The sequence below is a fragment of the Streptomyces sp. NPDC029151 genome, from assembly GCF_055564315.1.
Genome location: NZ_JBVHWQ010000002.1, coordinates 1 through 55,755, shown reverse-complemented (window position 1 = coordinate 55,755; position 55,755 = coordinate 1). Strand labels below are relative to the sequence as shown.

Sequence of the window (55,755 nt, the reverse complement as noted above, 5' to 3'; positions counted from 1 at the left end):
ACCAGGAAGACGGCGACCACGGCGGTGCCCCAGTCACCGAGGTCGGTGACGGACTCGGCGCCCGCGCCGACCAGCGCGGCGGCCGGGAGGGTGAGCGCCCAGGCGACGAACATGCGGGTCGCGGTCGACCAGCGGACCACACCGCCCTTGCGGCCCAGGCCCGCGCCCATCACCGAGCCGGAGACGACGTGGGTGGTGGAGAGGGAGAAGCCGAGGTGGGAGGAGGCCAGGATGGCGGTCGCGGCGCTGGTCTGGGCGGCGAAGCCCTGGCGCGGCTCCAGGTCGGTCAGGCCCTTGCCCATGGTGCGGATGATGCGCCAGCCGCCGATGTAGGTGCCGAGCGCGATGGCCAGGCCGGCGGAGAGGATCACCCAGGTGGGGGGGTTGGAGCCGGGGGCGATCGAGCCGCCCGCGACGAGGGCGAGGGTGATGATGCCCATCGTCTTCTGGGCGTCGTTGGTGCCGTGCGCGAGGGAGACCAGGCCGGCGGAGGCGATCTGGCCGACGCGGTAGCCCTTGCGGGTGGCCTCGCCCTCGGCGGTGCCGCCGACGCCGTAGGAGAACCGGGTGGCCAGCAGCGAGGCGAGGCCCGCCACGATCGGCGCGGCGACGGCCGGGAGCAGCACCTTGGTGACGAGGACGTCACCGTGGACGGCGCCGAAGCCGGCGGAGGCGACGGTGGCGCCGACCAGGCCGCCCATCAGGGCGTGCGAGGAGCTGGACGGCAGGCCCACGAGCCAGGTCAGCAGGTTCCAGAGGATCGCGCCGACCAGGGCGGCGAAGATGACCTCGGGACGGATGCCGGTCTCGTCGACGAGACCCTTGGAGATCGTGTTCGCGACCTCCACGGAGAGGAAGGCGCCCACGAGGTTGAGGACGGCGGACATGGCGACCGCGATCTTCGGCTTCAGGGCGCCTGTGGAGATGGTGGTGGCCATCGCGTTCGCGGTGTCGTGGAAACCGTTCGTGAAATCGAACGCGAGAGCGGTTACCACCACTATCGCGAGGATCAGCGAGAAGCTTTCCATTTACCCAGGCAATCGTTCGAGGTCATTGGCTGGTCGAACGTAGGCAACCTGGGTGAACGGAAGATGAACTGGGACGGGCGTGGGGATGTCCGTCACGCGCGTACGAGGCTTCGCTCTCCCCTCCCGGCCCGGGCGCCCCTTGGCTAGCGGCCCCGGGCCAGGACCCGCAGCCTGCTCAGGGAGCCGCCGAAGAGATTCTGGTCACCCGGCAGCCGGCCCTTGGTGCCGTACTGCCAGAACGTCCAGTACCGCCAGCCGCCGGGCAGGGCGCCCGGCCGGGAGGTGCCGTGACGGGCGATCCACAGGGCGTGCGAGGAGGAGAAGGCGCGGCTGTTCCCGGTGCACAGCCTCCACCACTGGGTCGTGGTGTAGATCACCGGCCGGCGGCCGGTGAGCCGCTTGATCTCGTCGCTGAACGACCGGATCCAGCGGACCATCTCCTTCCCGTCCAGCCCGTAGCACTTGTGCCGTGCGTCGTACGGGTTGTACTCGACGTCCAGCGCGGGCGGCAGCGTCCAGCCGTCCGCCCGCCAGTCCCCGCCGTGCCGCACGAAGTAGGCCGCCTGCCGGGCCCCGGAGGACCGGTCCGGCAGCGCGAAGTGGTACGCGCCCCGGATCAGGCCCGCCGCGCGGGCGCCGGTGTACTGCCCGGAGAAGTAGGGGTTGCGGTAGTCCGTGGACTCGGTCGCCTTGATGTACGCGAACCGGGCGCCCCGGGCCCGGGCGGCGGCCCAGCCGATCCGCTTCTGGTGCGACGACACGTCGTGTCCCCGGGGCAGCCCGCCGCCGGCCCTCGGCATCCCGGTGGTGCCCGGCAACCCCACCGCCTCCGGCACCTCCACCGCCTCCGGCACCGCGACGGCGTCCGGGACCGTGGGCGCCTGCCGGATCCCGGGCGTCCGGGCGGAACCGGTGGCGGTGGCCGGCGGGGACGCGCCGGCCCCGGCCCGCCCGGCCGCCCTCGGTGAGTTCACCGACGTCGACGCCGGTGGTCCGGCCGGACCGGCGGGTGCCCCCCAGGCGGGCGTTTCCCCTGCGGGCGCGGCCCACGCGGGCGCGGGGCCGGCGAGGGCGAGGGCCGCCGTGGCCGCGGCGAGAGCCGCGGCGCGGCGGCGGGCGAGGGTGCGTTCACGGGCCATGCGTCTCCCCGGGGCGGCGGACGGCGGACGGCCTGCTCCTCCGCGGGCCGGTCGTCCAATGGGCAAGAGGGACCATTGAAAAACCCGGCGATCACCGAATGGGCGACGATTTGCTGCGGTTTTGAGGGGTATGTCATAAAATCCGCCCGTTCGGTCGCACGGTTTCCGGGCGGAAGCCGCCGTCCCGCCCGCTCCCCGGACCTCCGGCTGGCAGGATCACCGCATGGCTGAACCGCTTCTGCACACGGACGACGGACACCGGGACGAGGTACGGCTCTGGGTGGAACTGGTCGCTACGGCGCGCCGCAGCGTCGCCGACGGACTGGTCGTCGGCACCTCCGGCAACGTCTCCGCCCGCATCGGGGACCTGGTGCTGGTCACCCCCTCGGGCGTCCCCTACGACCGGCTCACCCCCGCCGACATCACCGGCGTCGACCTCACCGGACGCCAGGTGCTCGGCACCCTCGTACCGACCAGCGAGCTGCCCATGCACCTCGCCGTCTACCGCACCACCGACGCCCGAGCCGTCGTCCACACCCACGCCGTGCACGCGACCGCGGTCTCCACGCTCGTGCCCGAGCTCCCCCCGGTCCACTACATGACCAGCGCCCTCGGCGGCCCCGTACGGGTCGCCCCCTACGCCACCTACGGCACCGACGAACTGGCCGAGAACATGCTCCGCGCCCTCGCCGGCCGCTCCGGCTGCCTGCTGCAGAACCACGGCACGATCACCTACGGCGCCACCCTCGACCAGGCCTACGACCGCTCCGCCCAGCTGGAGTGGATGTGCCGGCTGTGGCTGACGGCGTCCTCGGTGCCGGGCCTGACACCGTCCCTGCTCACGGAGGCACAACTCGCGCAGGCCGGGGAACGCTTGAAGGGATACGGCCAACGGAGGTGACCCCGTGCCCCACCGCAACCCGCCCCGAGCCCTGACCGCTCCGCTCGACCTGCTCCGCCGCACCGGCGCGAGCCGGCCGGGTTGGATCCGCGGCACCGGCGCGCCGCGCCCCCGGCTTCCGCTGGCCGGGGGGCCGGTCCGCGCCGACACTGGAGCCGTGCGCACCGCAAAGGCGACCGCCACCGCACTCACCGCCGCCCTGGCGGCCGGCACGGCTTCCGTGGTCGCCGGCCGGCTGGCCAGCGCCGCCGCGCTGAAGGCGCCCGCGGGGCGTCCGCTGCCCACCGAGCCCCGCCTCACCGTGCACGGCACGGCCGCAGGCCAGATCACGCTCACCCGCGACCTGGCAGCCCTGCGCCCCGGCACCTACGGACTGGCCGGCGACGGCTCCCACGCGGTCGTCGGCCCCGTCCTGGAGGCGGCCGAGCACACCGCCGACACCGTCGTACGCCGCCTGGAACGCGTCACCCACGGCACCCTCGCCCCCGGCGACGCGGTGTGGCTCACCCCGAACCTGTACGTCGGCGACCCCGGCGCCGCCCTCGGCCTGGACCACGCCGACGTCGACGTGCCCGGGGAGCTCGGACCCCTGCCCGCCTGGTTCGTGCCCGGCGACCGGAACACCTGGGTGATCGCCCTGCACGGCCTCGGCACGACCCGGGAACACGCCCTCAACGTCATGCGCTTCCTGCACGGCCGCCGGCTGCCGGTCCTCGCCCTCGCCTACCGAGGCGACCTCGGCGCCCCGCGCCCGCCGGACGGGCTGAACCACCTCGGCGAGACCGAGTGGCGCGACGTCGAGGCGGCGATCCGCTACGCCCTGCGGCACGGCGCCCGCCGGGTCGTGCTGCTCGGCTGGTCCACCGGCGCCACCATGGCCCTGCGCGCCGCCGAGCGCTCCGCCGTCCGCGACCGCGTCGCCGGGCTCGTCCTCGACTCGCCGGTGCTCAGCTGGGAGGCCACGCTGCGCGCCCTGGCCCGGGCCCGGCACACCCCGCCGTCGCTGCTGCCGCTCGCCGTGCGGGCCGCGCAGGGCCGGGCCGGACTGCACGCCGACCGGATCGCCGGGACCCCCGACGCCGACCGGCTGCGGGTCCCCACCCTGATCGTCCACGGCCCGGACGACCAGGTCGCCCCCTACGAGTTCTCCCGCAGGCTCGCCCACCGCAGCGCCGGCCTCGTCTCCCTGCACACCGTCGCACGCGCCCCGCACGGGGCCATGTGGAACGCGGACCCCGCGGAGTACGAGGAGCAGCTGCGCCGGTTCCTGACCCCGCTGATGTGACCCCCGGGCCCCCGGCACGCATCCGGCCGCCACCGGGCCGACACCGGCACGAAGCATTCCGTTTCAGACCGTACCGATGGCCTGATCGGGTCGCCACGGCCCGTCCCGCGCCCCGTGCGTTGGCCAGCCCGGTAGCCCGCCGTGACATTCCGTTTGGGTTTTCGGACCGTCAACCGGAAGACTGCACCCGTGACGTCCCGTATCCCGCGCGACTCCAGGCTCCGACTCGTCCGACCGCGACCCCTGGCCGCCGCCCCCAGAGCTGTGAACCAGAGGCGCCCACAGCGCCCCGCACCCCGGCCGCCGGAGGGCACACCCGCCCCGGCCGAACTGGCCGGAATGGCCCGCACCAGGCTGGCCGGCGCGGCCCGCGTCGCCCGCTGGGCCGATGCCGCCCTCGGCCCCGGCCGCGCCGGTGCCACCACCGACGGCAAGGCCACCCTCTCCGCCGCCACCGCCGAACGCGCCGCCGCGGAACTGGGCCTGACCGCCGCTCAGGTCCGCGCCGACTGGGACACCGCCCGCCTCGCCGGACTCGTCGAGGTGCACGGCGACAGCGCGCGTCCCGGCTGGCGGCTGCGCGCCTGGGACCGCGACGACAGCGCCGTACTGCGCGGCTGGGTCGCCCTCTTCGACGCCTGGTCGCTCGCCTGCCCGGAACCGGACGGGCACGAACCGGCCGCGGTCGCCGAGGTCGTCTCGGCCATGCCCCAGGTGCTCTCCTTCCTCCAGCTGTCCGCCGGCCCGGTCCCGGTCGAGCAGCTGCTCGACCTGCTGCAGCAGCGGGTCACCGAACTGCGCACCGAACGCTGCGAGGTCTCCTACGAGCCCGGCACCGGCGGCCCCGCCGGATCCCCGGTCCCGGCCGACCCGGCACCCGCCGAGCACGCCCCGCTCGCCCCGCTGCTCGACTGGGCGCTGAGCGCCCTCGCCGCCGTCGGCGCCCTCACCTACGGCGACGGCCAGGCCACGCTCACCCCGCTGGGCAACTGGGCGGTCTGGGTCAAGCTGGAGCAGATCTGCGTGGCCGCGCAGAGCCCGGCCGGCAACATCGAGCAGTCCGCCGAGGACATGCTCCGCGGCTGCGCCCAGCTCCGCCCCAACGCGGCCCGCGCCGAGTACCGCGCCTGGCTCGCCGCCCGCCCCGTCGGCAGCGCCGTCACCGAGCTGATCGGCGCCGCCCGCGGCGACGACGCCCTGCTGCGCGGCCTGGCCTTCGAGGCGCTGCGCGTCGTCGGCGCCCCCGCCGAGCCCGACGTGCGGTCCGTCGTGGACGAGCCTGCGCTGCGGCCGTACGCGCTGCTGTGGCTCGCCGAGCACGACGGCATCGACCCGGAGGACGCCCACGAGGTGCTCACCCGGGAGGAGGCCACCTGGCTGTGGGTGGACACCGCCGCCGCCGTCGCCGACCACGGCGAGGCGCCGATGCTGGTCCGGCACCTGGAGTCCGCGGTGCAGCCCACCGTGCCCCAGCTGCTCGACGAGGTCCGCGCCGTCGGCCACCCGCGCACCGTGCAGGTCCTGGTCGCGCTCGCCGCCGCCCACCCCGACCCGGCCCTGGCCAAGGCCGTCCGCCGGGCCGCCTTCCAGGTGCACACCGGAGGCTGAGCCGCAGAGGAGCGGCTGAGGCGGCTGAGGCGGCCGAGGGGGGCCGGCGCGGGCGTGGCGCGGCCGCGGCTCAGACGCCGAGGTCGGGGGCGTACGTCCCGAAGCTCCAGACGTTGCCCTCGGCGTCCCGGGCCATGTAGTCCCGCGACCCGTAGTCCTGGTCCGTCGGGGGCACCAGGATCTCCACGCCGTGCTCGACGGCCCGCTGGTGGTGCGCGTCCACGTCGTCCACCACGACGTACACCCCGGCGGGTCCCGCGTCCCGCATCACCGTGTCGAAGACACCGCCACGGCCCTTGGATCCGATCATCACCACGCCGTTGCCCTGGACCAGCTCGGCGTGCATCACCGTGCCGTCCTCCGTCTCGTACACCGACAGCTCGGTGAAGCCCAGGGCCTCCGTCAGCTGCCGGATCGCCGCCCTCGCGTCCGCGTACAGCAACGTGGGACAGATGCCCGGTCGTGCGCCGCCGCCCGTGCCCGTCATGCCGATCACTCCTTCGCGCACCGGTTACGCCCTGCGTTCCCGAGTCTCGCAGCCGCCACCGACACCGTCCCTGCCGAAGGTGCCCGGAGCCCTGCCGCGGGGCGAACCGCCGAACGGGGGACATCGCGTCCGCACCTGCCGGGACAGCCCGCCGGCCCGGCCGGCGGTGACTACGCTCGGCGCCTGATCCGGACGGTGGAGACCAGGAGGGGGCAAGGTGGCGCTTCCACCCCGCGGCCCCCGCCCCCGCCCGGCCGCCGCGGCCCTCCCCTCCGGTGCGGGGCCGCCCGCCTGGCCCCGCACCCCCGCCCTGCTCCGCCGAGCCGCCGCCGGCCTCCTCGTCGCGCTCCTCGCGCTCGGTCTGCTCGGAGCGGCCCGCCATCTCAGGCCCGCTCCCTACGGCGACCGGCTGCTGAACAGCGGGCAGGGCCGGCCCGGGCAGGCGGAGTGGGCGGCGCGGGCGCACGCCGGTGCCCTGGCCGGCTTCGACAGCCGTACCGGCGCGCTGCGCTGGCGCTACGCGCGCGCGGGGCACCGCCCGCTCGCCGTGCTCCCCGCGCGCGGGGAGGCGATCGCGCTCTGGGACGACGGGCTGCTCACCGACACCGACGGCCGGTCCGTGCGCTGGCACCGGGCGCTGCCCGACGCGGCCGAGTGGCTCCCGGCCCAGGGCGGCACCGGCGTGCTGCGCCCCCTCGGCCGCGGCATCCTGGCCGTCGTCACCCCGCGCCGGGTCACCGCGTACCGCACCGCCGACGGGGACCTGCGCTGGGTGCTGCCCGCCCGCGGGGGCTGTGCGTTCCGGCCGGAGAGCGCCGTGCGGCGGGGCGCGGCCCTGCTCCTCGCCCAGCCGTGCGCCGACTCCGCCTGGACCGCCCAGCTCGTGGCCCTGGACGACCTGGGCCGGATCGCGCCCGGCCGCACCCCGCTGGGCAACGATCCGCCCAGCTCGCGCCCCGGACGCCGGCCGCGGCGCCCGGACGCAGGAAAAGCCCTTGCCCGCCCCCGTTAGACTGGTCCCCATGGCCATTCTCCTCGCGCATTAGACGGCGGGAACGTCCTCAGCCGCCCACCCGCCAACCTCCCTGTACGCCCTGGAGTCTGTCCTTGATCTCCGCCTCCGGTATCGAGCTGCGCGCCGGTGCGCGCGTCCTCATCGAGAACGCCACCTTCCGTGTCGCCAAGGGCGACCGCATCGGTCTCGTCGGCCGCAACGGCGCGGGCAAGACCACCCTCACCAAGGTCCTCGCCGGCGAGGGCATCCCGGCGTCCGGCACCGTCACCCGCTCCGGCGAGGTCGGCTACCTCCCGCAGGACCCCCGCACCGGCGACCTCGACGTCCTGGCCCGCGACCGGGTCCTCTCCGCGCGCGGCCTGGACGTGCTGATCCGCAAGATGCGCGAGAACGAGGAGCGCATCGCGACCGGCAAGGGCTCGACCCGCGAGAAGGCCCTCAGGCAGTACGAGCGCCAGGAGACGGAGTTCCTCACCAAGGGCGGGTACGCCGCCGAGGCCGAGGCCGCCACCATCGCCGCCGCGCTGAACCTGCCCGACCGGGTGCTCGGCCAGCCGCTGCACACGCTCTCCGGCGGTCAGCGCCGCCGTATCGAGCTGGCCCGGATCCTGTTCTCCGATGCCGACACCCTGCTGCTCGACGAGCCGACCAACCACCTCGACGCGGACTCGATCATCTGGCTGCGGGACTACCTGAAGACCTACCGCGGCGGCTTCATCGTGATCTCCCACGACGTCGACCTGGTCGAGACGGTCGTCAACAAGGTGTTCTACCTGGACGCGAACCGGTCCGTGATCGACGTCTACAACATGGGCTGGAAGCTGTACCAGCAGCAGCGCGAGGCCGACGAGAAGCGCCGCAAGCGGGAGCGGGCCAACGCGGAGAAGAAGGCCGCCGCGCTGCACTCGCAGGCCGACAAGATGCGGGCGAAGGCGACCAAGACCGTTGCCGCGCAGAACATGGCGCGCCGGGCCGACAAGCTCCTCGCGGGCCTGGACGCGGTCCGGGTGTCCGACAAGGTCGCCAAGCTCCGCTTCCCGGAGCCGGCGCCCTGCGGCAAGACCCCGCTGACGGCCGAGGGCCTGTCGAAGTCGTACGGCTCGCTGGAGATCTTCACCGACGTCGACCTCGCCATCGACAAGGGCTCGCGGGTCGTCATCCTCGGCCTCAACGGCGCCGGCAAGACCACCCTGCTGCGACTGCTCGCGGGCGTGGAGACGCCGGACACCGGCCGGGTCGTCCCCGGCCACGGCCTCAAGCTCGGCTACTACGCGCAGGAGCACGAGACCCTGGACGCCGACCGCACCGTTCTGGAGAACATGCGCTCGGCCGCCCCCGACATGGACCTGGTCGAGGTCCGCAAGGTGCTCGGCTCGTTCCTGTTCTCCGGTGACGACGTCGACAAGCCGGCCGGGGTCCTCTCCGGCGGCGAGAAGACCCGCCTCGCCCTGGCCACCCTGGTCGTCTCCTCCGCGAACGTGCTGCTCCTGGACGAGCCGACCAACAACCTGGACCCGGCCAGCCGCGAGGAGATCCTCGGCGCCCTGCGCACCTACAAGGGCGCGGTCGTCCTCGTCACGCACGACGAGGGGGCCGTCGAGGCGCTCCAGCCGGAGCGGATCATCCTGCTCCCGGACGGCGTCGAGGACCTGTGGGGCTCCGACTACGCGGATCTCGTCGCCCTGGCGTGACCGGATGCGGGGTGACCCGGACCTGGTGTGACCGGACCCGGCGTGATCGAAAGCCTGATCCACTGTGTATGGATCATTCGGCCGATCCGTGATCCATCATCTGTGTGAGATCTCCTCGTATCGAGGTGTGTCGTACACGGATTTTCCGGCCGATCCCCCGGCAGTCGGGGGGTCGGCCGTTTCGCGTCGCTGACCTGGCACTTCGCGAATCCACCCGTACGGCCCCGCGGACCGCACCCCCATGGAATTTCCACTTCCGCTTGTGGGGGCCCGCTCCTGTCGTCACAACGATGTCTCACCGACCTTGCCGAATGGGTGGCCATCGGGCCCGGGAGGGGTGATCATGAGGAGACCAGAGCGCACTTCCCATGAGGAGGCACGGGTGGCCGAGACTCTGAAGAAGGGCAGCCGGGTGACCGGCGCCGCGCGCGACAAGCTCGCGGCAGACCTGAAGAAGAAGTACGACTCCGGTGCGAGCATCCGGGCACTGGCCGAGGAGACCGGCCGCTCGTATGGCTTCGTGCACCGGATGCTCAGCGAGTCGGGCGTCACGCTCCGTGGGCGTGGCGGAGCGACCCGGGGTAAGAAGGCCGCTTCGTCCTGACTCCGGGCGGCCCATCGGCTTCGATGGTGGCCACCCGGTCGGCGAACCGACCGGCCGGGTGGTTACTGTGCAGTCACTTAGCTTCGCTCTGCTGACCGCACCCATCGGAGGCGCCCCATGGCTTCGCCCGAGCAGGACCTCGTTCCCGCACTCGACAAGGACGGCGTACGGCTCACCGTCGACGACGCGCTCGCCACGGTGACGCTGACCAACCCGGCCAAGCGCAACGCGCAGAGCCCCGCCCTGTGGCGGGCGCTCGCCGAGGCCGGGCGGCTGCTGCCGGGCTCCGTCCGCGTCGTCGTGCTGCGGGGCGAGGGCAAGTCCTTCTCCGCCGGGCTGGACCGCCAGATGTTCACTCCGGAGGGGATCCCGGGCGAGCCGTCCTTCATCGAACTCGCGCGCCGTGACGACGCCGGGCTCGACGCGACCATCGCCGAATTCCAGGAGGCCTTCACCTGGTGGCGGCGGACCGACCTCGTGTCCATCGCCGCCGTCCAGGGACATGCCATCGGGGCCGGCTTCCAGCTCGCGCTCGGCTGCGACCTGCGGGTCGTCGCCGACGACGTGCAGTTCGCCATGCGCGAGACCAGCCTCGGCCTCGTACCCGACCTGACCGGCACGCACCCGCTGGTCGGGCTCGTCGGATACGCCCGCGCGCTGGAGATCTGCGCGACCGGGCGGTTCGTCGGGGCCGAGGAGGCGGTGTCGAGCGGGCTGGCCAACCTCGCGGTGCCCGCGGGGGAACTCGACGCTGCCGTACGGGACCTGGCGGCCGCGCTGCTGGCCGCACCGCGGGACGCCGTCGTGGAGACCAAGGCGCTGCTCCAGGGTGCGGTGGACCGTACGTACGACGAGCAGCGCGCGGCCGAGCGGGCCGCCCAGGCCCGGCGGCTGCGGGACCTGGCCGGCCTCGGCGAATGACCTCCCCGGCCGGCTCCCGACGCTGATCGGCACGGCCCCCGCCGACCGGCCCGGCAGGACGTCCCGCGCCACGTACCACCACGCGGGCCTGCCGGGCCGCGTCCGGGGCCCGGCGCGTCGCACCACAGGCCGTCGGTCCCGGGGACGAACGCCGTGCTCCCCCGGGGGAGCACGGCGGTGAGCGCGTGCGGCGCGGGCCGTCAGAAGCCGTGCCGCGAGCCGCCGTCCACCGGCACCATGACCCCGGTCAGGTACGAGGCCGCCGGCGACAGCACGAAGGCCGCCACCCGCCCGAACTCCTGCGGCGCCCCGTACCTGCGCAACGGGATCCGCGACTCGCTGGCCGCCCGCGTGGCGTCGGGGTCCGCCGAGCGCGCGTCCAGCTCGCGCACGCGGTCCGTGTCGATACGCCCCGGCACCAGCCCCACCACCCGGATCCCGCGCGGCCCCAGCTCGTCGGAGAGCGACTTGGCGAACCCGGCGAGTCCGGGCCGCAGCCCGTTGGACACCGTCAGCCCGGGGATCGGCTCGTACACCGAGCCCGACAGCACGAACCCGATGACACCGCCCTCCTCCAGCTCGGCCGCCGCCGCGCGGGCGAGCCGCACCGCGCCCAGGAACACCGACTCGAACGCGTCCCGCCACTGCTCGTCGGTGGTGTCGGCGACGAACCCGGGCGGCGGCCCGCCCACGCTCACCAGCACCCCGTGAAAGCCGCCGAAGTGCTCACGGGCGGCGGCGACCAGCCGCTCGGGAGCCCCCGCGTCGGCGTTGTCCACGGCCACACCGACCGCGTTCGGGCCCAGTTCGGCGGCCGCGTCGGCGACCCGCTTCCCGTCCCGCCCCGTGACGACCACCTTCGCCCCGTCCGCGATCAGCTCCCGCGCGGTGGCGTTGCCCAGCCCGCGGGTGGCGCCGGTGACGACGTACACCCTGTCCTTCAGTCCAAGATCCATGGCCCTATCCTGCCTGCTCGCACCCGAACAGGGTGAGGGCGGTGTTCACCAGGCCGACGTGGCTGAACGCCTGCGGGAAGTTGCCCAGCTGGCGGCCGTCCGACGGGTCGTACTCCTCGGCCAGCAGACCCACGTCGTTGCACAGGCCCACCAGCCGGTCGAACAGTGCGCGCGCCTCCTCCGTCCGGCCGGTCAGGTGCAGCGCGTCGGCCAGCCAGAACGAGCAGGCGAGGAAGGCACCCTCGCCGCTCGGCAGCCCGTCGACCACCGAATCCTCGGTGTCGTAGCGGCGCAGGAAGCCGCCGTGGCCGAGGCCGTCGCGGATCGCGTCGACCGTGCCGACCACCCGCGGGTCGTCCGGAGGCAGGAACCCCACACGCGGGATGAGCAGCAGGGAGGCGTCGAGTTCCCGGGAACCGTAGGACTGGGTGAAGGTGTTGCGCTCCGGGTCGAAGCCCTTCTCGCACACCTCCCGGTGCACCTCGTCCCGCAGTCTGCGCCAGCCCTCCAGGTCACCGCGCAGCTCGTGGTGCTTCTCCAGGGTCCGCACCGCCCGGTCGGCGGCCACCCACACCATCACCTTGGAGTGCACGAACCGCCGCCGGCCGCCGCGCACCTCCCACAGCCCCTCGTCCGGCTGCCGCCACGCCGATTCCAGGAACGTCAGCAGCGAGCGCTGCAGGGCCCACATGTGGGGCTTCGAGGGCAGGCCGGAGGAGCGGGCCAGCGACAGCGCGTCCATCACCTCGCCGTACACGTCCAGCTGGAGCTGGTCGACGGCGGCGTTGCCGGTGCGTACGGGGGAGGAGCCGGCGAAGCCGGGCAGCCAGGGCAGTTCGGTCTCCGGCAGCCGCCGCTCGCCCGCGACGCCGTACATGATCTGCAGGTCGGCCGGGTCGCCGGCGACCGCGCGCAGCAGCCAGTTCCGCCAGGCCTCGGCCTCCTCGTGATAGCCCGCCTTGAGCAGTACGCCGAGGGTGAGGGTGGCGTCGCGCAGCCAGCAGTACCGGTAGTCCCAGTTGCGCACCCCGCCCGGCTGCTCGGGCAGCGAGGTGGTCGGCGCGGCGACGATCCCGCCGGTCGGGGCGTAGGTGAGGGCCTTGAGGGTGATGAGGGAGCGGACGACCGCGTCCCGGTAGGGGCCGTCGTAGCGGCACCGGCGGGCCCAGCGCCGCCAGTCGGTGACGCTGCTCTCCAGCGCCTCGTACGGGTCGATGAGCGGCGGGCGTCTCTCGTGCGAGGGGTGCCAGGTCAGCACGAACGCGACCCGCTCCCCCTCGGCGACGGTGAACTCCGCGTGGGTGCCGAAGTCCTCGCCCCAGGTGTGCACGGCCGGCTCGGAGCGCAGCCAGGCGGAGTCCGGCCCGGCGACGGCCACCCGGTGGCCGTCGGAGCGGCGCACCCACGGTGTGATCGAGCCGTAGTCGAAGCGCAGGCGCAGCGTGCTGTGGACGGTGACCCGGCCGCTGACCCCCTCCACGATCCGGACGACGTCGGGGGCGTGCTCGCGCTGCGGCATCAGGTCGGTGACGCGTACCGTGCCGTCGGCGGTCTCCCACTCGGTGTCCAGGACGAGGGTGTCGGGCCGGTAGGCGCGGCGGGTGCAGACGTCCGCCCCCGTGGGGGCGATCCGCCAGTGGCCGTGGTCGTCGTCACCCAGCAGCCGGGCGAAGCAGGCACCGGAGTCGAAGCGCGGCAGGCACAGCCAGTCGATGGAGCCGTCCTTGCCGACCAGGGCCGTGGTCTGCTCGTCTCCGATGAGGGCGTAGTCCTCGATGCGCGCGTTCACGGGATGCGGTTTCCCGTGGGGCCAGGGGGCCAATCAGTGGGACGCCGGGGGAGTGACGTCCCGGGGTCACACCGCGGCCGACTCGCTCTCCTCGGGCGCGCTCTCCTGCGGCTGCCGCTCCGCCGCCGCCTCCTCCTGGTCGCGGAGCTCCCGCCGGACCAGGAACCACCAGCCGACCGGAACGGCCGCCGCGAACAGCCACCACTGGATCATGTACGCGTAGTTCAGCGGAGCGTCCTCGCTGCCCGGGTCGGAGATCTGCTCCGGGGAGCCGCCCTTGGCCCGTGGTGCGGTCTGCTGGATGTATCCGCCGAGCACCTCGGCGCCCAGCCGGTGTGCCTCCTCGGCGCTGTTGATCAGCATGATCTGCCGGTCGGGCAGGCCCCTGACGTTCTTGATGCCGCTCGCCGCGGTCGTCTCGTCGGCCATCAGGCGCCCCGTGACGGTGACCCGGCCGGCCGGCGGGGCGGGGACCTTCGGGAAGGCGGTCTGCACGCCGTTCGCGGGGATCCATCCGCGGTTGACCAGCAGCACCTTGCCGTCGTCGAGGACGAACGGGGTGAGGACGTGGAAGCCGACCTGGTCGTCGGAGTTCGTCCGGCGCCGGACCACCACCTCCCTGGCGGTGTCGAAGGTGCCGGTCGCGGTGACCGTGCGGTACTTCTCGGCGCGGGTCACGTGGTGCCCGGGGGAGGTCAGCCGCTCGACCGGGACCGGCTTGGCGTGCAGCGCCGTGGAGACCAGGTCGTTGCGGGCGGTGCGCTCCTCGTACCGGTGCTGCTGCCAGAAACCCAGCCGGATCATCGTCGGGATCAGCGCGATCGCGACGAGCGTGAGGATCACCCACTGGCGGGACGACAGGAAGCGGTAACGGTGCACCCCACGACGGTACCTCCGGGGCGTGGGGTGCATTCGGGCGGGTACCGGGTCAGACGCGGTCGACGATCCCCGCCTTCCCCTGTTCCCGGGCGCAGTGGGCGCCGCAGTAGAACATGCCGTCGGCCTCCACCCCCTGGCCGATGATCGAGACCTTGCAGTTCTCGCAGACGGGGGCCATGCGGTGGATCGCACAGGAGAAGCAGTCGAAGACGTGGACGGCGCCCTGTGCGTGGACCTCGAAGGCCATCCCGTAGTCATTGCCGCAAACTTCGCATTTCGCCATGCGCCACAGGGTGAGGCGTCACCGGTCCGCGGGCGAGCCGGGGCCGGGTGAGTCGTGCGGCAATCACCCGTCCGTACGATCACCCGACCGTGTGGCGTCTACCCGTCGGCGGGCTCGACGTCCCCGAGCAGCTGGCCGAACGCGGCCTCGTCCACGACCGGGGTGCCGTACTGCCGTGCCTTGACCGTCTTCGACGTGCCCGAGTCGGGGTCGTTGGTCACCAGCAGGCTGGTCAGCCGGGAGATGCTGGTGGCGACGTGCAGCCCGGCCTCGACGGCACGGTCCTCCAGCAGCTCCCGCTCGGTCGAGGTGTCGCCGGAGAAGGCCACCCGCATGCCCTGTTTGAGGCGTTTGCCGTCTTCGTAGCGACCCGGGTTGGGATAGGGGCATGCGGGCCTTTTGCGGGAGGGGCGCCAACTGCCGCCCCGGTAGCCGCCGTAGCCGCCCGACGACTGCCGCGGCACCGGCCGGTCCGACCACTCCGTCAGCGGCCGGCACTCCAGCAGCGGCAGCCGTACGCCGCCCGCCGCCGCGGCCCGCAGACTGGGCCGGAACGCCTCCGCCAGCACCCGTGCGTCGTCCAGTGCGTGGTGCGCCCGCTGCTGCACGACCCCGAAGTGCGCCGCCAGCGACTCCAGCTTGTGGTTCGGCAGCGGCAGCTGCAGCTCCTTCGACAGCGCGATGGTGCACAGCCGCTGGCGCACCGGGGCCTCGCGCCGCACGCGCGCGTACTCCCGCGCGATCATCTGCCAGTCGAAGACCGCGTTGTGCGCGACGAGCACCCGGCCGTCCAGCCGGGCGGCGAACTCCTCGGCGATGTCCCCGAACAGCGGCGCGCCGTCGAGCACCTCGCTCGTCAGACCGTGTATCCACACCGGCCCCGGGTCCCGCTCCGGGTTGACCAGCGTGTACCAGTGGTCCTCGACCTCCCCGCGCGCGTCCAGCCGGTAGACGGCCGCGGAGATGATGCGGTCGTCCCGGGCCAGGCCGGTGGTCTCCACGTCAACGACCGCGTATCCCTGCGGATACGCGGCCGGCCACCGGGTGGGGGAGGACACTGCGGTCGCACGGTCTTCGAGCATGGTCACTGAGGATACGGGCCACGACCGACAACGCGGTCCCTCAGGTCCCCGCCGCCCGCCCCGGCTCGCCCTCCCGCCCGGTTACCGCACACACGCCCAGGGCCCGGCGAGTTCGGCGCTCGTACGACGCTCACCCTGGCGTCCCCTCAGGTCCCGGCCGTCGGCGGCACGCGTGCGCGGCCGCGCCGGGCCCGTGCTCTCCGGTGCGCCAACGGCCGGTGTCCGCAGGGCCCGCCGCGGCGCGTCGCCGAACTCCGCCGATGCCACCCGGAGTTCGCACGGCTGCGGCAGCCCGCCCGGCCGGTCCGGCGAGGACGGGGAGCAGCCGGTCCGGCGACGAAGGGGAGCAGCCGGTGCGCGGGGCGTCGGTGCGGTGGCCGTGACCCCGGGGGTGGGATCCTCCCTGCTGTGACGGAACCCACCCACGACGAGGCCCACGGCGGCGCCCTGGGCTCCCGGCTGAACTGGCTGCGCGCGGCCGTGCTCGGCGCGAACGACGGCATCGTCTCCACCGCGGGACTGGTCGTCGGCGTGGCCGGCGCGACCGAGAGCCGGAACGCCCTGCTCACCGCCGGACTGGCCGGCCTGCTCGCCGGCTCCCTGTCCATGGCGGCCGGCGAGTACGTCTCGGTGTCCACCCAGCGCGACTCCGAGATGGCCGCGCTGGCCGCGGAGAAGCGGGAGCTGCGCGAGCAGCCCGAGGCCGAACTGCGGGAGCTGACCGCCCTGCTGGAGGGACGCGGCCTCTCCCACGAGGTGGCCCGCGAGGCCGCCGAACAGCTCACCGCGCGCGACGCGCTGAAGGCCCACGCGCGCGTGGAGCTGGGCATCGACCCCGACGAACTGACCAACCCCTGGAGCGCGGCCTGGGCGAGCTTCCTGTCGTTCACCGTGGGCGCGCTGCTGCCCCTGCTGGCCATCGTCCTGCCCCCGCCGGGCCTGCGCCTGACCGTCACCGTCGTCTCGGTCCTGGCCGCCCTCGTCCTCACCGGCTGGACCAGCGCCCGCCTGGGCGCCGCCGACCCGAAGCGGGCGGTGCTGCGCAACGTGGCCGGCGGGGCGCTGGCGATGGGGGTGACGTACGGGGCGGGGACCCTGCTGGGGGCGGTGGGGGCCTGACCGCACCTCGACGCGCGTCCCGCGCGGGAGACGTCGTACCGTGAAGGGCGCACGGCCACCCCGAGCGCCCCCCCGCGATCTCGCACCACCCCGCACGAGAAGGATTCCCGTCATGCGCGCCACCACCATCCACGCCCCGTACGACATGCGCGTGGAGGACGTGCCCGAGCCCCTGGTGCAGCTGCCCACCGATGCCGTCGTGCGGGTGCTGCGGGCGTGCATCTGCGGCAGCGACCTGTGGGCCTACCGCGGTGAGGCGGCCCGGCAGCCGGGACAGCGGATCGGGCACGAGTTCCTCGGGATCGTCGAGGAGGCCGGTTCCGGCGTGAGCACCGTCAGGCGCGGTGACCTGGTGGTCGCGCCCTTCATGTGGTCCGACGGCGTCTGCGACTACTGCCGCGAGGGCCTGACCACGTCCTGCGAGCACGGCGGCTTCTGGGGCTCCGTCGGCTACGACGGCGGCCAGGGCGAGGCCGTACGCGTGCCCTTCGCCGACGGCACCCTCGTCCGGCTGCCCAAGGAAGCGGCCTCCGACGACCACCTGCTGTCCGCCCTGCTGACCCTCTCCGACGTCCTCGGCACCGGCCACCACGCCGCCCTCGGCGCGGGCGTCCGGCCCGGTGCCACGGTCGCCGTCGTCGGTGACGGCGCGGTCGGCCTGTGCGCCGTCCTGGCCGCCAAGCGGCTCGGCGCCGAGCGGATCATCGCGCTCGGCCGGCACGAGACGCGGACCGCCCTCGCGCGCCGGTTCGGCGCCACCGACGTCGTCGCCGAGCGCGGGGACGCGGCCGTCGAGGCCGTCCGCGAGCTGACCCGCGGCCAGGGCGCCCACGCCGTCGTGGAGGCGGTCGGCACCGAGCAGTCCATGCGGACGGCCGTCGGCATCACCCGCGACGGCGGCGCCATCGGCTTCGTGGGCGTGCCCCACGGCAGCGGCACCGGCCTGGACCTGGGCGTGATGTTCGACCGCAACATCGCCCTGCGCGGCGGCGTCGCCCCGGTCCGCGCCTACATCCCCGAGCTGCTGCCCGACGTGCTCGACGGAACGATCGACCCCTCCCCGGTGTTCGACATGACCGTCGACATCGAGGGCGTCCCGTCCGGCTACAAGGCCATGGACGAGCGCACGGCCCTGAAGGTGCTCGTCACCAACGGCAACTGACCGGCGAGGCCCGGTTCCCCGTCAGTCGGGGGCGGCCGGCGACGCCCGGTGCGCCCGGCCGGGTCCGGCACGACGGGTGAGGCCGCCGCTTGAGGGCCCGGTAGGCCCGGCGAGGCCCGGTACGACCAGCCGGACCCGGTACGCCCGGCCAGGCGTGCGCGTCTCACCGCCACACGGCCGGCTCCGCCCCCCAGGGTGTGGCAGGCCGGGCCCAGCCGGTGGGGGCGTCGGTGAAGGACACGGCCGGGCGGGCGTGCCGCAGCCGGCCGAGGGGGCTGTCGGTCTCCGTCAGCCAGGGGTCCGGGCCGGGGGAGGGCGCGCCGCCCTGGTCCGGTGCGTCCGGGGCGATGCCGGTCGTCAGCCAGTGGGCGGTCCGGGCCAGTGCCAGGCGGACCAGCCGGCTCCCGCCGTCGTACGACTGCTCGGTCAGCGCCCGCAGCACGGCCGCCGCCAGCAGGTAGCCGGTGCCGTGGTCCAGGGCCTGCGCGGGCAGCGCGCCGGGCCGGTCCGCCGCGCCCTCGGTCACCGCGATGCCGGTCGCGACCTGCACCAGGCTGTCGAAGCCGCGCCGCCCGGCCCACGGCCCGTACCCGCCCCACGCCGACACCTGGGCCACCACCAGACCGGGGTGCCGCTCGGCCAGCGCGCGCGGGGCGAGCCCGAACCGGTCGAGGGCGCCCGGCCGGTACCCGGTCACCACGACGTCGGCCGTGCTCAGCAGCTCCTCCAGGGTGTCCCGGCCGGCGGCCAGGTCCAGCGTGGCGGACCGCTTGCCGAACCCCGTGTCGGCGTGCAGGTCCGCGAGTTCCGGCGACCACGGGGCGTCCACGCGCAGCACGTCCGCGCCCAGCAGCCCCAGGGTGCGCGTGGCGACCGGGCCCGCCAGCACCCGGGTCAGGTCCAGCACACGCAGCCCGGCCGCGGGCAGCAGGGGAACGGCGGCCCGGTCCACCGGCGGCAGCACGCGCGCGGGTGCCGTGTCCAGCACCGTCCGCTCGACCAGCGGCCGGGCCGCCACCTCGGCGGCCTGCGGGTGCGCCCGCCACTCCTGCGGGGTGCGCAGGGCCACGGCGAGGCCGCCGGCGCCGAGGACGGCCTCCTCGGTCTCCAGGGCGGAGCGCTCGGCGAGCAGGCCGGCGACCTGCTCCACCGAGGCGTCCGCGGGCAGGCCCAGCGCGGCGAGCAGCCGCTCCCGGTGGTGCGGGTAGTTGGCGTGGGTGCGCACCCAGCCGTCGGCGGTCCGCCAGAACCGCGACAGCGGCGCGAACGCGACCGGCGCCCGGCCGTCTGTCCGGATCAGCCGCTCGCTGTGGAAGGCCGCGGCCACCGCGCCGTCGTCCACGGTGACCGCCGGCACCTCCGCGAGCCCGGCCCGCCGCGCCCCCAGCTCCGCGGCGGCCAGCGCACACGCACCCACACACGCGCGTGCCAGTTCCCGGACGGGCAGCCTCGCGCCGAGCACGTCCCGGCGCGTGACGGCCGAGACCCGCGACACGGGACCCGGCCGCCCGCCCAGCGCCTCCCAGGCATCCTTGATTTGCATCATTACTTCACTATGCATTATTGATTCAATCAATATGAGCGCCGGGACGGCGATCACGCATGCATGGTGAGGTGGACGCCCTTGACGTGAACTACCGCTACCGGACCGCCCGCAGCGCGTTGACGATCCCGAAGCCGAAGAAGCCGTTCACCCGCTTGCCCCCGGCGCACGTCGCGTCCACGACGCCGTCCCCGTCGCCGTCGTACGGCTCCGCCGGGCAGCCCGGGTTGTCCGCCTCCGCCTTCAGCAGCGCCTGCAGCTGGGCCGGAGTCGCGTGCGGATGGGAGGACTTGAGCAGCGCGGCCACCGCGGCGACGTGCGGCGAGGCCATCGAGGTGCCCTGCAGGAAGCCGTACTGGTTGTTCGGCATGGTGGACAGGATGCGGCCGTTCTTCGACGGCGTGTCCGGGATCTGGTACTTGTCGCCGCCCGGACCGGCGACGTCGACCACGCCCCGGCCGTAGCTGGAGTAGTACGACTTGGTGCCCTTCACGCCCACCGCGCTCACGGTCACCACGCCGGGCAGCTGGGTCGGCACGTCGAAGCACTCGTGCGGGTCGACCGTGCGGGTGTGGGCCGTCGAGTCGTCGGGGCTGGAGTCGTCCACGATCGCGTCGGCGTCCAGGTCGTCGTTGGAGTTGCCCGCCGAGGCGACGTTGAGCGTGCCCTTGCGCTGTGCGTACAGCTGGGCCCTGTTGACCGCGTCAACGATGGCACGTTGATCGGGGTCGTCCATGCAGTTGTACAGCCACGGATCAACGTAGTAGCTGTTGTTGGTGATCTCGATGCCGTGGTCCGCGGCGAACACGAACGCGCAGACCACGCTCTCCGGGTAGAACAGCGAGGTCGCGTCCGGCTGGGCCACGGTGATGCTCGCGACCTTCACCCCCGGCGCCACCCCTGCCACACCGATGCCGTTGCGGGCCGCGGCGATCTCGCCGGCCACATGGGTGCCGTGGTAGTGGTCGGCGTCCGCCGGCCGCCACGCGCCGTACGTGGTGTCCGCCTTGCCGCTCACACAGTTCGCCGACTGGGACGCGGAGAAGTTCGGGGCGATGTCCGGGTGGGTGTCGTCGACACCCGTGTCGATGACACCGACCGTCACGTTCCGGCTGCCCGGGTTGATCCGCGCGGCCCTGTCCGCGCCGATCGCCCGCAGGTCCCACTGGTCCGCCTCCAGCGGCTCCTCGCCCGGCGCCGCGCTCGCCGTGAGCCGCGCCTGCTCCGCCCGGGACAGGACCTGGGCCGCGCCCTCGTCGGTGGTCCCCGCCGCGCTGAGCGGTGCCGTACGGGTCGCGCCCGCCGAGTCGACCCCGCGCACCGCGCGCATCCGCGCGCCGAAGTCCGGGTTCGCGGAGTGGACGACGATGACGCCGATCCGGTCGTAACTCGCCACGACAGTCCCGCCGTTGCGGGCTATCTCGCGCCGCACGGACTCGATCGTGCCGTGGTCGGCGCGGGTGTTGACCACGTAGGCGAGACTCGGACCGTCCGCCGCCCGTGCCACCGTAGCGGCGGCGGGCGCCGCCGAGGCCACCGACGGCAGGAAGCCGAGCGAGGCGGTCAGCGACAGCACGACCGGCACGGCGAGCGCGAGGCGGCGTCTGGAGCGCAGATGAGCCATGGGATCTCCACATCATCCGGATACGGAACAGCCCGAGACACGGATGGTGCTCGGGCAGGTGCATGACGAGTGGTGCAGGCCGAAGCTATCCGCCGCGCGCGATCTCCGAAAGGGTCCGGCGGACGTGAACCGGTCCGCGCGGGGGACCGTGACCGTGGACGGGGGCCCGTCGAGTCGGCGCCCCCGGCCGGAATCACGCACCGCAGTCGCGACGCGACGCAAGGTAACGTGACCTCCCGGGTCCTGAGAGGCCAGACAGCGCATGTCCGTGACGCGAGGAGAGCCCGTGGCTACCGAGACACCGCCACCCGCGAAACCCCCAGCTTCCCTTCCCTCCACCGAGGAGTTCACCGAGGTGCAGCAGAGCGCGGAGTTCGGTGAACTGCGCCGCTCCCACCGCTCCTTCGCCTTCCCGCTGACCATCGCCTTCACCGCCTGGTATCTGCTGTACGTCCTGCTCTCCAACTACGCGGGCGGTCTCATGGGCACCAAGGTCGTCGGCAACATCAACGTGGCCCTCGTCCTGGGCCTCGCCCAGTTCCTCACCACGTTCCTCATCGCCTGGTGGTACGCGCGGCACGCCGCCGCCAAGCTCGACCCGAAGGCCGAGGCCATCAAGTCCCGGATGGAGGGCGGAGCATGAGCCCCGCGCAGCACACCCTGACGGCCACCGGCCGGGCGTCGCACACCCTGCTCGCCGCCGGCGAGGCGAGCGAGCACCGGACGCTGATCATCACCCTGTTCGCGGTGTTCGTCGCCGCGACCCTCGTCATCACCGTCTGGGCCGGCCGGCAGACCAAGGACGCCGCCGACTTCTACGCCGGCGGACGGCAGTTCACCGGCTTCCAGAACGGCCTCGCCGTCTCGGGCGACTACATGTCCGCCGCCTCCTTCCTCGGCATCGCCGGTGCCATCGCCCTCTTCGGCTACGACGGCTTCCTGTACTCCATCGGCTTCCTCGTCGCCTGGCTCGTCGCCCTGCTCCTGGTGGCCGAACCGCTGCGCAACTCGGGCCGCTACACCATGGGCGACGTACTGGCCTACCGGATGCGCCAGCGCCCCGTCCGCACCGCCGCCGGCACCTCCACGATCGTCGTGTCGATCTTCTACCTGCTCGCCCAGATGGCCGGAGCCGGCGTCCTCGTCTCCCTGCTCCTCGGCATCACCAGCGACGGCGGCAAGATCGGCATCGTCGCCCTGGTCGGCCTGCTGATGATCGTGTACGTCACCATCGGCGGGATGAAGGGCACCACCTGGGTCCAGATGGTCAAGGCGGTCCTGCTGATCATCGGCGCCCTGCTGCTGACCTTCCTGGTCCTGCTCAAGTTCGACTTCAACATCTCCGAGCTGCTCGGCAAGGCCGCCGACAACAGCGGCAAGGGCAGCGCGTTCCTGGAGCCCGGCCTGAAGTACGGCGCCACCGGCACCACCAAACTCGACTTCCTCTCGCTCGGCATCGCCCTGGTCCTCGGCACCGCCGGCCTGCCGCACATCCTGATCCGCTTCTACACGGTCCCCACCGCCAAGGCGGCCCGCAAGTCCGTGATCTGGGCGATCGGCCTGATCGGCGCCTTCTACCTGATGACCCTCGCCCTCGGCTTCGGCGCCGCCGCGCTCATCAGACCGGACGAGATCATCACCTCCAACAAGGCGGGCAACACGGCGGCCCCCCTGCTCGCCCTGCACCTGGGCGGCGTCGGCTCCAACTGGGGAGCCGTCCTGCTCGCCACCATCTCCGCCGTCGCCTTCGCCACGATCCTCGCGGTCGTCGCCGGCCTGACCCTGGCCTCCTCGTCCTCGTTCGCCCACGACATCTACGCGAACGTCATCAGGAAGGGCCAGGCCACCGAGAAGCAGGAGGTGAGCGCCGCCCGATGGGCCACCGTCGGCATCGGCGCCGTCTCGATCGTGCTCGGCGCCCTGGCCCGCGACCTGAACGTGGCCGGCCTCGTCGCCCTCGCCTTCGCGGTCGCCGCCTCCGCCAACCTGCCGACCATCCTCTACAGCCTGTTCTGGAAGCGGTTCACCACCACGGGCGCGCTGTGGTCCATCTACGGAGGCCTGGTCACCGCGGTCGGCCTGGTGCTGTTCTCCCCGGTCGTCTCCGGCAAGCCGACCTCGATGTTCCCGGAGGCCGACTTCCAGTGGTTCCCGCTGGAGAACCCCGGCATCATCTCCATCCCGGTCGGCTTCCTCCTCGGCGTCGTGGGCACCCTGCTGTCGAAGGAGGCCCCGGACGCGGGCAAGTACGCGGAACTGGAGGTGCGGTCCCTGACCGGCACCGGAGCGCACTGAGGGTTCGTACGGACGACCGCGTCGTACGGGACTGTACGGTCCTACGACGCGGTCGCGTCGTACCTCGTGGGATCGGGCCGCTGTCGATGTCGGCGGGGTCACGTACGCTCGCAGGTGACGGAGGACGTACGTACGACCGAGAATGAGTGATCGGGAGAGGGAGGGGGCCCACGTGCTCATCGACACCTACGGCCGGGTGGCCACCGACCTGAGGGTCTCGCTGACCGACCGCTGCAACCTGCGCTGCACCTACTGCATGCCCGAGGAGGGCCTGCAGTGGCTGGCCAAGCCCGACCTGCTCACGGACGACGAGATCGTCCGGCTCATCGACATCGCGGTCCGCACCCTCGGCATCGAGGAGGTCCGCTTCACCGGCGGCGAACCGCTGCTGCGCCCGGGTCTGGTCGGCATCGTCGAGCGCGTCGCGGCCCTCGACCCGCGCCCGCAGATGTCCCTCACCACCAACGGCATCGGCCTCCGCCGCACCGCGACCGCCCTGCGGGCGGCCGGCCTGGACCGGGTCAACGTCTCCCTGGACACCCTGCGCCCGGACGTCTTCAAGACCCTCACCCGACGCGACCGCCACAAGGACGTGCTGGACGGCCTCGAAGCCGCCCGCGAGGCCGGTCTGACCCCCGTCAAGGTCAACTCCGTCCTGATGCCGGGGCTGAACGACGACGAGGCCCCGGACCTCCTCGCCTGGGCGATGGAGCACGAGTACGAGCTGCGGTTCATCGAGCAGATGCCCCTGGACGCCCAGCACGGCTGGAAGCGCGAGGGCATGGTCACCGCCGGGGACATCCTCGCCTCCCTGCGCACCCGCTTCGACCTCAGCCCCGAGGGCGCGCAGGTGCGCGGCTCGGCACCCGCGGAGCGCTGGGTGGTCGACGGCGGACCGCACCGGGTCGGTGTGATCGCCTCGGTCACCCGGCCGTTCTGCGCCGCCTGCGACCGCACCCGTCTCACCGCCGACGGCCAGGTCCGCACCTGTCTGTTCGCCACCGAGGAGACCGACCTGCGCGCGGCCCTGCGCTCGGGCGCCCCGGACGAGGAGATCGCCCGCGTCTGGCGCCAGGCGATGTGGGGCAAGAAGGCCGGAGCGGGCCTGGACGACCCGTCGTTCGTGCAGCCGGACCGCCCGATGTCCGCGATCGGCGGCTAGGACCGCTGTCCCGGACCGGGCGACGGGGTCAGGCCTCCTCGGCCGCCCGCCACTCCTCGAACGCCACCACGTCCTTCAGGAACCCCCGGACCCCGAGGAACTGCGACAGATGCTCGCGGTGCTCCTCGCACGCCAGCCATGTCTTGCGCCGCTCCGGGGTGTGGACCTTGGGGTTGTTCCACGCCAGCACCCACACGGCGGCGGCACGGCAGCCCTTGGCGGAGCAGATCGGGGTCTCGTCACTCACGGTTTCGTCTCGGGTTCGTCTCACGAAGGGCGTAGAGAGGGGGCCGGCGAAGGACCGGGCCGAAAGGGCGCGAACAGGGCGACGCCGGGCAGCCACGGGGGGAGCTGCCCGGCGTCGGTCCATCGCTCCGACGGGGGATGCGGAGCGCGTACGCAGTATGTCACGGCTACCCCGCCGCCCGGCACCGGAACAGCATGATTGATCTGAGCTTTTCTTGAGGTTGGCGCATAAATGCATTCCGCTTTGACCGCGTCCGCCCTGCTCAGGCCGGACCGGGGCGCTCACCGCGCACTCCGGCGGCCGGATTCGGTGGTACGTCCTCGGCCCCGGACTTGTCCTGAACCGGCGCGATCATCGGCCGCACCGGCGTGGCGACGAACGTCGACGGAAGGGACGGCGGCCGCTCCCGGCCCGCGTTGGCGATGACCACGGCGATGTAGGGCAGGACCGCACCGAGCACCAGCGCGGCGATGGCGACGTACCGCTCGACGTTCCACAGCGCGACCGCCAGGATCACCGAGAGGGTACGGACCGACATCGAGATCACGTACCGCCGCTGCCGGCCCCGGACATCCTCGGCGAGCCCGGTCCGGGCACCGGTGATCCGGAACACCTGGACGCCGCCGCCGTGCTGTTTCCGCATCACAACCCACCATCCGCCCGCATCGGACTCTCCCCGGCCCGCACCCTCGTCCCCACCCGGCGGGGAAAACCGGGCCGCGACACCTCCCACGGTACGCCGCGCTCCCGCCGCCCACGAGACCGGGTCGCCCCCTGCCTGCGACGACGCCCCGGGCCCCGCCGCGTACGGGCGAACCCGACGTGCACCGTACGGCGCACCGCACCACACTGGCCGTACTGCTCACGTCGAGCCGTACGAGGAGGAAGCCATGGGCTGGTTGTGGGCGATCATCGTGGGATTCGTGCTGGGCCTCATCGCCAAGGCGATCATCCCGGGCAAGCAGCACAGCCCCCTGTGGCTGACCACGATCTGCGGCATGCTGGGCGCCATCGTGGGCAACGCCGTCGCCCGCGCGGTCGGCGTGGAGGCGACCCGGGGCATCGACTGGAGCCGGCACATCTTCCAGCTGGTGGCCGCCATCATCATCGTCGCGGCCGTCGACGCCCTCTACATGGCGACGCTGGGCAAGAGGAAAGCCCAGCGGGCCTGAGCTCGGAAAGCGAAAGGGGGACGCGGGACCGGGGCCGGCACGCGGCGCCCGCGAAGGCGCGGGCGACCACGACGAACCAAAGCCACAGCCGCCGGCGCCCCCACGACGCTCAGGCGCCGGTGACCTCCACCGCGGCCAGGTTCTTCTTCCCGCGCCGCAGGACCAGCCACCGCCCGTGAAGCAGGTCCTCCGCCGCCGGCACCGCGTCCTCGGCGGCGACCTTCACGTTGTTCACGTAGGCCCCGCCCTCCTTCACGGTCCGCCGCGCGGCGGACTTGCTGGCGACCAGGCCGACCTCGGCGAACAGGTCCACCACCGGAGCCAGCTCGGTGACCCGGACGTTCGGCACCTCGGCCAGCGCCGCGGCCAGCGTCCGCCCGTCCAGCTCCGCCAGCTCGCCCTGCCCGAACAGGGCACGCGACGCGGCGATCACCGCCGCCGTCTGGTCGGCGCCGTGCACCAGCGTCGTCAGCTCCTCGGCGAGCGCCCGCTGGGCCGCCCGGGCCTGCGGACGCTCCTGCGTCTGCCGCTCCAGCTCCTCGATCTCCTCACGGGACCGGAAGCTGAAGATGCGCAGGAACTTGGAGACGTCCCGGTCGTCCGCGTTGACCCAGAACTGGTAGAACGCGTACGGCGTGGTCATCTCCGGGTCGAGCCACACCGTCCCGGACTCGGTCTTGCCGAACTTGGTGCCGTCCGCCTTGGTGATCAGCGGGGTGCCCAGCGCGTGCACCACGGCGTCCGGCTCGGCCCGGTGGATCAGGTCCGTGCCCGAGGTGAGGTTGCCCCACTGGTCGCTGCCGCCGGTCTGCAGCGTGCAGCCGTGCCGCCGGTACAGCTCCAGGAAGTCCATGCCCTGCAGGATCTGGTAGCTGAACTCGGTGTAACTGATGCCCGCGTCGGAGTTGAGCCGCCGGGAGACGGCCTCCTTGGCGATCATCTTGTTGACCCGGAAGTGCTTGCCGATGTCCCGCAGGAACTCGATGGCCGACAGGCCCTGGGTCCAGTCCAGGTTGTTGACCATCACCGCGGCGTTCGGCCCGTCGAAGTGGAGCAGCGGCTCGATCTGCGCGCGCAGCCGCTCCACCCAGCCGGCCACGACCTCCGGCGCGTTCAGCGTGCGCTCGGCCGTGGGCTTCGGGTCGCCGATGAGGCCCGTGGCACCGCCGACCAGCGCCAGCGGACGGTTGCCCGCCTCCTGGATGCGGCGCATCGTCAGGATCTGCACCAGGTTGCCGAGGTGCAGACTCGGCGCGGTCGGGTCGAAGCCGCAATAGAACGTGACGGGGCCGTCCGCGAACGCCTTGCGCAGTGCGTCCTCGTCCGTGGAGAGGGCGATGAGCCCCCGCCACTTCAGCTCGTCGACGATGTCCGTCACGGTTCTCGTGTCTCCTTGATGATCTTCGGGCAGCCGGGTGACACCCGACCACGAACGTCTACGAGGTTATACGCCCTGGCTGACAGAGCTCATGTTGAAATCGGGGATCCGCAGCGCGGGCATCGCGGCCCGGGTGAACCAGTCGCTCCACTCGCGCGGCAGGGTCTTCTCGGTCCGGCCCGCCTCCGTGGCCCGGCCCAGCAGGTCCACCGGCGACTCGTTGAACCGGAAGTTGTTCACCTGCCCGGTCACCTCGCCGTTCTCCACGAGGTAGACGCCGTCCCGGGTCAGACCCGTCAGCAGCAGGGTGGCCGGGTCGACCTCGCGGATGTACCACAGGCAGGTCAGCAGCAGCCCGCGCTCGGTGTCCGCGACCATCTCCTCCAGGGACCGGTTGCCCCCGTCCAGGATCAGGTTGCCGAGCGCCGGCGCGACCGGGAGTCCGGTCAGCGAGGCGCTGTGCCGGGTCGTCGTCAGGTGCTTCAGCACGCCCCTGTCGATCCACTCCGTGGCGTGAGCCGGCAGCCCGTTGTCGAACACCGACTGGTCCCCGCCGGAGGAGTGGGCGATGAGGAAGGGCGGGCACTCCAGCCCCGGCTCGTTCGGGTCGCTGCGCAGGGTCAGCGGCAGCTCGCTCAGCCTCTCGCCGACCCGGGTGCCGCCACCCGGCTTGGAGAACACCGTCCGGCCCTCGGCCGCGTCCCGGCCCGAGGCCGACCACAGCTGGTAGATGAGCAGGTCCGCCACGGCGGTGGGCGGCAGCAGCGTCTCGTAGCGGCCCGCGGGCAGGTCCACGCGCCGCTCCGCCCAGCCGAGCCGTACGGCCAGCTCGGCGTCGAGCGCGCCCGGGTCGACGTCCTTGAAGTCCCGGGTGGACCGGCCGGCCCACGCCGAACGGGTGCGGTCCGGCGACTTGGCGTTCAGCTCCAGCGTGCCGGTGGGCTGGTCGTGCCTCAGGCGCAGCCCGGTGGAGGTGCCCAGGTACGTCGACACCAGCTCGTGGTTGGCGAAGCCGTACAGCTCCCGGTCGCCGGCACGCGCGCGTGCGAAGGCCTCGCCGAGGGCCGGGGCGAAGTCCGCGAAGACGGCGGAGGAGGTCTCGGCGGGCGCGTCCGTGAAGTCGGGGGACTCCGGCACCCCGCCGACCAGCGGCTGCGCGTCCTCGGCGGGCCCGGCACCGCGGGCGGCGGCCTCGGCGGCCCGCACCAGCGGCTCCAGCTCCTCCGCGGTGACCGCGGACCGTGACACCACCCCCGAGGCGGTGCCCTCCTTGCCGTCCACGGTCGCGATCACGGTGAGCGTACGGCCCCGGGTCACGCCGTTGGTGGTGAGCGCGTTGCCCGCCCAGCGCAGGTTGGCGGTGGAGTGCTCGTCGGCGATGACGACACAGCCGTCGGCGCGGGACAGCGCGAGCGCCTGCTCGACGACCTCGTGCGGCTTGTTGGTGCGGGCGCTCATCGACCGGCCTCCTGCGTGGTGTTCAGAATGTTGACGCCCTTGAAGAGGGCGGACGGGCACCCGTGGGACACGGCCGCCACCTGGCCCGGCTGGGCCTTGCCGCAGTTGAAGGCACCGCCGAGGACGTACGTCTGCGGTCCGCCCACGGCGGCCATCGAGCCCCAGAAGTCCGTGGTCGTCGCCTGGTAGGCGACGTCCTTCAGCTGCCCGGTGATCCGCCCGTTCTCGATCCTGAAGAAGCGCTGGCCGGTGAACTGGAAGTTGTACCGCTGCATGTCGATCGACCAGGACCGGTCGCCGACCACGTAGATACCCCGGTCGACGCCGCCGATCAGGTCCTCCGTGGACAGCCCGGCCGGATCCGGCCGCAGGGAGACGTTGGCCATGCGCTGCACCGGGACGTGCGCGGGGGAGTCGGCGTACGCGCACCCGTTGGAACGCTCGAACCCGGTCAGCCGGGCGATCCGCCGGTCCAGCTGGTAGCCGACGAGCGTGCCGTCCTTCACCAAATCCCAGGACTGGGCCTGGACGCCCTCGTCGTCGTAGCCGATGGTGGCGAGGCCGTGCTCGGCGGTGCGGTCACCGGTGACGTTCATCAGCTCGGAGCCGTACCTCAGCTTGCCCAGCTGGTCGAAGGTGGCGAAGGAGGTGCCGGCGTACGCGGCCTCGTAGCCGAGCGCCCGGTCGAGCTCCGTCGCGTGCCCGATGGACTCGTGGATGGTCAGCCACAGGTTGGACGGGTCGATCACCAGGTCGTACAGGCCCGGCTCCACACTGGGCGCCCGCATCTTCTCGGCGAGCAGCTCCGGGATCCGCTCCAGCTCGCCGTCCCAGTCCCAGCCGGTCCCGGTCAGGTACTCCCAGCCGCGGCCCACCGGCGGCGCGAGGGTGCGCATCGAGTCGAACTCCCCGCTCGACTCGTCGACCGACACCGCCGTGAGCTGCGGGTGCAGCCGTACCCGCTGCTGGGTGGTCACCGTCCCGGCCGTGTCGGCGTAGAACTTGTTCTCGTGGACGGTGAGCAGCGAGGCGTCCACATGGTCGACGCCGTTCGCGCGCAGCAGCCGGCCGCTCCACTCCGCGAGCAGCGCCGACTTCTCCTCGTCCGGTACCGAGAACGGGTCGGTCTCGTACGACGAGACCCACGTCCTGTCGGCGTGCACCGGCTCGTCGGCCAGCTCGACCCGCTCCTCCGACCCGGCGGCCCTGATCACCTGCGCGGACAGCTTCGCCATGGCCACCGCCTGCGAGGCGACCCGGGCGGCGGCGTCCATGGTCAGATCCACCCCGGACGCGAAGCCCCACGTACCGCCGTGCACCACACGCACCGCGTACCCGAGGTCGGTGGTGTCCGACGATCCGGCGGGCTTGGCGTCCCGCAGCCGCCAGGAAGCGCTGCGCACCCGCTCGAACCGGAAGTCCGCGTGCTCGGCCCCGAGCGCACGCGCGCGTGCGAGCGCCGCGTCGGCGAGGGCCCGTAGGGGAAGCGCCGTGAAGGCTTCGTCGATGGAATGAGGCACGGAGGTCTCCCTGCTGTCGTGGCCTGTCGGATCCGATCATGTCGTGGGAGCGGGCCGGGGGACCACATGTTTCGGGTCCCGGAACCGGCCCGTTCTGTAGGTTCCCGACAGCGACACCCCCGCGCCACTGTCGGTGCCCGCTTGCCCGCGCGCGCGGCGGTACCGATAGGTTTTCGACTGAAGCCGCCTGCCGTCCACGGGTTCGGGCGGGTGTGTCAGACCGCTATCGAAAGGGTGATCCGTTGAGCCGCTCGGTTCTCGTCACCGGAGGCAACCGGGGCATCGGCCTCGCCATCGCCCGCGCTTTCGCCGACGCCGGCGACAAGGTCGCGATCACGTACCGCTCGGGTGAGCCGCCGGCCGGCTTCCTCGCCGTCAAGTGCGACATCACCGACCCGGAGCAGGTGGAGCAGGCCTACAAGGAGATCGAGGACCAGCACGGTCCGGTGGAGGTCCTGATCGCCAACGCCGGCGTCACCAAGGACCAGCTGCTGATGCGCATGTCCGAGGAGGACTTCACCTCGGTCATCGACACGAACCTCACGGGCACCTTCCGGGTCGTCAAGCGCGCCAACCGCGGCATGCTGCGCGCCAAGAAGGGCCGGGTCGTCCTGATCTCGTCCGTGGTCGGCCTGCTCGGCTCGGCGGGCCAGGCGAACTACGCCGCCTCCAAGGCCGCCCTGGTCGGCTTCGCGCGTTCCCTCGCCCGGGAGCTGGGTTCGCGCAACATCACCTTCAACGTCGTCGCGCCCGGCTTCGTCGACACCGACATGACCAAGGCGCTCAGCGACGAGCAGCGTGACAACATCGTGTCGCAGGTGCCGCTCGGCCGTTACGCGCAGCCGGAGGAGATCGCCGCGACGGTGCGGTTCCTCGCCTCGGACGACGCCTCGTACATCACTGGAGCCGTCATTCCGGTTGACGGCGGACTGGGAATGGGTCACTGATCACCATGAGCGGAATTCTCGACGGCAAGCGCATCCTGATCACCGGTGTGCTGACGGAGGCCTCCATCGCCTTCCACGCCGCGAAGCTGGCCCAGGAGCAGGGCGCCGAGGTCATCCTCACCGCGTTCCCGCGGCCCACCCTGACCGAGCGCATCGCCAAGAAGCTGCCGAAGCCCGTCAAGGTCATCGAGCTCGACGTCACCAACGACGAGCACCTCGCTCGCCTGGCCGACGTGGTCGGCGAGGAGCTGGGCGGCCTCGACGGCGTCGTCCACTCCATCGGCTTCGCCCCGCAGGACGCGCTCGGCGGCAACTTCCTCAACACGCCGTTCGAGTCGGTGGCCACCGCCATGCACGTCTCGGCGTTCTCCCTGAAGTCCCTGACCATGGCCTGCCTGCCGCTGATGCAGAACGGCGGCTCGGTCGTCGGCCTCACCTTCGACGCCCAGTACGCCTGGCCGCAGTACGACTGGATGGGCCCGGCCAAGGCCGCCCTGGAGGCGACCAGCCGCTACATGGCGCGCGACCTCGGCAAGCAGAACATCCGCTGCAACCTCATCTCGGCGGGCCCGCTCGGCTCCATGGCCGCCAAGTCCATCCCGGGCTTCAGCGAGCTGGCCTCCGTGTGGGACACCCGTGCCCCGCTGGAGTGGGACCTGAAGGACCCGGAGCCGGCCGGCCGCGGTGTCGTCGCCCTGCTGAGCGACTGGTTCCCGAAGACCACGGGCGAGATCATCCACGTCGACGGCGGCCTGCACGCCATCGGCGCCTGACCTCCGCAGCACACCGACGCCCCGTCTCCCGCCGCCGGCGGGAAGCGGGGCGTCACCCGTTCGGCCCACCGGCCGGGCCGCCGCCGCGCCGGCGGCGCACCCTGGAAGACGCCTTCCCCGCACGTCCCTCCGCAGCCCGGCCGAGGAGGTCCCCTTGTGCGCCTGTCCCGCAGCCTGGCCCCGGTGACCGTGGCCCTGGTCCTCGTGCTGTCCCTGCCGTACGACGCCCTGCCCCACGCGCGCGTGAACGACGCCGCGCCGCCCGCGCCGAACCGGTTCGGCGCCTCCTGCCGCACGGCGGTCCGGGGCTCCCACGTGGAGGCCTACTGCCACAACCCCTACGTCGACACCGACCGGGTGCGACTGCACATCGAGTGCGCCCGCTGGTGGGACATCGACACCGACAGCGCCCCGGTGGCCGCCGGGCCCGCCATGACCGTACGGCTGGCCGGCCGGTGCTGGAAGGAGGTCCGCTCGGTCTGGATCAGTCACCAGAAGGCGCGGTGAACCGGCCCGGGTCGCACAGGAACGGATAGCTCGCGGCCTCGGTCGCCGCCGCCTCCGCGTCCCCGGCGCGGATCGCGTCCAGCAGACGCGCGTGGTCCATGTGGGTCTCCGGGGTCAGCTCCGCCCCGACGTCCGCGCGCAGCCAGTCCCGCAGCACCTCGCCCAGGTCGGCGTACATCGCGGTCATCACGTCGTTGTGGGAGGCGGCCACCACGGCCAGGTGGAAGGTGGCGTCGGCCGCCACGAAGGCCTCCGCGTCACCGGTCTCCCAGGCCTCCTCGCGCCGGACCATCAGCGTGTCCAGCTGCTTGAGGTCCTTCTCGGTGCGCCGTTCGGCGGCCAGCTTCGCCGCGGCCGACTCCAGCGTGGCCCGCAGCTCGGCGATGTGCCGCGGGTCGGCGCCGGCGAAGCGGCGGTGCATCACGCCGGCCAGCTCGCTCGTGGCCACCACGTACGTGCCCGATCCCTGGCGGATGTCCAGCAGACCGTTGTGAGCGAGGGCGCGGACGGCCTCGCGGACGGTGTTGCGGGCGACACCGAGCTGCTCGACCAGTTCCGGCTCCGTCGGGATGCGCGAACCGACCGGCCACTCGCCGGAGGTGATCTGCTGCCGCAACGCGGCGATGACCTGCTCGGACAGCGCCGACCGGCGCGGGTGGCTCAAAGGCATGGCACACCTTCGCACGACAGGCACGCGCGCGTGGACCGCGGGGGCCGGGAGGGCTGGGGGGACCTGGAGGACCGGCGGAATCGACAACCAATCATCCCATGATTCTATGATGGGTCTCATGGCTAGTGAGGAAACGCGCACAGTGGAGACCCGTACGGCGATGTCACCGACCGAACGCGGCACGGCCGACGCCGGCCGGAAGGCGGCGCCCGGCGCGACGCACCGCACGCGCGCGTGGGCGGTCCGGCTGGTCGTCGTCGGCATCGTGCTCTCCGCACTCAACCTCCGCCCCGCCATCACGAGCCTCGGCGCCCTCCTGGAGGAGGTCCGCGACGGGCTCGGCATGAGCGGCGGCGTCGCCGGCCTCCTCACCTCCGTGCCCCCGCTGTGCTTCGCCCTCTTCGGCGTCACCGCGCCTCGCCTGGCCCGCCGCTTCGGACCGGCCGCCGTGGTGTGCGCCGGCATGGCCGCCATCACCACCGGCCTGCTCATACGGCCGTACGTCGGCACCACGGCCGGATTCCTGGCCGCCAGCGCCCTCGCCCTGATGGGCATCGCCGTCAGCAACGTCCTGATGCCGGTCATCGTCAAGAGCTGGTTCCCCGACCGGGTCGGGTCCATGACCGGTCTGTACTCGATGGCCCTCGCCCTGGGCACCTCCCTCGCCGCCGCCGTGACCGTCCCGCTGACCGACGCCATGGGCGGCGGCTGGCAGCCCGGCCTCGCCGTGTGGGCGGCCCTCGCCGCCGCCGCGGTGCTGCCCTGGCTGCCCCTCGTCCGCGTCCGCGGCACCGGGGCCGCCCGGCCGGAGGGACCGGTGCGCCGGCCCGCGGACCAGCACGCTCCGCTGCGGATCACCCGCAGCCGCACCGCCTGGGCCCTCGCCGTCTTCTTCGGCCTCCAGGCCACCGCCGCCTACATCACCATGGGCTGGATGCCGCAGATCTTCCGGGACGCCGGCGTCCCGGCCGGCACCGCCGGCGTGCTGCTCGCCGTCACCATGGTGATGGGCGTCCCGCTGGCCTTCGTCATCCCGCGGGTCGCCACCCGCCTGTCCCACCAGGGCCCGATCGTGCTGGTCCTGGGCGCCTGCGGACTCGCCGGGTACGCCGGGCTGTACCTCGCCCCGGCCGGCGGCTCCTGGGCCTGGGCGCTGCTGCTCGGCGTGTCCAACTGCGCCTTCCCGCTCGCGCTGACCATGGTCGGCATGCGCGCCCGCAGCGGTCCCGGGGTGGCCCAGCTGTCCGCGTTCGCGCAGAGCACCGGCTACCTGATCTCCATCCCCGGCCCGCTGCTGGTCGGCGTGCTCTACCAGCAGAGCGGCGGCTGGGGGGTGCCGATCGCCCTCATGGCGGGCCTCATGGTGCCGCAGATGGTGGTGGGCTTCCTGGCGGGCCGCGACCGCACGGTCGAGGACGAGGCGACGCGCTGACCCGCCGGGGTGCCCCGGCACCGCCGGACGCGAGGCGGGGTGCGAGACTGGGCGCATGCAGCCTGTGCTCGACCCGAACCCCAAGAACGGCCAGAAGAAGATGCTGCTCGTCTTCGGTTCGTTCCTCGCCATCTTCGTGATCATCGCCATCGTGGCGACCATCGCCTCCCCCTGACGGCAGCCCCCCGCCCCAAGGTGGGGCTGGCCCCCCGTCCCCTAGGGGGTAAGGGTCAGGGTCACCTGGGTGGAAGTCCGGATGGGCCGGCGGCCCCGGATTCCGTAGCTTCGAGAGGTGACCGCGGCAAGGCGGTCAGGGACCCGCTCGAAGACCCACGGAGGCGACCATGCCGGCCCGCACCCACCCCCGCCCCCACCCGGCGACCACGGGCGGCGTCGACACCAGGCTGCCCTGGTGGGCGCTCGCCCTGCCCGCCCTCGCGTTCCTCGTGCTGCTCATGCTGGTACTGAACCCGTCGGACGCCCACGCGGCGGGCGGCGACCCGGCGATCGCGCGCCTCCTGCAACGCGCCCAGCAGCTCCTCGCACGCTGACGGCACGCCCCCTCGCGCGGTGAATCCGCATGTCAACTCCCTGCGCCGGGTGGCCTGTTTCATGCGAAGCTGGGTCCCATGAGCGTCGCAGAACCCCGCAGGATCGTCCTCTTCCGGCACGCGAAAGCCGACTGGCCCCAGGTCCCCGACCACGAGCGCCCGCTCGCCGAGCGGGGCCGCACGGACGCCGCAGTCGCCGGACGCAAGCTGGCCGACACCGGCCTCACCTTCGACCTGGCCCTGTGCTCCACGGCGACCCGCACCCGCGAGACCTGGAAGCTCGCCGTCCACGAGCTGACGCACCGGCCGAAGACCATCTACGAGGAGCGGGTGTACGAGGCCTCGCCCGGCGAGCTGATCGCCGTGCTCAACGAGATCCCGGACGAGGCACGCAACGTCATCCTGATCGGCCACAACCCCGGCGTCCACGGCCTGGCCGAGATCCTGGCCGGCGCTGCCGAGGACGACGCCCGCGCGCGGATGAACCGCCGCGGCTTCCCCGCCGCCGCCTTCGCGCTGCTCTCCTTCGAGGGCCCCTGGAAGAGCCTGGAGCCCGCCGTGGCCACGCTCAGGGACTACTGGGCACCCTCCGACTGACCCGCCGGCCGGGGCAGGACGCCGACGAGGCAGGCGCCAGGACCGAGAGGCAGCACGCAGGACGCCGCAGGGCCCGGCACCGCACGGGGTGCCGGGCCCTTCGGGGCGGGTGGCGGGGCCGCGGGGGTCCGCTCAGTCCTCGTCGTCGTGCATGTCGGCCGCCTCGACCTCTTCCCGGGTGATACCGAGCAGATAGAGGACCGTGTCGAGGAAGGGGAAGTTCACCGCCGTGTGCGCCGCCTCGCGCACCACCGGCTTGGCGTTGAAGGCCACGCCCAGACCCGCCGCGTTCAGCATGTCCAGGTCGTTGGCGCCGTCACCGATCGCCACCGTCTGCGCCAGCGGCACCCCGGCCTCCGCGGCGAACCGCCGCAGCAGCCGGGCCTTGCCCGCCCGGTCCACGATCTCGCCGGTGACCCGGCCGGTCAGCTTCCCGTCGACGATCTCCAGCGTGTTGGCCTGCGCGAAGTCCAAGCCCAACCGTTCCTTCAGATCATCGGTGACCTGGGTGAAGCCGCCGGAGACGACCCCCACCTGGTAGCCGAGGCGCTTCAGGGTACGGATCAGCGTGCGCGCGCCCGGCGTCAGCCGCACCTCCTGGCGCACCTTCTCCACCACCGACGCGTCCAGCCCCTTCAGCAGGGCCACGCGCGCGTGCAGCGACTGCTCGAAGTCCAGCTCCCCGCGCATCGCCGACGCCGTCACCTCGGCGACCTGGTCCTCGCAGCCGGCGTGCGCGGCGAACAGCTCGATGACCTCGTCCTGGATCAGGGTCGAGTCCACGTCCATGACGACCAGCCGCTGGGCACGCCGGTGCAGACCCGCCGAGACCACCGCGATGTCGACACCCAGTGCCGCCGCGTCGGAGGCCAGGGCCGTGCGCAACGGCTCGGTCTCCACACCGGACACCGCGAACTCCACCGCCGTCACCGGGTACTTGGCGAGCCGGAAGATTCGGTCGATGTTGCCGCCGGCCTTCGCGATCCGGGCGGCGATCGCGGCCGTCGACTCGGCGGTGAGTGGATGACCGAGGACGGTCACCAGGGAGCGGCCGAGGCCGCGCGGCCGGTTGTCGCCGTGCCCCGAGATGATCTCCGCCTGCATCTTCATCGACTCGGCCCAGCTGTGCACGGTGGCCCGCAGGTCGCCCTCCAGACCGGCCGGGGGCTGGGTCACCAGCACGCACAGCACCAGGCGGCCCCGGGTGACGACCTGCTCGATGTCGACCACGTCGACGAGGTAGGCGGCGAGGGTGTCGAACAGACCGGCCGTGATGCCCGGCCGGTCCTTGCCGAAGATCTTGACGAGGAGGGTGGGGACCTCGGAGGTCTCTGAGGCGGAGGTCTGCGAAGCGCTCATGGTGTCACCACCGTATCCGGCACCCAGTGCCTTCCGCCCCTGAGGTCCGCCTGACGGACACGGAACAATCGGTGTCGGGCCGGTGACAGCGGCGTTGCCACCGGAGAACGGCACCGCGCCGGGGGCGGGGGCACAGTGGCGGGTGCGGTGCGGTGCGGTCCGAGTGCGGGGGCGGTACGGGTGGGAAGCGGCTCGACGGCGGAGCGGACGGGGTGCGGCTGGGACGCGGGGCCGGGTGCGGTGTCGTCCCGCCTCCACCACGAGGGTCCCACGAGCCGCTCCGGACGGCAGGTCCACGGGGCCGGGGTCGGGCGGCTGGTCCACGGGGCCGGGGTCGGGCGGCTGGTCCACGGGGCCGGGGTCGGGCGGCTGGTCGGAGGGGCCGGGGTCGGGCGGCTGGTCGGAGGGGCGAGGGCCGGGCGGCCGGGCCTGACGCCGTGCGCGCGTCCCGGCCGGCCCGCGGCCTTGTCGCCGACGGCCACCCCGGCTCCCGGCCCGGGTCGCCGACGGTCACCCCGGCTCCCGGCCCGGGCCGGGAGCGTCGGTGCCGAGTGCCTCCGGGACCGGCGGGGGAGAGGTGCCGGGCGACCTGGCGATGGCCGCGCCCTGCGCACCTCCCCGACCGCGGGCCCGACCCGCACCGCCGTACCCGCGGCCACCGGTCCGGTCTCCGCCCTTCCCGCGCTCCCCGGTGCATCACGCCCCCGCACACGAGGAGTTCAGTCGGCGACCGTCCAACTCACCTTGGGCCGAGGGGCCGTGGAGACAGTCCCGGAGTGAACCGGCAGGGCGATGCGGAGCGCGCGCCCGCCCCCTTCGGCAAGGCCCGGGTTTCGGTCAGGGGGCCGGGCCTGAAATAGTTCCCCACGATGTTCGACATCCCTAGACTCCCTGCGACGGGGGAAAATCGGGGGACAACTCAGTGGGGCATGGAGTGCCGGAACTCGTACTCGAAACAAACGGACGTACCTGGACACTTGATCCGTCCAGGTCATACACCCTCGGACGCGATCCGCAGGGGGACATCGTCTTCGACGACGCCAGGGTGTCCTGGCGGCACGCCACGGTCAGCTACAACGGCCGCGGTTGGGTCATCGAAGACCATGGCAGCACCAACGGCACGTTCGTGCAGGGCCAGCGCATCCAGCACATGGAGATCGGCCACGGCTCGGCGCTGCACCTCGGCAACGCGACCGACGGCCCGCGGCTGAACCTGTCCGCGGCCACGGCCCCGGTCGGCGGCCCGGCGCAGCAGCCGCAGGCGGCGGCCCCGTACGCGCCGCAGGGCGCCGGCGCGCCCGGCGCGCCCGGCGCGCCCGGCTGGGCCCAGCAGGCCGCCCCGCAGCAGGCCGTGCCCCACCAGGCACCGCCGCAGCACCAGGCCCAGGCGGGCTGGCAGCAGCCGTCCGCGTTCCCGCAGCAGCAGGGCGGCGGCCCGGCCGAGCAGTACGTACAGAAGACGCCCGGCGGGGGTGCGGGGGCGCCGCCGGTCCACGGCGACCGCAGCCCGACCACGTTCCACGAGTTCGCGCTCGGCCGCGTGATGCGCATCGGCCGTGCCCTGGAGAACGACCTGGTCGTCTCCGACCTCCAGGTCTCCCGGAACCACGCCGAGTTCCACGCCACGCCCGACGGCCGCTTCGAGATCCGCGACCTCGGCTCGCACAACGGCACCTACGTCAACGGCCAGCCGATCGCGAAGGGCGGCTCGGCGCTGCTGGGCCCGAGCGACATCGTCGGCGTCGGCCACTCCACGTTCCGCATCGTCGGCGACCGCCTCGAGGAGTTCGTCGACACAGGTGAGGTCTCCTTCTCGGCCCGCCACCTGACCGTCACGGTCGACGGCGGCAAGCAGATCCTGAAGGACGTCTCCTTCGGCGTACCCGAGAAGTCGCTCGTCGCCGTGATCGGACCCTCCGGTTCCGGCAAGTCGACCCTGCTCAAGGCGCTCACCGGTTACCGGCCCGCCAACCAGGGCGAGGTCCTCTACGACAACCGGAACCTGTACAAGCAGTTCGCCGAGCTGCGTCAGCGCATCGGTCTGGTCCCGCAGGACGACATCCTGCACAAGGAGCTGACCGTCAAGAAGGCCCTGAAGTACGCGGCCAAGCTGCGCTTCCCGGCCGACACCACAGCGCAGGAGCGCGACGCCCGCATCGACGAGGTCCTGCGCGAGCTGAAGCTCGACATCCACAAGGACAAGAAGGTCACCTCGCTCTCCGGCGGCCAGCGCAAGCGCGTGTCGGTGGCGCTGGAGCTGCTCACCAAGCCGTCGCTGATCTTCCTGGACGAGCCGACCTCCGGTCTCGACCCGGGCATGGACCGCGACGTCATGCAGCTGCTGCGCGGCCTCGCCGACGACGGCCGCACCGTCCTCGTCGTCACCCACTCGGTGGCCGAGCTGGCCCTGTGCGACAAGCTGCTGGTGATGGCGCCGGGCGGCGCGGTCGCCTACTTCGGCCCGCCGGAGGAGGCGCTGAACTTCTTCGGCTACGACAGCTGGGCCGACGTCTTCTCCGCCTTCGAGAACTACCGCGACTACGACTGGGCGGGCCGCTGGAAGGGCTCGCAGCACTACCAGATGTACGCCGCGGACGTCGACTCGGTCGCCCCGCAGGCGGTCCAGATGCCGCCGATGCAGGCGATCAGGCCGCCCAAGCCGCAGGGCTGGTTCTCGCAGTTCGTCACCCTGGTGCGGCGCTACGTGTCGGTCATCGCCTCCGACCGCGGCTTCCTGGCGCTGATGGTGCTCCTGCCGGCCGTCATCGGCTCGGTCAGCCTGCTGATCCACCCCGACCGGGGCCTGCTGCCGGGCGGCCCCAACCCGCAGACCGGCCAGATCGTGCCGAACGGCACGGCCACCACCGTGCTGCTGATCCTGGCGGTCGGCGCCTGCTTCGCCGGCGCCGCCAACTCCGTCCGCGAGCTGATCAAGGAACGGGTGATCTACGAGCGGGAGCGGGCCACCGGGCTGTCCCGGTCGGCGTACCTGATGTCGAAGGTGTTCGTGCTCGGCGTGATCACCGGGTTCCAGGGCCTGCTGGTCGGTGTCATCGGCTTCGGCCGGCGCGAGCTCCCGGACGAGGGCCTCGTCCTCGGCCACGCCACCCTGCTGGAGCTGTCCCTGCCGATCATGGGGCTCGGCTTCGCCGCGATGATGTTCGGCCTGATCATCTCCTCGCTGGTGAAGACGGCCGAGAAGACCATGCCGCTGCTGGTCATGTTCGCCATCATCCAGGTCGTCTTCACGGGCTGCCTGTTCGCCCTGCACGGCACGGTCGGCGTCGACCAGTTCTCGTACCTGATGCCGTCCCGCTGGGCGGTTGCCGCGGCCGGCACCACGCTGGACTTCAACCGGATCAGCCCGCCGGAGACCGCCGGGGACAACGACCCGCTGTGGAACCACACGGTGGGCGCCTGGGCCGGAGACATGATCGCCCTGATCGCGCTCGGCGTGGTCTGCGGCTTCTTCGTGGCCCGCTTCCTGCGCCGCCACGAGCCGGAGGTCATGCGCAAGTAGGTCCGCGCGCGTACGACGCCGAAGGGCGGCGCCCCGTGACCGGGGTGCCGCCCTTCGGCGTTGCGTCGCAGAGGTCCCGCGCCAGGGCCTCAGTACGCGCTGTTGACGTTGTCGATCGAGCCGTACCGGTGCGCCGCGTAGTTGGCGGCGGCGGTGATGTTCGCGACCGGGTCGTAGATGTTCCACGAGGTGCCGGCGACGTGGTACGCCTGGAAGGTGGGCGGGATGACCTGCAGCAGGCCCTTGGACGGGATGCCGTTGACGGCGTTGATGTCCCAGTTGTTGATGGCCATCGGGTTGCCGGAGGACTCCCGCATGATGTTGCGGTGCAGACCGCTGTAGCTGCCCGGGATGTTCTTGGACTTCATGATGTCCAGGGCCTGGCGGATCCAGCCGTCGAGGTTGTTCGCGTACGTCGTCGCGGCGACCGGCTGCATCTGCGGGCGCTCCACGGAGCGGGTGGCGGCGGCCTTGGCGGCGCGCACCTGCGCGGCCTTCTTCACGGCGGCCTCGGCGGCGGCCTTCTTGGCGGCGGCCTCCACGGCCTTCGCGACGGCGGCCTTCTTGGCGACGGCCGCGTCGGCGGCCTTCTTCTGCGCCGCGAAGGCGTCGAGCTTGAGGTTGTCGGCGGCGAGCTGGTCCGTGACCGTGCCCTTGACGTTCTGCAGGACGGGGGCGGAGGCGACCTGGGCGGTCGCGGCCGGGGCGCCGGTGGTGACGGTCTCGGCGTTGCTGGGAGCGGCCGAGAGGGCCAGAGCGGCGGTGCCCAGCGCGGCGACACCGGCAACGGCGATCTTGTGCTGCTTCGTCAGAGCGCGACTATAAGCTCGGTTGAGGATGTTCTTGGGCATGGCTGATGGACCTCTTCGTGTAGCGCGGAGGTCGCTCCTGCGTCCGCCGGGGGAATCGACTCCTCCCGCACGAACGCCGCGGGGTGAACCCTGCGGCGCTGAGCGACGGAAGCAATTCTTAGCTGGCGCAAAACGCCCAGGCAAAGGTGTGACGTACGATCCGGGATAGTGGATCAGGGAAGGGCAAAACGGGACAGACGGGGCCGTCTATCCCGTTCATGTGGGGGCGGTTTATCTCCTATGCCCTTTCGTACGTGATGTAGGCCCTATGTGCGGGCTCACACCGGGCGCCATGCCGTTTCACCATCCGTTGCCACCGCAACGCTCTGCGTGAGGGCTCTCCTCCGGAAGGACGAGGTGCACGTCGCCGAACTCGTGCCACAGGTAGCGCCCGCGCAGCGCCTCCTCGTAGGCCCGGCCGACCGCCGCCCGCCCGGCGACCGCCTCCAGCATCAGCAGGTGGGAGGCCTCCGGTTCGTGCAGCCCGGTCAACAGCCCGTCCACCACCCGCACCCCGCGTGCGGGCGCCACCACAAGATCCGTCCACCCCTGGACCGCCCGCACCACCCCGTCCGGCCCCGCGGCCGACTCCACGGCCCGCACGGCCGTCGTCCCCACCGCGACCACCCGGCCGCCACCGGCCCGCACGGCGTTGACCACCCGCGCCGACGCCTCCGGCACCGCGAACCGCTCCGGATGCGGCGGCTCGTGCGCCTCGGCCGACGACACCCCCGTGTGCAGGGTCACCGGCGCGAACTGCACGCCCCGGCTCACCAGCTCCGCCACCAGCCGCGCGGTGAACGGCCGGGCGGCACTCGGCATCTCCGCACTGCCCGCCCCGTCCGGCGAGGCCAGCGCGAACACCGTCTGGTACGCGGACAGCGGCTGGTCCCGCTCCGTATAGGAGTAGCGGATGGGCCGCCCGTGCTCCCGCAGCACCTCCGCCACGTCCGCCCCGGCGGCCCGCGCCCACCACAGCCGCTCCCCGCCCGCGCTCAGCGGCTCCTCCAGCAGCAGCCGGCCACCGCCCGGCAAGGACACCCTTGTCCCCGCGGGCGAACCCGCACGCGCGCGCGTGGTACCGCGCCCGTCCGGCTCCCGCAGCTCCACCGCCCACCGCCCGTCGTCCCCGCGCGTGGAGACGTGCACCACCACGCGCGCGTGCCCGACCCGCCCGTTCACCGCGGCGGCCAGCGTCGGAGAGGTGTTCACCACCAGCAGGTCCCCGGCCCGCAGCAGCCGCGGCAGCTCGCGGAACACGTGATGCGCCACCGCCGTACCGCGCGACACCAGCAGTCGTACGGCGTCCCGCCCCAGCCCGGGCCCCCGCTGCTCGGCCGGCACGCGCGCGGACAGCTCCTCCGGCACCTTCCTCCACGCTCGGACCGGCTCGCTCGGGGGCACCCCCGTCGCCCGTGTCACCGTGCCTCCAGCAGCGCCGCCGCCGTGTACCGGCCGCTCGCCGGGCGCCGGTCCAGCAGCCGCAGGAAGGCCGGGGCGATCTCCTCCGGCGCCGGCGTCCCCGACAGATCCTCCTCCGGCTCCGCCGCGGCCAGCATGTCCGTCCGCATCCCGCCCGGATCCACCCACCAGACCCGCAGTCCCGGCTCCTCCACCGCGAGCACGGCGGACAGCTGGTCCAGCGCCGCCTTCGTCGCGCCGTACGCGCCCCAGGTCCGGTAGGCCTCCACGGCCGCGTCCGAGCTGACGTTGACCACGGCGCCGCGGGGCGCCTTCCGCAGCAGGGGCAGCGCCTCCTGGAGGAGCCCCAGCGGAGCCACGAGGTTCGTCTCCAGCGCCGCCCGGAAGCCGTCCAGCGACTGGCCGCCCAGCGGCACCAGCGGCTCGGCACCCAGGACCCCCGCGTTGTTCACCACCACATCGAGACCGCCGAGCCCGTGCGCGGCCGCCACCAGCACCGCCCGGTGCCCGCTGTCGGTGACGTCCCCCGGCAGCGCCACCACGCGCGCGCCGTGCCGCGCACCGAGCCCTGTGACGGCCCGCGCGGTCTCCTTCAGTCCGTCGGCGCCCCGCGCGTCGAGGACCAGGTCCCAGCCCCGCGCGGCCAGCGCCTCGGCGAGCGCCCGCCCCAGGCCCTTCGAGGCCCCCGTGATGATCGCTACCGGCATGACTACCGTCCCCTCGTCACCCACCGCCCCCGACGGGCGGTGGCCACACCGTAGGAACGGCACCGCCCGGACCGCCTCGGACCCGGGCCGCAAAGCGCCAGGGCCCTTCGGCGTAGGCCCCGCGCCCCGGCCCGGACGCCCGGGCCTCCGCCGCCGGGCCGACGACCTACGCCCCCGGCCCGGCGCCCGTGCCCCACGCCCTAGGCCTCACGCCGACGGCCTGCCCCCTTCCGTGCGGGTCGCTCGCGCACACCCGGGTCCGCGTCCTGCGCCCGATGCCCCCGCGCCCGTGGCCTGGGCCCTTCCGTGCGGGTCGCTCGCGCACGCCGGGTGCCGACGGCCTACGCCCGATGTCCCCGCGCCCTTTCGTGCGGGTCACGCGCGCGGGGGTGCCGACGGTCAGCGTCCTGCGCCCCGCGCCTACGGCCTGCGCCCGCGCTCGGCGCGGCTGGCCTGCGCCTTTGCCTGGCGCCGGTGGGCTGTGCCCCTCCGTCCTCGGCCCGTCCGCTTTTGGCCTGTGCCCTACGCCTGACGCCAGCGGCCTGCGTCCTTTCGTGCGGGTCAGGCGCGTGGGGTGCCGACGGTCAGCGTCCTGCGCCCCGCGCCTACGGCCTGCGCCCGCGCTCGGCGCGGGTGGCCTGCACCTGGGCTTGGCGCCTGTGGTCTGTGCGCTTCCCTCCTTGGCCCGTCCGCTTTTGGCCTGCGGCCTGCGTCTGGTGCCCGGCGTCGGCCTGTGCCCTACGCCTGACGCCAACGGCCTGCGTCCTTTCGTGCGGGTCAGGCGAGCACGCTCGGTGCCCGCGGTCCGCGTCCTGCGCCCCGCGCCGGTGGCCTGCGCTCGCGCTCGGCGCCGGTGGCCTGATGGCCTGCGCCACCCCGTTATCGGCCCGTCCGCTTATGCTCCGCGGCCTGCGCCTGATGCCCGGTGCCGGCCTGTGCCCTACGCCTGACGCCAACGGCCTGCGCCCTTCCATACGGGTCACGCGCCCACGCTCGGTGCCCGCGGTCAGCGGCCTGCGCCCCGTGCCGGTGGCCTGCGTCCGCGCCCAGCGCCGGTGACCTGCACCTTTGCCCAGCGCCGGTGGCCTGCGCCACCCCGTCCTCGGCCCGTCCGCCTTTGGCCCGCGGTCCGCGTCCTGCACTCCTGACCGGTGGCCCGCACCACCCGCCCCGGGCCCACGCCCCACACCGAAGGCCCACGTCATACCGAAGGCCCACGCCCCACGCCCCACGCCGAAGGCCCACCCCCCATACCGAGGACCTAGGCCACCCGTCCTAAGCCGAGAGGACCGGCGTCCGCCGTCACGGGGCGGATCCGTGGTGTCGGACCCCGCCGGTACCGTGAGGACATGAGTCAAGGCCCCCGGTCCGGCCTCGCCGCGGTGAGTTCCGCGCTGCTGGCCATGAGCAGGCACCTGGAGGTGCGCGACGTCCTCAAGACGATCGTCGCCTCCGCCCGCGAGCTGCTCGACGCGCAGTACGCCGCCCTCGGCGTCCCCGACGACCACGGCGGCTTCGCCCAGTTCGTCGTGGACGGCGTCAGCGACGCCCAGTGGCGCGCCATCGGTCCGCTCCCGCGCCAGCACGGCATCCTCGCCGCGATGCTGCACGAGGCGAAGGCCGAGCGCCTCGCCGACGTGCGCAAGGACCCCCGCTTCGAGGGGTGGCCGGCCGCCCACCCCGACCTGGTCGACTTCCTGGGCCTGCCGATCAAGGACGGCGAGGAGGTCATCGGGGCCCTGTTCCTCGCGAACAAGCGCTGCGCCAAACCCGAGGGCAGCTGCGGCTTCACGCGAGACGACGAGGAACTGCTCGCCATCCTCGCCCAGCACGCCGCCATCGCCCTCACCAACGCCCGCCTCTACGAGCGCAGCCGTGAACTGACCATCGCCGAGGAGCGCTCCCGCCTCGCCCACGAACTGCACGACGCGGTCAGCCAGAAGCTGTTCTCCCTGCGCCTGACGGCCCAGGCGGCAGCCGCGCTCGTGGACCGCGACCCCGCCCGCGCCAAGGGCGAACTGCACCAGGTGGCCTGCCTCGCCGCCGAGGCCGTCGACGAACTGCGCGCAGCCGTCGTGGAGTTGCGGCCCGCAGAGTTGGACGAGGACGGCCTGATCGCCACCCTGCGCACCCAGACGAAGGTCCTCGACCGCGCCCACAGCGCGCGCGTGACTTTCACCAGCAACGGCTTCCGTGCCCTGCCCGCCGCTCAGGAGGAGGCCCTGCTCCGGGTCGCCCAGGAGGCCCTGCACAACGCCCTGCGCCACTCCGGAGCCGACCGGGTCGACGTCAGCGTGGAGCGGCGCGGCGGCGGAGCCGTCCTGCGCGTCACCGACGACGGCAGCGGCTTCGACCCCACGGCCGTCCGCCGCGCCGGACGCCACCTCGGCCTGGTCTCGATGCGGGACCGGGCGAGCGGGGCCGGCGGCACGCTGACCGTGCGGTCGGCGCCCGGCAAGGGCACCACGATCGAGATGGAGGTCCCCGGTGGGTGAACCGATCAAGGTGCTGCTGGTCGACGACCACCAGGTCGTCCGCCGGGGCCTGCGCACCTTCCTGGAGGTGCAGGACGACATCGAGGTGGTCGGCGAGGCCGCCGACGGCACGGAGGGAGTCGCCCGCGCCGAGGAACTGCGGCCCGACGTCGTCCTCATGGACGTCAAGATGCCGGGCATGGACGGCATCGACGCCCTGCGCAGACTGCGCGAACTCGACAACCCCGCGCGCGTGCTGATCGTTACCAGCTTCACCGAGCAGCGCACGGTGGTCCCGGCCCTGCGCGCGGGCGCCGCCGGGTACGTCTACAAGGACGTGGACCCCGACGCCCTCGCCGCCGCCATCCGCTCCGTGCACGCGGGGCACGTCCTGCTCCAGCCGGAGGTCGCCGACGCCCTGCTCTCCCAGGAGGAGGCCAACACCGGCCAGGGCAGAGGCGGTTCGCTCACCGAGCGGGAACGCGAGGTGCTCGGCCTGATCGCGGACGGCCGCTCCAACCGGGAGATAGCCCGCGCCCTCGTCCTGTCCGAGAAGACCGTCAAGACGCACGTCTCCAACATCCTGATGAAGCTCGACCTCGCCGACCGCACCCAGGCCGCGCTGTGGGCCGTACGCCACGGGGTGACCGGCTGAAGCGCCCTCACCAGGGCCTCGCCGAGCCTCACCCGAGGCAACACGGAGGGTCACGGCCCGGACTGAGATTCATACCGTCGTGGGAATGTCACCCGGATGGCGCACCCTCCGGTGATCCCCGCCGTTCTCCAGTGCGTGCCGCGGTGATCGCCGCGGTGACAGCCTAGGAGGGGCAGACAGTGAAGAACCTGAAGAAGGCAACGGCCGTGACGATGGTGGCCGGCGGCCTGGTGGCCGCCGGTGCCGGCCTCGCCTCCGCCCACGGCGGTGCCCACGCGGCCGGCGAGGCCGCCGGCTCCCCGGGCGTCGGCTCGGGCAACGTCGCCCAGGTCCCGGTCCACGTCCCGGTGAACGCGGTCGGCAACAGCGTGAACGTCATCGGTGTGCTGAACCCGGCCTTCGGCAACCTCGGCCTCAACCACTGAGGACCGCCCGACGGCGCCCCGTGGCCTCCCGGACCCGCCGGGAGGCCTCTCGGGTCCCTCCCCCCGGACGCGGTTACCGCACCCCCCGCTCCCGTTCCTCCACGTACGCGTTGTACGCCGCCACCTGCGCCCGCCGGGCCGTCCGCTCGACCGGCCTCAGCGCCTCCGCCCGCGCCCTCATCTCGGCCGAGCTGACCGCACCCCCGTGCCCGCCGCCGTACGCCAGCGACACCAGCAGCCCCACCCGCCGGGCCAACTCCAGCACCCGGACCGCACGTGGCGGATATCCCGGCGCCAGCACCTCGCGCCCACGCTCGACCCGCGCCCGGTACGCGTCGATCGCCGCCTCCGCCACCGGACCGGACCCGGCGACATCGAGCTTCGACAGCACCTCGGTCGCTTCCCTGAGCGCCTCCGCCAGCTCCCGCTCGGCCTCGCCCAGCGACGGGACGTCGGCGGGCGGCGCCTGGCGCACCGGCAGCACGTGCCAGACCACCTCGACGTGCACATCGCCCTGCGGTCCGGCCTCGTACACCTCCGGCACCAGCCCGAACGCGGCGCCGTGACAGACCACCGCCTCCTCGGCCTCCAGCGCCCGCGCATTGAACTCCGGAGGACCGCTCAGCCCCAGCGGATGCCCCGGCGCCGGCAGCGCCACCCGCAGCCCGGTCACCCCCAGCGCGCGCAGCCGCCCCAGCGCGAGCGTCAGCCCGACCGGCGCGGACTCGTCGGGCAGCCCCTCCACCCGGTGCACCGCGTCCTCGCCCACGATGGCGAGTACGGCGTCATCCGGAGAGACAAGTCCGGCCAAAAGGGCATTTCCCCAAGCGGCAAGGCGTCCTGAACGCGGTTCCGAGAGCATGCCCCCACCCTAAGGACCGGACCGATGGAATGGAGCGGGGCACTCGTGGCGTAGATTTCATAAGGGCTGCGCCCACCGGCGCGGCGGACCCGAGCCACAGGCGTACGCGAGCCGAGACCGGCCACACTGCAAGGGGAGACAACGCGCTCATGAGCGATGTTCTGGAGCTTCAGGACGTATCCGTGGTCCGCGAGGGCCGGGCTCTGGTGGACCAGGTCTCCTGGTCGGTGAAGGAGGGCGAGCGCTGGGTCATCCTCGGCCCCAACGGCGCCGGCAAGACCACCCTCCTGAACGTCGCCTCCAGCTACCTCTTCCCCAGCAAGGGCACCGCCACCATCCTCGGTGACACCCTCGGCAAGGTCGACGTCTTCGACCTGCGCCCCCGGATCGGCATGGCCGGCATCGCCATGGCCGACAAGCTCCCCAGGCGCCAGACCGTCCTGGAGACGGTGCTCACGGCCGCCTACGGCATGACCGCGACCTGGCACGAGGACTACGACGAGGTCGACGAGCGGCGCGCCCGCGCCTTCCTCGACCGCCTCGGCATGAGCGACTACCTGGACCGGAAGTTCGGCACGCTCTCCGAGGGCGAGCGCAAGCGCACCCTGATCGCCCGCGCCCTGATGACCGACCCCGAGCTGCTCCTGCTGGACGAGCCCGCCGCCGGTCTCGACCTCGGCGGCCGCGAGGACCTGGTCCGCCGCCTCGGCCGCCTCGCCCGCGACCCCATCGCCCCCTCCATGATCATGGTCACGCACCACGTGGAGGAGATCGCCCCCGGCTTCACCCACGTCCTCATGATCCGCCAGGGCAAGGTCCTCGCCGCCGGCCCGATCGAGCTCGAACTCACCTCCCGCAACCTCTCCCTCTGCTTCGGCCTCCCGCTCGTCGTGGAGCAGGTCGGCGACCGCTGGACCGCCCAGGGCCTGCCCCTGTCCTGACCCCGCCGCTCCCCCCTTCGCGCCCTGTCCGCCGCCCGGCCACGGCCCTACCATGACCATGTGAACGACATCGACGCATGGGTGTGGTGGCTCGTCGGCGCGGCGGCGCTCGGAATCCCGCTCGTGGTCACCGCGATGCCGGAGTTCGGCATGCTCGCGGTGGGAGCCGTCGCGGCGGCGGTCGTCTCCGCGCTCGGCTTCGACGCCGTCCTGCAGGTCCTCACGTTCGTCGTCGTCTCCGTCGCCCTCATCGCCGTCGTCCGGCCCATCGCGGCCCGGCACAGCCGACAGCGCCCCCAACTCGCCACCGGAGTGGAGGCGTTGAAGGGCAGGCAGGCAGTCGTGCTGGAGCGGGTCGACGCGTCCGGCGGCCGCATCAAACTCGCCGGGGAGGTCTGGTCGGCCCGCGCCCTCGACACCGGCCGCGCCTACGAAGCGGGCCAGGAGGTGGACGTCGTGGACATCGAAGGAGCCACCGCGATCGTCATCTGAGGACAACTCACCGAGAACGACTCACGCGTTGCACGACGGTCTGTCAGACTCGACCAGCAAGATCCTCAACAGTCATGAGATCGGCCGAAGGCGCCGAGGCGGAGAAGGGTACGGGGAACGACGATGGAACCGGTCATCATCGTCTTGATCATCCTGGTGGTGTTGGTCTTCATCGCCCTGATCAAGACCATCCAAGTCATCCCACAGGCCAGCGCCGCCATCGTGGAGCGCTTCGGCCGCTACACGCGGACGCTGAACGCGGGCCTCAACATCGTGGTCCCGTTCATCGACACCATCCGCAACCGCATCGACCTGCGCGAACAGGTCGTCCCGTTCCCGCCGCAGCCGGTGATCACCCAGGACAACCTGGTCGTGAACATCGACACGGTCATCTACTACCAGGTCACCGACGCCCGGGCCGCCACCTACGAGGTCGCCAGCTACATCCAGGCGATCGAGCAGCTCACCGTCACCACGCTGCGCAACATCATCGGCGGCATGGACCTCGAACGGACCCTGACCTCGCGCGAGGAGATCAACGCGGCCCTGCGCGGTGTCCTCGACGAGGCCACCGGCAAGTGGGGCATCCGCGTCAACCGCGTCGAACTCAAGGCCATCGAGCCGCCCACCTCCATCCAGGACTCGATGGAGAAGCAGATGCGCGCCGACCGGGACAAGCGTGCCGCGATTCTTACCGCGGAGGGAACCCGCCAGGCCGCCATCCTCACCGCGGAGGGCGAGAAGCAGTCCCAGATCCTGCGCGCCGAAGGTGAGGCCAAGGCGGCAGCCCTGCGGGCCGAGGGCGAGGCCCAGGCCGTCCGCACGGTCTTCGAGGCCATCCACGCCGGCGACCCCGACCAGAAGCTCCTGTCCTACCAGTACCTCCAGATGCTCCCCAAGATCGCCGAGGGAGACGCCAACAAGCTCTGGATCGTCCCCAGCGAAATCGGCGACGCCCTCAAGGGCCTCTCCGGAGCGATGGGCAACTTCGGCCCCCTGGGCGGAGGTTCGGGCAACGGCTCCTCGGGCGGCGGCGGAGCGTCCGGCGCCGAGCGCCGGGAGAAGCCGGGGATCGACTGAGGGAGCCATCCGGACACCGGGCTCCCACCGCGCCCCGTCAGGGGCGCGGGGAACCGAGCGACGGGGGAGGACGCCACGGCCGTCGGCGGACGAGGCCCGGCAGACGCCTGGGCCGCACCCGCCACCGGAGCCCGTCCATCAGCTTCCTCCGACCCGGTGACGGCCGGCCCGACACCGCGACCGACAACAACGGCCTCAGCAGCGCCCGTTGCTCGTCCGGAAGTCTCCCTCGCCCCACACCGGGATCATCACGGCACGGGACGAGGAACGCGGCCGACTGCCGAAACACGAGCTGGAGCCGCTACGCCGCTAAAGGACACGGCCGACCAGGCGCTGTTCCGACCAGTTCCGCTCACCGAGCCGGCCACTGCGACCGCGCCGCTCGGCGCTGCCCGAGCCTTCGTGCTGCCCCTGGACGACACCACCTACCGCTGGGTCCGAAGCGCCGGGGAACGCCAAGAGCTCGTGACGCGATCATGATCTGGTCTTCTTGCGACGTTCCGCGACGAAGCTTCGGCCACCAGACCTGTCGACGCCGATGATTCCCGGCCCGTGCGGAAGTCTGTTCCTCGACAGCAGTCTTCCGGAAGGCGGCCGCATGACGACCCTGCACGACGTGCTCGAAGCCCACCTCGGTGCCGGTGGGCTGCCGGGAGCGGTCGGCCTCGTGGCCCGGGGCGATCAGGTCGAGGTGGTGGCCGTCGGAGCGCAGGACGTCGGCGGCGGCGCCCCGATGGCGAGGGACTCCATCTTCCGGGTCGCCTCGATCACCAAGTCCGTCACCGCCGCCGCACTGCTGATCCTCGTGGAGGAGGGCACGACGGCACTGGACGACCCGGTCGGGAGGTGGCTGCCGGAGCTGGGGAAACCGGTGGTCGTACGCACGCCGGCGAGCCCGGTGGACGACGTGGTGCCGGCCGACCGGCCCGTCACCGTATTCGACGTGCTGGCTTCCCAAGCCGGGTACGGATTCCCCTCCGACTTCACCCTGCCGGCGGTGCGGGAGCTGTTCACGGTGCAAAAGGACGGCCGGGTGCCGAGCAACTTCCCGCCGGCCGACGAGTGGATGGCGGCGCTCGGCCGCATCCCGCTGCTGTACCAACCGGGCGCTGCCTGGCTGTACGACACCTGCTCCGTCCTACAGGGGGTACTGATTTCGCGGATCACCGGACAGCCGCTGCCGGAGTTCCTGACGGAGCGGATCTTCGGGCCGCTGGGCATGGTGGACACCGGTTTCGAGGTGCCCGCCGCCAAGCGCGGCCGGTTCACCAGCTTCTACAGGCCAGGAGACGGCGGCGGCCTGGAGCTCGCCGACGGCCCGGACGGCGAGTGGAGCAGCCTCCCCGCGCTACCGCTCGGCAATGGCGGGCTGGCCTCCACCGCCGACGACTGGCTGGCCTTCTGCCGGATGTTGCTGGCCGGCGGGGTGACGGCCGACGGCCGCCGGGTGCTGTCGGCCGACTCCGTACGCATGATGACCACCGACCATACGAATCCGGCACAGCGCGACATCGGCCGGCTGTTCCTGGAGGGCCAGGGCTGGGGCTTCGGCGGCTCGGTCGACATCGACCGGACCAACCCGTGGAATGTGCCCGGCCGTTACGGCTGGGTAGGCGGCACGGGCACAGCGGCTCACATCATCCCGGCCACGGGTACGGTCACCATCCTGCTGACTCAAGTGGCAGCGATGGGCCCGGCGCCGGCACCGGTGATCAGGGAGTTCTGGCGGTACGCGGCGGACGCCTGACACACGCACCTCACCTTCGCGGGAGACGCCCGAAGAGGGCTGAAGCGTGATCGCGTTACGGGGCCTGCGGCAAGGGGTGATCACGTCGTAATCAATCACCGAACGCTGACGCGTCCGGTCGCCGTGCCTTGCCGCGACCCACGGCGTCCCGCAAGAGGGAGAGTGAGGCCCTCTCACCAGGTGCGATCAACTGATCAACCCGTCAAAGAGACACACCCTAGGCCGCTTCCCGTGCGAGCCACTCGGGAAGCGCCTCGAACTCCTCGGCCCCCAGCGCGAGCAACATCGCGTCGGCCGGCGTCGGCTCGAACGGCTCCCGCAGCAGCGCCATCCCCGCCTCCTGTGGAGTCCGGTTGGCCTTCCGGTGGTTGTCCTCCGCACACGCGGCGACGGTATTCAGCCACGTGTCCTGCCCACCCTGCGACCGCGGCACCACGTGGTCCACGGTGGTCGCCCGGCGCCCGCAGTACGCGCACCGGTGCCGGTCCCGTACCAGCACCCCCCGCCGCGACCACGGGGCTCGTCTTCGGAACGGCACCCGCACATACCGGCACAGCCTGATCACCCGAGGCGCCGGTATGTCGACGTCGGCGCCCCGCATCCGCAGCTCGGGATGGGCCTGCTCGACCACGGCCTTGTCCTGGAGCACCAGCACCACCGCACGGTTCAACGTCACCGTCGACAGCGGCTCGAAGCTCGCGTTCAGAACCAGCGTGTCACGCACCCAGCCCACCTCCCGTGTGCACCTGCCCACCCCCCGGCGGGCTCGGATCAACTCTGGACGGGCGCGCCGAGATGGACAACGCAATAAAAAATGCCCGCCTCCGATCACTTCCAAGACCGGAGGCGGGCAAACGTTCAATGAACCCTTGGCTGGATCCGTGCGCCGGGGTCAGCCCTGCGCGGGGTTCTCGTACTCGCCGATGAGCTGGGCACGCGCGAGCGTGTGGAACCGCAGATTGAAGCCGACGACGGCCGGAGAAGCATCCGCGTCCGGACCCAGCTTCTCCTGGTCCACCGCGTACACGGTGAACACGTACCGGTGCGGACCGTCCCCGGGCGGCGGAGCGGCACCGCCGAAGTCCTTCGTCCCGTAGTCGTTGCGCGCGTGGACGGCGCCCTCGGGCAGCCCCTCGAACTTCCCGCCGCCCGCCCCCGCCGGCAGCTCCGTCACCGAGGCCGGGATGTCGAACAGCACCCAGTGCCAGAACCCGCTGCCGGTCGGCGCGTCGGGGTCGTAGCACGTCACGGCGAAGCTCTTGGTCTCCGGCGGGAAACCCTCCCAGCGCAGCTGCGGCGAGGTGTTGCCCTCCGCCTGGACCTGGGCGCCCTTCAGCGTCGCGCCCTCCTCGACGTCCTCGCTCGTCACCGTGAACGACGGCACGGGCGGGTGGAAATCGTGGGGGAGCGGCCGCCGCTTGAGCTCGGTCACCTCGGTACCTCCTGATCGATGATCTGGAACCAGTGACTCCGAGCCTAGAACCAGCTGCGCTTGCTGCCGACCTCGGACAGCCACTGGTTGAGGTAAGCAGCCCAGTCGGTCCCCTGCCAGTCGTTCAGACCCACCTGGAAGGACCGGTAGGTGTCACTGCCCTCGCTGAACAGACCCGGCTTCTTGTCCATCTCCAGGACGACGTCCATCGCGTGCTCGTCGGCGACGAAGCTCAGCTCGACCTGGTTCAGACCCCGGTACTGCGACGGCGGGAAGAACTCGATCTCCTGGTAGAACGGCAGCTTCTGCCGCGTACCCCGGATGTGGCCGCGCTCCATGTCCGCGCTCTTGAACCGGAAGCCCAGCTGGATGAACGCGTCCAGGATCGCCTTCTGCGCCGGCAGGGGGTGCACGTTGATCGGGTCGAGGTCGCCGGAGTCCACGGCCCGTGCGATCGCCAGCTCGGTGGTCACACCGATGTTCATCCCCCGCAGCGCCTGGCCGTCGATCATGGTGACCGGCGTCTCCCAGGGGATCTCCAGCCCGAACGGCACCGCGTGCACGGCCCCCGCCTGCAGCTCGAAGGCCCCGCCGAGCTGCACCTTCGTGAACTCGATGTCCTGCTTGTACTCCTGGTCGCCGCTCTCCACCTCGACCTTGGCCTGCAGGCCGACGGACAGCCCCTCGATGGCCTGGTTCACGGACCCGCCCTGGATCCGCACCTCACCCTGGACGACACCACCCGGTACGACGTTGACCTCGGTGAGCACCGTCTCGACCGACGCCCCGCCGGCCCCCAGGCTCGCGAGCAGCTTCTTGAACGCCATGACTCTCCCTTTGCGAATGGACCCTCGACCCGTACAAACGCGATCCGCCCGCACCCGGTTCCGCCGGGGCGGTGCCCCGTCTGGACTACCCTCGGAGAGCATGATCGCGCCCCCGGACCGTACGCCACTGCCCCGAAGCTTCTTCGACCGCCCGGTACTGGAGGTCGCGCCCGACCTCCTCGGCCGCATCCTGGTCCGGACGACACCCGACGGCCCGATCGCCCTCCGTCTCACCGAGGTCGAGGCCTACGACGGCCAGAACGACCCCGGCTCCCACGCCTACCGCGGCCGCACCGCACGCAACGCGGTGATGTTCGGCCGGCCCGGACACGTGTACGTCTACTTCACCTACGGCATGTGGCACTGCATGAACCTCGTCTGCGGACCCGAGGGCCGGGCCAGTGCGGTGCTGCTCCGCGCCGGCGAGGTCGTCGAGGGCGCCGAGCTGGCCCGCAAGCGACGCGTCTCGGCCAGGAACGACAAGGAACTGGCCAAGGGCCCCGCCCGGCTGGCCACCGCCCTGGAGGTCGACCGGGCCCTGGACGGCACGGACGCGTGCACCTCCGGCGAGACCCCTCTGAGGATGCTGGCCGGGGCCCCGGTCCCCTCCGACCAGGTACGCAGCGGCCCCCGCACCGGTGTCGCCGGCGAGGGCGGGAACGGCGACCTCCACCCGTGGCGGTTCTGGGTCGCCGACGACCCGACCGTCAGCCCCTACCGCGCCCATGTCCCCAGGCGCCGCCGAGGTTGACTCGGCTCGGCAGGATGCGTAATGTGGCCCGAGCCGCTGAACCGGGTACGGCGATCGCCTGCAGCCGGAGCGGCCAACCCACTACCTAGCCACACCCCCTCAGCGGGGTCGCTTCTGGCGCGCCCGCGCGCTCGAATGCGAACTCGCGAGACTCGATTATGAGTCGCCGAGGAAAGCGGCTAACGTAGTGAACGTCGAAAGGCCGGAGGCGAAAGCCAAAAGCCGCAGACAAATCCCGCCGACCGGGAATCGGATGCAGAAAGCATCTGATAGAGTCGGAAACGCAAGACCGAAGGGAAGCGCCCGGAGGAAAGCCCGAGAGGGTGAGTACAAAGGAAGCGACCGTTCCTTGAGAACTCAACAGCGTGCCAAAAGTCAACGCCAG

53 protein-coding genes (1 of these 53 only partly in view) are annotated in these 55,755 nt (G+C 72.6%); 29 read left to right on the top strand and 24 right to left on the bottom strand.

What is annotated here, in order from left to right; genetic code table 11:
* Both ACZ4VF_RS07985 and ACZ4VF_RS07980 read right to left on the bottom strand, forming a co-directional pair.
* Nucleotides 1-1,028: the 5' portion of an inorganic phosphate transporter gene (locus tag ACZ4VF_RS07985; protein WP_467923842.1), read on the bottom strand. 226 nt of this gene lie to the left of the window's left edge; the window shows 1,028 of its 1,254 coding nt (coding positions 1-1,028); it begins with the start codon at nt 1,026-1,028; the stop codon falls past the left edge of the window.
* A 143-nt stretch (nt 1,029-1,171) separates the two neighbouring features.
* Nucleotides 1,172-1,864: a GH25 family lysozyme gene (locus tag ACZ4VF_RS07980; protein WP_467925564.1), complete on the bottom strand. Its 693-nt coding sequence runs from the start codon at nt 1,862-1,864 to the stop codon at nt 1,172-1,174.
* 526 nt (nt 1,865-2,390) lie between these two features.
* On the opposite strand from ACZ4VF_RS07980, the gene ACZ4VF_RS07975 reads away from it, so the two are divergent.
* The 3 genes from ACZ4VF_RS07975 to ACZ4VF_RS07965 all read left to right on the top strand — a co-directional run bounded on the left by ACZ4VF_RS07975 (nt 2,391) and on the right by ACZ4VF_RS07965 (nt 5,961).
* Nucleotides 2,391-3,068 (top strand): class II aldolase/adducin family protein, encoded by a 678-nt coding sequence (locus ACZ4VF_RS07975; RefSeq protein ID WP_467923841.1) that lies wholly within the window; start codon nt 2,391-2,393, stop codon nt 3,066-3,068.
* Nucleotides 3,069-3,225: 157 nt separating this feature from the next.
* Entirely contained in the window at nt 3,226-4,353 is a 1,128-nt protein-coding gene (locus tag ACZ4VF_RS07970; RefSeq protein ID WP_467923840.1) for an alpha/beta hydrolase, read from the top strand.
* 189 nt (nt 4,354-4,542) lie between these two features.
* Nucleotides 4,543-5,961, top strand: a complete 1,419-nt coding sequence (locus ACZ4VF_RS07965) for a hypothetical protein (protein WP_467923839.1) — start codon at nt 4,543-4,545, stop codon at nt 5,959-5,961.
* Nucleotides 5,962-6,031: 70 nt separating this feature from the next.
* Here ACZ4VF_RS07965 and ACZ4VF_RS07960 read toward each other — a convergent pair whose 3' ends face one another.
* Nucleotides 6,032-6,448, bottom strand: a complete 417-nt coding sequence (locus tag ACZ4VF_RS07960) for a VOC family protein (RefSeq protein WP_467923838.1) — start codon at nt 6,446-6,448, stop codon at nt 6,032-6,034.
* A gap of 217 nt (nt 6,449-6,665) precedes the next feature.
* Here ACZ4VF_RS07960 and ACZ4VF_RS07955 point away from each other — a divergent pair, with 217 nt between their 5' ends.
* From ACZ4VF_RS07955 to ACZ4VF_RS07940, 4 genes are all read left to right on the top strand, one after another.
* The gene (locus ACZ4VF_RS07955; RefSeq protein WP_467923837.1) at nt 6,666-7,460 is read left to right on the top strand and encodes a hypothetical protein; all 795 of its coding nucleotides are present in this window, start codon (nt 6,666-6,668) and stop codon (nt 7,458-7,460) included.
* Between the two features lie 95 nt (nt 7,461-7,555).
* Nucleotides 7,556-9,154 carry an ABC-F family ATP-binding cassette domain-containing protein gene (locus ACZ4VF_RS07950; protein WP_467923836.1) on the top strand — a complete coding sequence of 533 codons (1,599 nt, stop codon included), beginning with the start codon at nt 7,556-7,558 and terminating at the stop codon, nt 9,152-9,154.
* Between the two features lie 382 nt (nt 9,155-9,536).
* Nucleotides 9,537-9,758 (top strand): helix-turn-helix domain-containing protein, encoded by a 222-nt coding sequence (locus ACZ4VF_RS07945; protein ID WP_004002281.1) that lies wholly within the window; start codon nt 9,537-9,539, stop codon nt 9,756-9,758.
* Nucleotides 9,759-9,875: 117 nt separating this feature from the next.
* Nucleotides 9,876-10,679, top strand: a complete 804-nt coding sequence (locus ACZ4VF_RS07940; protein ID WP_467923835.1) for an enoyl-CoA hydratase/isomerase family protein — start codon at nt 9,876-9,878, stop codon at nt 10,677-10,679.
* 200 nt (nt 10,680-10,879) lie between these two features.
* Here ACZ4VF_RS07940 and ACZ4VF_RS07935 read toward each other — a convergent pair whose 3' ends face one another.
* The 5 genes from ACZ4VF_RS07935 to ACZ4VF_RS07915 form a co-directional block, all read right to left on the bottom strand.
* Nucleotides 10,880-11,635: an SDR family oxidoreductase gene (locus ACZ4VF_RS07935; RefSeq protein WP_467923834.1), complete on the bottom strand. Its 756-nt coding sequence runs from the start codon at nt 11,633-11,635 to the stop codon at nt 10,880-10,882.
* 4 nt (nt 11,636-11,639) lie between these two features.
* The gene (locus tag ACZ4VF_RS07930) at nt 11,640-13,424 is read right to left on the bottom strand and encodes a glycoside hydrolase family 15 protein (RefSeq protein ID WP_467923833.1); all 1,785 of its coding nucleotides are present in this window, start codon (nt 13,422-13,424) and stop codon (nt 11,640-11,642) included.
* 66 nt (nt 13,425-13,490) lie between these two features.
* A complete protein-coding gene (locus ACZ4VF_RS07925) occupies nt 13,491-14,303 on the bottom strand; it encodes an SURF1 family cytochrome oxidase biogenesis protein (RefSeq protein ID WP_467923832.1) in 813 nt (270 codons plus the stop codon).
* 49 nt (nt 14,304-14,352) lie between these two features.
* Nucleotides 14,353-14,586, bottom strand: a complete 234-nt coding sequence (locus tag ACZ4VF_RS07920) for a hypothetical protein (RefSeq protein WP_356150861.1) — start codon at nt 14,584-14,586, stop codon at nt 14,353-14,355.
* A 98-nt stretch (nt 14,587-14,684) separates the two neighbouring features.
* Nucleotides 14,685-15,668, bottom strand: a complete 984-nt coding sequence (locus tag ACZ4VF_RS07915) for a DEDDh family exonuclease (RefSeq protein ID WP_467923831.1) — start codon at nt 15,666-15,668, stop codon at nt 14,685-14,687.
* Nucleotides 15,669-16,076: 408 nt separating this feature from the next.
* On the opposite strand from ACZ4VF_RS07915, the gene ACZ4VF_RS07910 reads away from it, so the two are divergent.
* The gene (locus tag ACZ4VF_RS07910; protein ID WP_467923830.1) at nt 16,077-16,787 is read left to right on the top strand and encodes a VIT1/CCC1 transporter family protein; all 711 of its coding nucleotides are present in this window, start codon (nt 16,077-16,079) and stop codon (nt 16,785-16,787) included.
* Between the two features lie 112 nt (nt 16,788-16,899).
* Nucleotides 16,900-17,949, top strand: coding sequence for a zinc-dependent alcohol dehydrogenase family protein (locus ACZ4VF_RS07905; RefSeq protein ID WP_467923829.1), 1,050 nt, complete (start codon nt 16,900-16,902; stop codon nt 17,947-17,949).
* 163 nt (nt 17,950-18,112) lie between these two features.
* On the opposite strand, the gene ACZ4VF_RS07900 is transcribed toward ACZ4VF_RS07905, so the two are convergent.
* Together ACZ4VF_RS07900 and ACZ4VF_RS07895 are read right to left on the bottom strand one after the other, a co-directional pair.
* Entirely contained in the window at nt 18,113-19,495 is a 1,383-nt protein-coding gene (locus ACZ4VF_RS07900; RefSeq protein WP_467923828.1) for a CoA transferase, read from the bottom strand.
* Nucleotides 19,496-19,589: 94 nt separating this feature from the next.
* The gene (locus tag ACZ4VF_RS07895; RefSeq protein WP_467923827.1) at nt 19,590-21,116 is read right to left on the bottom strand and encodes a S8 family peptidase; all 1,527 of its coding nucleotides are present in this window, start codon (nt 21,114-21,116) and stop codon (nt 19,590-19,592) included.
* Nucleotides 21,117-21,402: 286 nt separating this feature from the next.
* Here ACZ4VF_RS07895 and ACZ4VF_RS07890 point away from each other — a divergent pair, with 286 nt between their 5' ends.
* From ACZ4VF_RS07890 to moaA, 3 genes are all read left to right on the top strand, one after another.
* The gene (locus ACZ4VF_RS07890; protein WP_467923826.1) at nt 21,403-21,759 is read left to right on the top strand and encodes a DUF485 domain-containing protein; all 357 of its coding nucleotides are present in this window, start codon (nt 21,403-21,405) and stop codon (nt 21,757-21,759) included.
* On the top strand, nt 21,756-23,411 hold the full coding sequence (locus ACZ4VF_RS07885) for a solute symporter family protein (protein ID WP_467923825.1): 1,656 nt from the start codon (nt 21,756-21,758) through the stop codon (nt 23,409-23,411). The genes ACZ4VF_RS07890 and ACZ4VF_RS07885 overlap by 4 nt, the downstream gene beginning before the upstream one ends.
* A gap of 172 nt (nt 23,412-23,583) precedes the next feature.
* Nucleotides 23,584-24,573, top strand: a complete 990-nt coding sequence (gene moaA / locus ACZ4VF_RS07880; protein ID WP_467923824.1) for a GTP 3',8-cyclase MoaA — start codon at nt 23,584-23,586, stop codon at nt 24,571-24,573.
* A 28-nt stretch (nt 24,574-24,601) separates the two neighbouring features.
* On the opposite strand, the gene ACZ4VF_RS07875 is transcribed toward moaA, so the two are convergent.
* Together ACZ4VF_RS07875 and ACZ4VF_RS07870 are read right to left on the bottom strand one after the other, a co-directional pair.
* Entirely contained in the window at nt 24,602-24,820 is a 219-nt protein-coding gene (locus ACZ4VF_RS07875) for a hypothetical protein (protein WP_189307007.1), read from the bottom strand.
* 262 nt (nt 24,821-25,082) lie between these two features.
* Nucleotides 25,083-25,463, bottom strand: a complete 381-nt coding sequence (locus ACZ4VF_RS07870) for a DUF3099 domain-containing protein (protein WP_467923823.1) — start codon at nt 25,461-25,463, stop codon at nt 25,083-25,085.
* A 247-nt stretch (nt 25,464-25,710) separates the two neighbouring features.
* Between ACZ4VF_RS07870 and ACZ4VF_RS07865 the strand changes: the two genes are divergently transcribed.
* Nucleotides 25,711-25,992 (top strand): GlsB/YeaQ/YmgE family stress response membrane protein, encoded by a 282-nt coding sequence (locus tag ACZ4VF_RS07865; protein WP_467923822.1) that lies wholly within the window; start codon nt 25,711-25,713, stop codon nt 25,990-25,992.
* Nucleotides 25,993-26,101: 109 nt separating this feature from the next.
* On the opposite strand, the gene tyrS is transcribed toward ACZ4VF_RS07865, so the two are convergent.
* The 3 genes from tyrS to ACZ4VF_RS07850 all read right to left on the bottom strand — a co-directional run bounded on the left by tyrS (nt 26,102) and on the right by ACZ4VF_RS07850 (nt 30,348).
* Nucleotides 26,102-27,370 carry a tyrosine--tRNA ligase gene (gene tyrS / locus ACZ4VF_RS07860; RefSeq protein WP_467923821.1) on the bottom strand — a complete coding sequence of 423 codons (1,269 nt, stop codon included), beginning with the start codon at nt 27,368-27,370 and terminating at the stop codon, nt 26,102-26,104.
* Nucleotides 27,371-27,436: 66 nt separating this feature from the next.
* Nucleotides 27,437-28,828, bottom strand: a complete 1,392-nt coding sequence (locus ACZ4VF_RS07855; RefSeq protein WP_467923820.1) for a metallopeptidase TldD-related protein — start codon at nt 28,826-28,828, stop codon at nt 27,437-27,439.
* Complete coding sequence (locus ACZ4VF_RS07850; RefSeq protein ID WP_467923819.1) at nt 28,825-30,348, bottom strand: TldD/PmbA family protein; 1,524 nt, start codon at nt 30,346-30,348, stop codon at nt 28,825-28,827. Before ACZ4VF_RS07850 ends, ACZ4VF_RS07855 begins: the two co-directional genes overlap by 4 nt.
* A 242-nt stretch (nt 30,349-30,590) precedes the next feature.
* Between ACZ4VF_RS07850 and fabG the strand changes: the two genes are divergently transcribed.
* From fabG to ACZ4VF_RS07835, 3 genes are all read left to right on the top strand, one after another.
* Nucleotides 30,591-31,295 carry a 3-oxoacyl-[acyl-carrier-protein] reductase gene (gene fabG, locus ACZ4VF_RS07845; RefSeq protein ID WP_467923818.1) on the top strand — a complete coding sequence of 235 codons (705 nt, stop codon included), beginning with the start codon at nt 30,591-30,593 and terminating at the stop codon, nt 31,293-31,295.
* A gap of 5 nt (nt 31,296-31,300) precedes the next feature.
* Entirely contained in the window at nt 31,301-32,068 is a 768-nt protein-coding gene (gene fabI / locus ACZ4VF_RS07840) for an enoyl-ACP reductase FabI (protein ID WP_467923817.1), read from the top strand.
* A gap of 156 nt (nt 32,069-32,224) precedes the next feature.
* Nucleotides 32,225-32,575 (top strand): hypothetical protein, encoded by a 351-nt coding sequence (locus tag ACZ4VF_RS07835; protein WP_467923816.1) that lies wholly within the window; start codon nt 32,225-32,227, stop codon nt 32,573-32,575.
* Here ACZ4VF_RS07835 and ACZ4VF_RS07830 read toward each other — a convergent pair.
* Entirely contained in the window at nt 32,553-33,245 is a 693-nt protein-coding gene (locus tag ACZ4VF_RS07830) for a FadR/GntR family transcriptional regulator (protein ID WP_467923815.1), read from the bottom strand. The genes ACZ4VF_RS07835 and ACZ4VF_RS07830 overlap by 23 nt on opposite strands.
* Before the next feature lie 118 nt (nt 33,246-33,363).
* Here ACZ4VF_RS07830 and ACZ4VF_RS07825 point away from each other — a divergent pair, with 118 nt between their 5' ends.
* From ACZ4VF_RS07825 to ACZ4VF_RS07810, 4 genes are all read left to right on the top strand, one after another.
* The gene (locus tag ACZ4VF_RS07825) at nt 33,364-34,677 is read left to right on the top strand and encodes a CynX/NimT family MFS transporter (RefSeq protein WP_467923814.1); all 1,314 of its coding nucleotides are present in this window, start codon (nt 33,364-33,366) and stop codon (nt 34,675-34,677) included.
* 55 nt (nt 34,678-34,732) lie between these two features.
* Nucleotides 34,733-34,852 (top strand): SGM_5486 family transporter-associated protein, encoded by a 120-nt coding sequence (locus tag ACZ4VF_RS07820; protein ID WP_256464729.1) that lies wholly within the window; start codon nt 34,733-34,735, stop codon nt 34,850-34,852.
* A gap of 169 nt (nt 34,853-35,021) precedes the next feature.
* A complete protein-coding gene (locus ACZ4VF_RS07815) occupies nt 35,022-35,228 on the top strand; it encodes a hypothetical protein (RefSeq protein ID WP_467923813.1) in 207 nt (68 codons plus the stop codon).
* A 78-nt stretch (nt 35,229-35,306) separates the two neighbouring features.
* Nucleotides 35,307-35,825 carry a SixA phosphatase family protein gene (locus ACZ4VF_RS07810; protein ID WP_467923812.1) on the top strand — a complete coding sequence of 173 codons (519 nt, stop codon included), beginning with the start codon at nt 35,307-35,309 and terminating at the stop codon, nt 35,823-35,825.
* A gap of 132 nt (nt 35,826-35,957) precedes the next feature.
* Here ACZ4VF_RS07810 and serB read toward each other — a convergent pair whose 3' ends face one another.
* On the bottom strand, nt 35,958-37,184 hold the full coding sequence (serB, locus tag ACZ4VF_RS07805; protein ID WP_467923811.1) for a phosphoserine phosphatase SerB: 1,227 nt from the start codon (nt 37,182-37,184) through the stop codon (nt 35,958-35,960).
* Nucleotides 37,185-38,118: 934 nt separating this feature from the next.
* Here serB and ACZ4VF_RS07800 point away from each other — a divergent pair.
* A complete protein-coding gene (locus ACZ4VF_RS07800) occupies nt 38,119-40,704 on the top strand; it encodes an ABC transporter ATP-binding protein/permease (RefSeq protein ID WP_467923810.1) in 2,586 nt (861 codons plus the stop codon).
* Between the two features lie 89 nt (nt 40,705-40,793).
* Here ACZ4VF_RS07800 and ACZ4VF_RS07795 read toward each other — a convergent pair whose 3' ends face one another.
* The 3 genes from ACZ4VF_RS07795 to ACZ4VF_RS07785 all read right to left on the bottom strand — a co-directional run bounded on the left by ACZ4VF_RS07795 (nt 40,794) and on the right by ACZ4VF_RS07785 (nt 43,684).
* Nucleotides 40,794-41,555, bottom strand: coding sequence for a transglycosylase SLT domain-containing protein (locus ACZ4VF_RS07795; RefSeq protein WP_467923809.1), 762 nt, complete (start codon nt 41,553-41,555; stop codon nt 40,794-40,796).
* A 300-nt stretch (nt 41,556-41,855) separates the two neighbouring features.
* The gene (locus ACZ4VF_RS07790) at nt 41,856-42,977 is read right to left on the bottom strand and encodes an S-adenosylmethionine:tRNA ribosyltransferase-isomerase (RefSeq protein ID WP_467923808.1); all 1,122 of its coding nucleotides are present in this window, start codon (nt 42,975-42,977) and stop codon (nt 41,856-41,858) included.
* On the bottom strand, nt 42,974-43,684 hold the full coding sequence (locus ACZ4VF_RS07785; protein ID WP_467923807.1) for an SDR family NAD(P)-dependent oxidoreductase: 711 nt from the start codon (nt 43,682-43,684) through the stop codon (nt 42,974-42,976). The genes ACZ4VF_RS07790 and ACZ4VF_RS07785 overlap by 4 nt, the downstream gene beginning before the upstream one ends.
* 1,349 nt (nt 43,685-45,033) lie before the next feature.
* Here ACZ4VF_RS07785 and ACZ4VF_RS07780 point away from each other — a divergent pair.
* The 3 genes from ACZ4VF_RS07780 (at nt 45,034) to ACZ4VF_RS07770 (ending at nt 47,238) form a co-directional block, all read left to right on the top strand.
* Nucleotides 45,034-46,179, top strand: a complete 1,146-nt coding sequence (locus ACZ4VF_RS07780; protein ID WP_467923806.1) for a GAF domain-containing sensor histidine kinase — start codon at nt 45,034-45,036, stop codon at nt 46,177-46,179.
* Nucleotides 46,172-46,813: a response regulator gene (locus tag ACZ4VF_RS07775; RefSeq protein ID WP_467923805.1), complete on the top strand. Its 642-nt coding sequence runs from the start codon at nt 46,172-46,174 to the stop codon at nt 46,811-46,813. The genes ACZ4VF_RS07780 and ACZ4VF_RS07775 overlap by 8 nt, the downstream gene beginning before the upstream one ends.
* 179 nt (nt 46,814-46,992) lie before the next feature.
* The gene (locus ACZ4VF_RS07770) at nt 46,993-47,238 is read left to right on the top strand and encodes a chaplin (RefSeq protein ID WP_467923804.1); all 246 of its coding nucleotides are present in this window, start codon (nt 46,993-46,995) and stop codon (nt 47,236-47,238) included.
* 73 nt (nt 47,239-47,311) lie between these two features.
* On the opposite strand, the gene ACZ4VF_RS07765 is transcribed toward ACZ4VF_RS07770, so the two are convergent.
* Entirely contained in the window at nt 47,312-48,100 is a 789-nt protein-coding gene (locus ACZ4VF_RS07765; RefSeq protein ID WP_467923803.1) for a hypothetical protein, read from the bottom strand.
* A gap of 149 nt (nt 48,101-48,249) precedes the next feature.
* On the opposite strand from ACZ4VF_RS07765, the gene ACZ4VF_RS07760 reads away from it, so the two are divergent.
* The 4 genes from ACZ4VF_RS07760 to ACZ4VF_RS07745 all read left to right on the top strand — a co-directional run bounded on the left by ACZ4VF_RS07760 (nt 48,250) and on the right by ACZ4VF_RS07745 (nt 52,360).
* The gene (locus ACZ4VF_RS07760) at nt 48,250-49,041 is read left to right on the top strand and encodes an ABC transporter ATP-binding protein (protein ID WP_467923802.1); all 792 of its coding nucleotides are present in this window, start codon (nt 48,250-48,252) and stop codon (nt 49,039-49,041) included.
* Nucleotides 49,042-49,101: 60 nt separating this feature from the next.
* Entirely contained in the window at nt 49,102-49,533 is a 432-nt protein-coding gene (locus ACZ4VF_RS07755) for an NfeD family protein (RefSeq protein WP_467923801.1), read from the top strand.
* A 123-nt stretch (nt 49,534-49,656) separates the two neighbouring features.
* A complete protein-coding gene (locus tag ACZ4VF_RS07750; RefSeq protein WP_467923800.1) occupies nt 49,657-50,613 on the top strand; it encodes an SPFH domain-containing protein in 957 nt (318 codons plus the stop codon).
* A 598-nt stretch (nt 50,614-51,211) separates the two neighbouring features.
* Nucleotides 51,212-52,360 (top strand): serine hydrolase domain-containing protein, encoded by a 1,149-nt coding sequence (locus tag ACZ4VF_RS07745; RefSeq protein WP_467923799.1) that lies wholly within the window; start codon nt 51,212-51,214, stop codon nt 52,358-52,360.
* Between the two features lie 217 nt (nt 52,361-52,577).
* On the opposite strand, the gene ACZ4VF_RS07740 is transcribed toward ACZ4VF_RS07745, so the two are convergent.
* The 3 genes from ACZ4VF_RS07740 to ACZ4VF_RS07730 form a co-directional block, all read right to left on the bottom strand.
* Nucleotides 52,578-53,084, bottom strand: a complete 507-nt coding sequence (locus ACZ4VF_RS07740) for an HNH endonuclease (protein ID WP_467923798.1) — start codon at nt 53,082-53,084, stop codon at nt 52,578-52,580.
* 168 nt (nt 53,085-53,252) lie between these two features.
* Nucleotides 53,253-53,792 (bottom strand): YbhB/YbcL family Raf kinase inhibitor-like protein, encoded by a 540-nt coding sequence (locus ACZ4VF_RS07735; protein WP_467923797.1) that lies wholly within the window; start codon nt 53,790-53,792, stop codon nt 53,253-53,255.
* Between the two features lie 44 nt (nt 53,793-53,836).
* Nucleotides 53,837-54,619 (bottom strand): sporulation protein, encoded by a 783-nt coding sequence (locus ACZ4VF_RS07730; RefSeq protein ID WP_467923796.1) that lies wholly within the window; start codon nt 54,617-54,619, stop codon nt 53,837-53,839.
* A gap of 100 nt (nt 54,620-54,719) precedes the next feature.
* On the opposite strand from ACZ4VF_RS07730, the gene ACZ4VF_RS07725 reads away from it, so the two are divergent.
* Complete coding sequence (locus tag ACZ4VF_RS07725; protein WP_467923795.1) at nt 54,720-55,370, top strand: DNA-3-methyladenine glycosylase; 651 nt, start codon at nt 54,720-54,722, stop codon at nt 55,368-55,370.
* The last annotated feature ends 385 nt before the right edge of the window (nt 55,371-55,755 follow it).

What these genes read in the sequence shown, in the direction of transcription:
- ACZ4VF_RS07940 (WP_467923835.1), top strand. Translation starts at nt 9,876, where the DNA reads ATGGCTTCGCCCGAGCAGGACCTCGTTCCCGCACTCGACAAGGACGGC.
- ACZ4VF_RS07960 (WP_467923838.1), bottom strand. Translation starts at nt 6,448, where the DNA reads ATGACGGGCACGGGCGGCGGCGCACGACCGGGCATCTGTCCCACGTTG.
- ACZ4VF_RS07935 (WP_467923834.1), bottom strand. Translation starts at nt 11,635, where the DNA reads ATGGATCTTGGACTGAAGGACAGGGTGTACGTCGTCACCGGCGCCACC.
- ACZ4VF_RS07760 (WP_467923802.1), top strand. Translation starts at nt 48,250, where the DNA reads ATGAGCGATGTTCTGGAGCTTCAGGACGTATCCGTGGTCCGCGAGGGC.
- ACZ4VF_RS07905 (WP_467923829.1), top strand. Translation starts at nt 16,900, where the DNA reads ATGCGCGCCACCACCATCCACGCCCCGTACGACATGCGCGTGGAGGAC.
- ACZ4VF_RS07900 (WP_467923828.1), bottom strand. Translation starts at nt 19,495, where the DNA reads ATGATGCAAATCAAGGATGCCTGGGAGGCGCTGGGCGGGCGGCCGGGT.
- ACZ4VF_RS07870 (WP_467923823.1), bottom strand. Translation starts at nt 25,463, where the DNA reads ATGCGGAAACAGCACGGCGGCGGCGTCCAGGTGTTCCGGATCACCGGT.
- serB (WP_467923811.1), bottom strand. Translation starts at nt 37,184, where the DNA reads ATGAGCGCTTCGCAGACCTCCGCCTCAGAGACCTCCGAGGTCCCCACC.
- ACZ4VF_RS07780 (WP_467923806.1), top strand. Translation starts at nt 45,034, where the DNA reads ATGAGTCAAGGCCCCCGGTCCGGCCTCGCCGCGGTGAGTTCCGCGCTG.
- ACZ4VF_RS07885 (WP_467923825.1), top strand. Translation starts at nt 21,756, where the DNA reads ATGAGCCCCGCGCAGCACACCCTGACGGCCACCGGCCGGGCGTCGCAC.
- ACZ4VF_RS07820 (WP_256464729.1), top strand. Translation starts at nt 34,733, where the DNA reads ATGCAGCCTGTGCTCGACCCGAACCCCAAGAACGGCCAGAAGAAGATG.
- ACZ4VF_RS07895 (WP_467923827.1), bottom strand. Translation starts at nt 21,116, where the DNA reads ATGGCTCATCTGCGCTCCAGACGCCGCCTCGCGCTCGCCGTGCCGGTC.
- fabI (WP_467923817.1), top strand. Translation starts at nt 31,301, where the DNA reads ATGAGCGGAATTCTCGACGGCAAGCGCATCCTGATCACCGGTGTGCTG.
- ACZ4VF_RS07920 (WP_356150861.1), bottom strand. Translation starts at nt 14,586, where the DNA reads ATGGCGAAATGCGAAGTTTGCGGCAATGACTACGGGATGGCCTTCGAG.
- ACZ4VF_RS07830 (WP_467923815.1), bottom strand. Translation starts at nt 33,245, where the DNA reads ATGCCTTTGAGCCACCCGCGCCGGTCGGCGCTGTCCGAGCAGGTCATC.
- ACZ4VF_RS07725 (WP_467923795.1), top strand. Translation starts at nt 54,720, where the DNA reads ATGATCGCGCCCCCGGACCGTACGCCACTGCCCCGAAGCTTCTTCGAC.
- ACZ4VF_RS07795 (WP_467923809.1), bottom strand. Translation starts at nt 41,555, where the DNA reads ATGCCCAAGAACATCCTCAACCGAGCTTATAGTCGCGCTCTGACGAAG.
- ACZ4VF_RS07730 (WP_467923796.1), bottom strand. Translation starts at nt 54,619, where the DNA reads ATGGCGTTCAAGAAGCTGCTCGCGAGCCTGGGGGCCGGCGGGGCGTCG.
- ACZ4VF_RS07975 (WP_467923841.1), top strand. Translation starts at nt 2,391, where the DNA reads ATGGCTGAACCGCTTCTGCACACGGACGACGGACACCGGGACGAGGTA.
- ACZ4VF_RS07825 (WP_467923814.1), top strand. Translation starts at nt 33,364, where the DNA reads ATGGCTAGTGAGGAAACGCGCACAGTGGAGACCCGTACGGCGATGTCA.
- ACZ4VF_RS07745 (WP_467923799.1), top strand. Translation starts at nt 51,212, where the DNA reads ATGACGACCCTGCACGACGTGCTCGAAGCCCACCTCGGTGCCGGTGGG.
- ACZ4VF_RS07855 (WP_467923820.1), bottom strand. Translation starts at nt 28,828, where the DNA reads ATGAGCGCCCGCACCAACAAGCCGCACGAGGTCGTCGAGCAGGCGCTC.
- ACZ4VF_RS07750 (WP_467923800.1), top strand. Translation starts at nt 49,657, where the DNA reads ATGGAACCGGTCATCATCGTCTTGATCATCCTGGTGGTGTTGGTCTTC.
- ACZ4VF_RS07765 (WP_467923803.1), bottom strand. Translation starts at nt 48,100, where the DNA reads ATGCTCTCGGAACCGCGTTCAGGACGCCTTGCCGCTTGGGGAAATGCC.
- ACZ4VF_RS07810 (WP_467923812.1), top strand. Translation starts at nt 35,307, where the DNA reads ATGAGCGTCGCAGAACCCCGCAGGATCGTCCTCTTCCGGCACGCGAAA.
- ACZ4VF_RS07915 (WP_467923831.1), bottom strand. Translation starts at nt 15,668, where the DNA reads ATGCTCGAAGACCGTGCGACCGCAGTGTCCTCCCCCACCCGGTGGCCG.
- ACZ4VF_RS07865 (WP_467923822.1), top strand. Translation starts at nt 25,711, where the DNA reads ATGGGCTGGTTGTGGGCGATCATCGTGGGATTCGTGCTGGGCCTCATC.
- ACZ4VF_RS07785 (WP_467923807.1), bottom strand. Translation starts at nt 43,684, where the DNA reads ATGCCGGTAGCGATCATCACGGGGGCCTCGAAGGGCCTGGGGCGGGCG.
- ACZ4VF_RS07815 (WP_467923813.1), top strand. Translation starts at nt 35,022, where the DNA reads ATGCCGGCCCGCACCCACCCCCGCCCCCACCCGGCGACCACGGGCGGC.